Annotated in this window: 58 protein-coding genes (1 of these 58 only partly in view); 22 read left to right on the forward strand and 36 right to left on the reverse strand. The window is 34.7% G+C overall.

Going from position 1 to position 57,671, the window contains the following annotated elements:
• Together LF886_RS03675 and tsf are read right to left on the reverse strand one after the other, a co-directional pair.
• A protein-coding gene (locus tag LF886_RS03675) for a gliding motility-associated C-terminal domain-containing protein (RefSeq protein ID WP_236852772.1) crosses the window boundary here: on the reverse strand, positions 1–1,136 show its 5' portion. It extends 2,212 nt beyond the left edge of the window; 1,136 of the gene's 3,348 nt are visible here — the first part of the coding sequence; the start codon lies at positions 1,134–1,136; its stop codon lies beyond the left edge, outside the window.
• Between the two features lie 197 nt (positions 1,137–1,333).
• Positions 1,334–2,158: a translation elongation factor Ts gene (tsf, locus tag LF886_RS03680; protein WP_109739022.1), complete on the reverse strand. Its 825-nt coding sequence runs from the start codon at positions 2,156–2,158 to the stop codon at positions 1,334–1,336.
• A 145-nt stretch (positions 2,159–2,303) separates the two neighbouring features.
• Here tsf and LF886_RS03685 point away from each other — a divergent pair, with 145 nt between their 5' ends.
• Positions 2,304–3,077: a DUF6759 domain-containing protein gene (locus tag LF886_RS03685; RefSeq protein WP_236852773.1), complete on the forward strand. Its 774-nt coding sequence runs from the start codon at positions 2,304–2,306 to the stop codon at positions 3,075–3,077.
• Positions 3,078–3,132: 55 nt separating this feature from the next.
• Here the strand turns inward: LF886_RS03685 and LF886_RS03690 are convergent, their stop codons facing one another.
• A complete protein-coding gene (locus LF886_RS03690) occupies positions 3,133–4,089 on the reverse strand; it encodes an acetyl-CoA carboxylase carboxyltransferase subunit alpha (protein WP_109739023.1) in 957 nt (318 codons plus the stop codon).
• A 49-nt stretch (positions 4,090–4,138) separates the two neighbouring features.
• Entirely contained in the window at positions 4,139–5,647 is a 1,509-nt protein-coding gene (gltX, locus tag LF886_RS03695) for a glutamate--tRNA ligase (RefSeq protein WP_236852774.1), read from the reverse strand.
• 431 nt (positions 5,648–6,078) lie between these two features.
• Here gltX and LF886_RS03700 point away from each other — a divergent pair, with 431 nt between their 5' ends.
• Complete coding sequence (locus LF886_RS03700) at positions 6,079–7,464, forward strand: MAC/perforin domain-containing protein (RefSeq protein ID WP_236852775.1); 1,386 nt, start codon at positions 6,079–6,081, stop codon at positions 7,462–7,464.
• 343 nt (positions 7,465–7,807) lie between these two features.
• Positions 7,808–8,773, forward strand: coding sequence for a hypothetical protein (locus LF886_RS03705; RefSeq protein WP_236852776.1), 966 nt, complete (start codon positions 7,808–7,810; stop codon positions 8,771–8,773).
• A 62-nt stretch (positions 8,774–8,835) separates the two neighbouring features.
• Here the strand turns inward: LF886_RS03705 and LF886_RS03710 are convergent, their stop codons facing one another.
• The 17 genes from LF886_RS03710 to pdxA all read right to left on the reverse strand — a co-directional run bounded on the left by LF886_RS03710 (position 8,836) and on the right by pdxA (position 26,351).
• Entirely contained in the window at positions 8,836–9,720 is an 885-nt protein-coding gene (locus LF886_RS03710) for a hypothetical protein (protein ID WP_236852777.1), read from the reverse strand.
• Positions 9,710–10,615 carry a glycosyltransferase family 2 protein gene (locus tag LF886_RS03715; RefSeq protein WP_236852778.1) on the reverse strand — a complete coding sequence of 302 codons (906 nt, stop codon included), beginning with the start codon at positions 10,613–10,615 and terminating at the stop codon, positions 9,710–9,712. Before LF886_RS03715 ends, LF886_RS03710 begins: the two co-directional genes overlap by 11 nt.
• Positions 10,594–11,616, reverse strand: a complete 1,023-nt coding sequence (locus LF886_RS03720; protein WP_236852779.1) for a glycosyltransferase family 4 protein — start codon at positions 11,614–11,616, stop codon at positions 10,594–10,596. Before LF886_RS03720 ends, LF886_RS03715 begins: the two co-directional genes overlap by 22 nt.
• A gap of 115 nt (positions 11,617–11,731) precedes the next feature.
• Positions 11,732–12,616, reverse strand: a complete 885-nt coding sequence (locus LF886_RS03725) for a glycosyltransferase family 4 protein (protein WP_236852780.1) — start codon at positions 12,614–12,616, stop codon at positions 11,732–11,734.
• 441 nt (positions 12,617–13,057) lie between these two features.
• Positions 13,058–14,293, reverse strand: coding sequence for a glycosyltransferase (locus LF886_RS03730; RefSeq protein ID WP_236852781.1), 1,236 nt, complete (start codon positions 14,291–14,293; stop codon positions 13,058–13,060).
• A gap of 3 nt (positions 14,294–14,296) precedes the next feature.
• Complete coding sequence (locus LF886_RS03735) at positions 14,297–15,484, reverse strand: glycosyltransferase family 4 protein (protein ID WP_236852782.1); 1,188 nt, start codon at positions 15,482–15,484, stop codon at positions 14,297–14,299.
• A gap of 3 nt (positions 15,485–15,487) precedes the next feature.
• Entirely contained in the window at positions 15,488–16,474 is a 987-nt protein-coding gene (locus LF886_RS03740) for a hypothetical protein (RefSeq protein ID WP_103232322.1), read from the reverse strand.
• A complete protein-coding gene (locus tag LF886_RS03745; protein ID WP_236852783.1) occupies positions 16,475–17,224 on the reverse strand; it encodes a glycosyltransferase family 2 protein in 750 nt (249 codons plus the stop codon).
• A gap of 209 nt (positions 17,225–17,433) precedes the next feature.
• Entirely contained in the window at positions 17,434–18,039 is a 606-nt protein-coding gene (locus LF886_RS03750) for a polysaccharide deacetylase family protein (RefSeq protein WP_236852784.1), read from the reverse strand.
• Position 18,040: 1 nt separating this feature from the next.
• Positions 18,041–18,823 carry a glycosyltransferase family 2 protein gene (locus tag LF886_RS03755; protein WP_236852785.1) on the reverse strand — a complete coding sequence of 261 codons (783 nt, stop codon included), beginning with the start codon at positions 18,821–18,823 and terminating at the stop codon, positions 18,041–18,043.
• Positions 18,824–20,071, reverse strand: a complete 1,248-nt coding sequence (rocD, locus tag LF886_RS03760; protein ID WP_236852786.1) for an ornithine--oxo-acid transaminase — start codon at positions 20,069–20,071, stop codon at positions 18,824–18,826. It lies immediately after the preceding gene.
• A 184-nt stretch (positions 20,072–20,255) separates the two neighbouring features.
• On the reverse strand, positions 20,256–22,232 hold the full coding sequence (locus tag LF886_RS03765) for a WG repeat-containing protein (RefSeq protein WP_236852787.1): 1,977 nt from the start codon (positions 22,230–22,232) through the stop codon (positions 20,256–20,258).
• A gap of 67 nt (positions 22,233–22,299) precedes the next feature.
• Positions 22,300–23,655 (reverse strand): acetyl-CoA carboxylase biotin carboxylase subunit, encoded by a 1,356-nt coding sequence (gene accC / locus LF886_RS03770; RefSeq protein ID WP_236852788.1) that lies wholly within the window; start codon positions 23,653–23,655, stop codon positions 22,300–22,302.
• Positions 23,656–23,754: 99 nt separating this feature from the next.
• The gene (gene accB / locus LF886_RS03775) at positions 23,755–24,237 is read right to left on the reverse strand and encodes an acetyl-CoA carboxylase biotin carboxyl carrier protein (RefSeq protein ID WP_103232315.1); all 483 of its coding nucleotides are present in this window, start codon (positions 24,235–24,237) and stop codon (positions 23,755–23,757) included.
• Positions 24,238–24,364: 127 nt separating this feature from the next.
• Complete coding sequence (rpmF, locus tag LF886_RS03780) at positions 24,365–24,568, reverse strand: 50S ribosomal protein L32 (RefSeq protein ID WP_002976251.1); 204 nt, start codon at positions 24,566–24,568, stop codon at positions 24,365–24,367.
• Positions 24,569–24,635: 67 nt separating this feature from the next.
• Positions 24,636–25,175 carry a YceD family protein gene (locus LF886_RS03785; protein WP_236852789.1) on the reverse strand — a complete coding sequence of 180 codons (540 nt, stop codon included), beginning with the start codon at positions 25,173–25,175 and terminating at the stop codon, positions 24,636–24,638.
• Between the two features lie 84 nt (positions 25,176–25,259).
• Positions 25,260–26,351 carry a 4-hydroxythreonine-4-phosphate dehydrogenase PdxA gene (gene pdxA, locus LF886_RS03790; RefSeq protein WP_109739028.1) on the reverse strand — a complete coding sequence of 364 codons (1,092 nt, stop codon included), beginning with the start codon at positions 26,349–26,351 and terminating at the stop codon, positions 25,260–25,262.
• Between the two features lie 48 nt (positions 26,352–26,399).
• Here pdxA and LF886_RS03795 point away from each other — a divergent pair, with 48 nt between their 5' ends.
• The 3 genes from LF886_RS03795 to LF886_RS03805 are packed head-to-tail and all read left to right on the forward strand — an operon-like array spanning position 26,400 to position 29,132.
• Positions 26,400–26,984, forward strand: coding sequence for a riboflavin synthase (locus tag LF886_RS03795; protein WP_103232313.1), 585 nt, complete (start codon positions 26,400–26,402; stop codon positions 26,982–26,984).
• Position 26,985: 1 nt separating this feature from the next.
• Positions 26,986–28,440: a sensor histidine kinase gene (locus LF886_RS03800; RefSeq protein ID WP_103232312.1), complete on the forward strand. Its 1,455-nt coding sequence runs from the start codon at positions 26,986–26,988 to the stop codon at positions 28,438–28,440.
• Positions 28,440–29,132, forward strand: a complete 693-nt coding sequence (locus LF886_RS03805; protein WP_236852790.1) for a tRNA1(Val) (adenine(37)-N6)-methyltransferase — start codon at positions 28,440–28,442, stop codon at positions 29,130–29,132. Before LF886_RS03800 ends, LF886_RS03805 begins: the two co-directional genes overlap by 1 nt.
• 11 nt (positions 29,133–29,143) lie before the next feature.
• On the opposite strand, the gene LF886_RS03810 is transcribed toward LF886_RS03805, so the two are convergent.
• Both LF886_RS03810 and rpmH read right to left on the reverse strand, forming a co-directional pair.
• A complete protein-coding gene (locus LF886_RS03810) occupies positions 29,144–29,854 on the reverse strand; it encodes a cell division ATP-binding protein FtsE (RefSeq protein WP_103232310.1) in 711 nt (236 codons plus the stop codon).
• A gap of 153 nt (positions 29,855–30,007) precedes the next feature.
• Positions 30,008–30,166, reverse strand: coding sequence for a 50S ribosomal protein L34 (rpmH, locus tag LF886_RS03815; RefSeq protein ID WP_040997588.1), 159 nt, complete (start codon positions 30,164–30,166; stop codon positions 30,008–30,010).
• 235 nt (positions 30,167–30,401) lie between these two features.
• Here rpmH and LF886_RS03820 point away from each other — a divergent pair, with 235 nt between their 5' ends.
• Positions 30,402–31,406 carry a DHH family phosphoesterase gene (locus tag LF886_RS03820; RefSeq protein WP_236852791.1) on the forward strand — a complete coding sequence of 335 codons (1,005 nt, stop codon included), beginning with the start codon at positions 30,402–30,404 and terminating at the stop codon, positions 31,404–31,406.
• Positions 31,407–31,442: 36 nt separating this feature from the next.
• Here LF886_RS03820 and LF886_RS03825 read toward each other — a convergent pair whose 3' ends face one another.
• From LF886_RS03825 to tilS, 7 genes are all read right to left on the reverse strand, one after another.
• Positions 31,443–32,180, reverse strand: coding sequence for a patatin-like phospholipase family protein (locus tag LF886_RS03825; protein WP_236852792.1), 738 nt, complete (start codon positions 32,178–32,180; stop codon positions 31,443–31,445).
• A 136-nt stretch (positions 32,181–32,316) separates the two neighbouring features.
• Positions 32,317–33,099 (reverse strand): alpha/beta fold hydrolase, encoded by a 783-nt coding sequence (locus LF886_RS03830; protein WP_236852793.1) that lies wholly within the window; start codon positions 33,097–33,099, stop codon positions 32,317–32,319.
• Positions 33,100–33,207: 108 nt separating this feature from the next.
• The gene (locus LF886_RS03835) at positions 33,208–33,735 is read right to left on the reverse strand and encodes a biopolymer transporter ExbD (RefSeq protein WP_236852794.1); all 528 of its coding nucleotides are present in this window, start codon (positions 33,733–33,735) and stop codon (positions 33,208–33,210) included.
• Positions 33,736–34,010: 275 nt separating this feature from the next.
• Complete coding sequence (locus LF886_RS03840) at positions 34,011–36,080, reverse strand: protein-disulfide reductase DsbD family protein (protein WP_236852795.1); 2,070 nt, start codon at positions 36,078–36,080, stop codon at positions 34,011–34,013.
• Between the two features lie 357 nt (positions 36,081–36,437).
• A complete protein-coding gene (locus LF886_RS03845) occupies positions 36,438–37,394 on the reverse strand; it encodes a redoxin domain-containing protein (protein WP_236852796.1) in 957 nt (318 codons plus the stop codon).
• 63 nt (positions 37,395–37,457) lie between these two features.
• A complete protein-coding gene (locus LF886_RS03850; protein WP_236852797.1) occupies positions 37,458–38,033 on the reverse strand; it encodes an RNA polymerase sigma factor in 576 nt (191 codons plus the stop codon).
• Positions 38,006–39,358: a tRNA lysidine(34) synthetase TilS gene (gene tilS, locus LF886_RS03855; RefSeq protein ID WP_236852798.1), complete on the reverse strand. Its 1,353-nt coding sequence runs from the start codon at positions 39,356–39,358 to the stop codon at positions 38,006–38,008. The genes LF886_RS03850 and tilS overlap by 28 nt, the downstream gene beginning before the upstream one ends.
• Positions 39,359–39,445: 87 nt before the next feature.
• On the opposite strand from tilS, the gene LF886_RS03860 reads away from it, so the two are divergent.
• Positions 39,446–40,279, forward strand: coding sequence for an OmpA family protein (locus LF886_RS03860; RefSeq protein WP_109739033.1), 834 nt, complete (start codon positions 39,446–39,448; stop codon positions 40,277–40,279).
• A 52-nt stretch (positions 40,280–40,331) separates the two neighbouring features.
• Here LF886_RS03860 and LF886_RS03865 read toward each other — a convergent pair whose 3' ends face one another.
• Genes LF886_RS03865 through LF886_RS03875 form a run of 3 tightly spaced genes read right to left on the reverse strand, consistent with a single transcriptional unit; the run spans position 40,332 to position 42,517 of the window.
• The gene (locus LF886_RS03865) at positions 40,332–41,315 is read right to left on the reverse strand and encodes an HTTM domain-containing protein (protein ID WP_236852799.1); all 984 of its coding nucleotides are present in this window, start codon (positions 41,313–41,315) and stop codon (positions 40,332–40,334) included.
• Positions 41,299–41,871: a hypothetical protein gene (locus tag LF886_RS03870; protein WP_236852800.1), complete on the reverse strand. Its 573-nt coding sequence runs from the start codon at positions 41,869–41,871 to the stop codon at positions 41,299–41,301. Before LF886_RS03870 ends, LF886_RS03865 begins: the two co-directional genes overlap by 17 nt.
• A 52-nt stretch (positions 41,872–41,923) precedes the next feature.
• Positions 41,924–42,517 carry a hypothetical protein gene (locus LF886_RS03875; protein WP_124536540.1) on the reverse strand — a complete coding sequence of 198 codons (594 nt, stop codon included), beginning with the start codon at positions 42,515–42,517 and terminating at the stop codon, positions 41,924–41,926.
• An 861-nt stretch (positions 42,518–43,378) separates the two neighbouring features.
• Between LF886_RS03875 and LF886_RS03880 the strand changes: the two genes are divergently transcribed.
• From LF886_RS03880 to LF886_RS03905, 6 genes are all read left to right on the forward strand, one after another.
• Positions 43,379–43,531 carry a CCPGW family putative bacteriocin gene (locus tag LF886_RS03880; protein WP_236852801.1) on the forward strand — a complete coding sequence of 51 codons (153 nt, stop codon included), beginning with the start codon at positions 43,379–43,381 and terminating at the stop codon, positions 43,529–43,531.
• A 138-nt stretch (positions 43,532–43,669) separates the two neighbouring features.
• Complete coding sequence (locus LF886_RS03885; RefSeq protein ID WP_236852802.1) at positions 43,670–44,317, forward strand: O-methyltransferase; 648 nt, start codon at positions 43,670–43,672, stop codon at positions 44,315–44,317.
• 86 nt (positions 44,318–44,403) lie between these two features.
• Positions 44,404–45,120: a C40 family peptidase gene (locus tag LF886_RS03890; protein ID WP_124536534.1), complete on the forward strand. Its 717-nt coding sequence runs from the start codon at positions 44,404–44,406 to the stop codon at positions 45,118–45,120.
• A 22-nt stretch (positions 45,121–45,142) separates the two neighbouring features.
• Positions 45,143–45,610 carry a DUF1648 domain-containing protein gene (locus tag LF886_RS03895; RefSeq protein WP_236852803.1) on the forward strand — a complete coding sequence of 156 codons (468 nt, stop codon included), beginning with the start codon at positions 45,143–45,145 and terminating at the stop codon, positions 45,608–45,610.
• Entirely contained in the window at positions 45,607–45,951 is a 345-nt protein-coding gene (locus LF886_RS03900) for a cupin domain-containing protein (RefSeq protein WP_236852804.1), read from the forward strand. The genes LF886_RS03895 and LF886_RS03900 overlap by 4 nt, the downstream gene beginning before the upstream one ends.
• Positions 45,952–45,957: 6 nt before the next feature.
• Positions 45,958–47,196: a 3-deoxy-D-manno-octulosonic acid transferase gene (locus LF886_RS03905; RefSeq protein ID WP_236852805.1), complete on the forward strand. Its 1,239-nt coding sequence runs from the start codon at positions 45,958–45,960 to the stop codon at positions 47,194–47,196.
• On the opposite strand, the gene LF886_RS03910 is transcribed toward LF886_RS03905, so the two are convergent.
• From LF886_RS03910 to LF886_RS03920, 3 genes are read right to left on the reverse strand one after another with little or no spacing between them, the layout of a single operon-like run.
• Positions 47,188–47,814: a deoxyuridine 5'-triphosphate nucleotidohydrolase gene (locus LF886_RS03910; protein ID WP_236852806.1), complete on the reverse strand. Its 627-nt coding sequence runs from the start codon at positions 47,812–47,814 to the stop codon at positions 47,188–47,190. The genes LF886_RS03905 and LF886_RS03910 overlap by 9 nt on opposite strands.
• A complete protein-coding gene (locus LF886_RS03915; RefSeq protein ID WP_236852807.1) occupies positions 47,814–48,569 on the reverse strand; it encodes a glycosyltransferase family 2 protein in 756 nt (251 codons plus the stop codon). Before LF886_RS03915 ends, LF886_RS03910 begins: the two co-directional genes overlap by 1 nt.
• Before the next feature lie 22 nt (positions 48,570–48,591).
• Entirely contained in the window at positions 48,592–49,623 is a 1,032-nt protein-coding gene (locus tag LF886_RS03920; protein ID WP_236852808.1) for an acyltransferase family protein, read from the reverse strand.
• Between the two features lie 144 nt (positions 49,624–49,767).
• On the opposite strand from LF886_RS03920, the gene LF886_RS03925 reads away from it, so the two are divergent.
• The 8 genes from LF886_RS03925 to LF886_RS03960 all read left to right on the forward strand — a co-directional run bounded on the left by LF886_RS03925 (position 49,768) and on the right by LF886_RS03960 (position 57,595).
• Positions 49,768–50,241 (forward strand): lipocalin family protein, encoded by a 474-nt coding sequence (locus tag LF886_RS03925; RefSeq protein WP_236852809.1) that lies wholly within the window; start codon positions 49,768–49,770, stop codon positions 50,239–50,241.
• Positions 50,242–50,424: 183 nt separating this feature from the next.
• The gene (gene leuS, locus LF886_RS03930) at positions 50,425–53,238 is read left to right on the forward strand and encodes a leucine--tRNA ligase (protein ID WP_236852810.1); all 2,814 of its coding nucleotides are present in this window, start codon (positions 50,425–50,427) and stop codon (positions 53,236–53,238) included.
• Between the two features lie 240 nt (positions 53,239–53,478).
• Complete coding sequence (locus LF886_RS03935) at positions 53,479–54,342, forward strand: MotA/TolQ/ExbB proton channel family protein (RefSeq protein ID WP_236852811.1); 864 nt, start codon at positions 53,479–53,481, stop codon at positions 54,340–54,342.
• A gap of 61 nt (positions 54,343–54,403) precedes the next feature.
• Positions 54,404–55,012 (forward strand): ExbD/TolR family protein, encoded by a 609-nt coding sequence (locus LF886_RS03940; protein WP_236852812.1) that lies wholly within the window; start codon positions 54,404–54,406, stop codon positions 55,010–55,012.
• A gap of 11 nt (positions 55,013–55,023) precedes the next feature.
• On the forward strand, positions 55,024–55,590 hold the full coding sequence (locus LF886_RS03945) for an ExbD/TolR family protein (RefSeq protein ID WP_103232163.1): 567 nt from the start codon (positions 55,024–55,026) through the stop codon (positions 55,588–55,590).
• A gap of 29 nt (positions 55,591–55,619) precedes the next feature.
• Complete coding sequence (locus LF886_RS03950; protein WP_236852813.1) at positions 55,620–56,459, forward strand: energy transducer TonB; 840 nt, start codon at positions 55,620–55,622, stop codon at positions 56,457–56,459.
• Between the two features lie 76 nt (positions 56,460–56,535).
• Complete coding sequence (locus tag LF886_RS03955; RefSeq protein ID WP_236852814.1) at positions 56,536–56,733, forward strand: DUF308 domain-containing protein; 198 nt, start codon at positions 56,536–56,538, stop codon at positions 56,731–56,733.
• Positions 56,723–57,595, forward strand: a complete 873-nt coding sequence (locus tag LF886_RS03960; protein WP_236852815.1) for a PstS family phosphate ABC transporter substrate-binding protein — start codon at positions 56,723–56,725, stop codon at positions 57,593–57,595. The genes LF886_RS03955 and LF886_RS03960 overlap by 11 nt, the downstream gene beginning before the upstream one ends.
• The last annotated feature ends 76 nt before the right edge of the window (positions 57,596–57,671 follow it).

Consider the following 57,671-nt stretch of genomic DNA (forward strand, 5'->3'; position numbering starts at 1 on the left):
TTAAGTCTGGTATTGAAAGTGTCGTTTCCTATTTTATTAATAAATCCAATTTCGTTGATCTCTTTGGGTAAGAAACAACTTAGAGGAGGGATAAAGTTCATTCCGCCTGTCGCGTAAACCGTACCTGAAGATGTTCCCGCAAGAAGCTGATATACATATACATTATTGTTGGCGGAAATACTCATATTGTAATTTCCGTTTACCTGGTTTACATAGTTAGTTCCCTGAACAACATAATATTGTCCCGCATTTAAGGTCACATTATTCAAAAGATTTCCATTTACGGTAAGTTTGGTATTATTTACCGTTGCAATCACTACGGCTGATTCCATTCCTGAATTTGCAGGCCCGTTTCCTTTTACCATTACAAAATCTTTTCCCAGTCTTTCCACAGGAACAGCCTGATCCATAAGAACGTCTACATTCGTATTGTTTTGAGTCGTATAGATGCTGTTGAAGTTTCCGTTGGTAACAGCGATCGGTTTACTGGCAACAATTTTTGCTCCTACCAATCCTGCTAAGTTATTAGGATTAAGATTACTCTGGGCTTCAAGGATGTATGATTTTCCTTTATTGATTGTGAAAGTTCTTGACGGAGCTGAAATACCGTCAGAAAAAACAACACCAGGATTATATCCGGATAAAGTTACAGTAGTATTGTCTTCCGTTGCAGTGACTCCAATAGTAGAGTTCACATAAGGTTTCGCCGTCGTATTAGGAGCCATTCCCACAAAGAAAGTTTTTCCAAGTCCGGCTAATCCTTTTGATGTAATAAATTCCGCCTGGTCCTGCACGGTAAATCTATAGCTGGCAAAGAATTTTTTACTTCCTTTTACATATAATCCCATTGAAGTTGAAGTAAACAACCCGGATGGGGCAGAAGCAATCATCATATTGTTAGGGATGGTTACTTGTGTCGGATTTCCTTTGCTTACCTGAACAGTAGAAATTACATTGTTATTGTTATACACCTGTACAGAAAAGGGAATTGTTTCATTGGTTGAAAGGTAAAGATACCCTTTCGGTGTTCCAAGAAGACTGCTTGCCGACATAGGAGCGATCCAATGCTCAGAATCCAATTGTGCATTAGCAAATAAACAAAGAAAAGAGCAAATAGCCAGTAGAAATTTTTTCATGCGTTATTATATGGGGCCGCAAATTTAAACATTAATAATCAATTTTTTATACAAAAAAAAACTTTGAAATCGCGATTATAGTGTAATTATTGAATATTTAAAACTCTCGTCATATTGTGTTAATAATAACGCCTTTTTAGAATAAAAAAAAATCCCGGTGAACTTCACCGGGATCTCATATTTTTTTAAAAGATGGACTATAAGCTTACTCTTACAAATCCTGTTACTTTTAGGTCTGCATTTACAGATTTTACGTAATCAGCAACTGAGATACTTGAGTCTTTAATAAAGTCTTGGTGTACCAAAGTGTTGTCTTTGTAGAATCTCTGCATTTTACCTTTAAGAATATTGTCGATAATGTTTGCAGGCTTACCTTCTTCAGTAAGTTTGTGTCTTTCGATCTCTAATTCTTTGTCGATAGTCTCCTGAGAAACTCTAGTTTCATCCAAAGCGATTGGGTTCATAGCAGCAACCTGCATAGAAACAGACTTAGCAGCTTCGTCAGATCCGTCTACTTTAGCAGAAAGAGAAGTGATTGCAGCAATTTTGTTTCCAGCGTGGATATAAGCTCCTAAGAAATCTCCTTGGATTCTTTCGAAAGAACCAATCTCGATTTTTTCACCGATAACTCCTGTTTGCTCAATTAATTTGTCAGCAACAGTAAGTCCGTGGAAATCTGTAGCCAAAAGTTCTTCTTTAGTAGCAGCAAAAATTGCCATTTCAGCTAATTCGTAAGCTAGTTCGATGAACGCTTCGTTCTTAGCAACGAAGTCAGTTTCGCAGTTTAGAGAGATTACTACACCTAAAGTGTTGTCCTCGTTTACTCTTGCGATTACTGCACCTTCAGCAGATTCTCTGTCAGCTCTGTTAGCAGCAACTTTTTGTCCTTTTTTTCTAAGGATATCTACCGCTTTTTCGAAGTCTCCTTCAGCTTCAACTAAAGCTTTCTTGCAGTCCATCATACCTGCACCTGTTTGGTTTCTCAATTTTGCTACGTCTGCAGCAGCTGGTGTATAAGACATAATATCTATTATTTTTTTTATTTAAGATTAGTATTAATTTTTAGCTTAAATTTAGAGCAGTGCAAAGATAATGATTTTAATGATAAACTAAAAAATGACTTTTCACGTTATTAATATATTTAATACTATTTTAAAGATTTGATTAATGAAAAAAATCTTATTCCTCCTATTTATATGCATTTTCTCACTTGGTTTTTCCCAGAAAAAGAAAAAAACAAAATCTAAAGCTGTTGTTGAAAAAGAAACTGTAATCATCTATACCGAACAGGAAGCGGAGATTTCAAAAGAGGCAAGAGTAATTGCCGGCTTTTTGAAACAGAATCCGGGACACGCTAAAACAGACTTTTTTAAAAGAAAACTGATTGATATTATTATGGCAGGTAATTCTCCTGAAGCAAAGCCTACTATAAAACCAATCAGTAAAGAGAAAATTGAAAATATCGTAAAGAATAACGAGCTAAACAGCGGTAAAACAGTCGCCGCGAATAAAACCTATACCGCTAATGGTAAGCCTGTTTCTAATAATACAGCTGCAGCTATTGATGCTTTAAAAGCAGAAAGAAGAACGACCTATGCTTCAGTGGGTTCAGCAGGATCTGCGGCGAAGACTGCCGGAACATCTAAATCTGAACCAAGCGAAGAAAATAAAAGAAGGGCAGCCATGTTGACTCATCTCTTTAATAATGACGTCAATAAAAGTGAAGCGTATGTCAATATTAAAAACAGATCATCCTGTAACCTTATTGTAAAGATAAGCGGCAAAAAATATTATAACCTAACTGTTCCTGCAAAAGGAGAAAACTTTATTTTGGTAGATAAAGGTGAATATGTCATGACCACCATGGTGTGTGATGCCAAATATTCTTCTTTAAAGAAGATTGAACAGGATATTGAAATAGCATTGAACGTTGCAGAATAGAACAGAAGAAAACTAAAGAAAAAAGGTTAAGAAGAAATTCTTAACCTTTTTATTTTTATCCTTTAAACTGACCCATCGCAATGAATTTATCTTGTCTCTGGGTTTCAAGCTCCTGTCCTGTAAATTTGGAGAAAGCTTTGATATTTTGTAAAATAGAATTTTTCAAGTTTAAATAAGTTGTCTCCTGGTCATAATGAGCACCTCCAAGCGGTTCCTCAATAATCCCGTCGATGAACTTTTCTCTTAAAGCATCTGCTGGAGTAAGGTTTAACGCATTGGCTGCATCTTCCTTGTGATCCCAGTTTCTCCATAAGATAGAAGAACAGCTTTCAGGTGCGATTACAGTATACCAAGTGTTTTCCAACATATATACTTTATTTCCAACACCTATTCCTAATGCTCCACCACTGGCTCCTTCTCCGATGATGTAAGTGAAGATTGGCGTTTTCAGCTGAACCATTTCAAAAATGTTTCTTGCAATAGCTTCTCCCTGTCCTCTTTCTTCAGCTTCCAATCCTGGATAAGCTCCCGGTGTATCTACTAAAGTTACCACAGGAATATTGAATTTTTCAGCAAGCTTCATTAGTCTTAAAGCTTTTCTGTATCCCTCCGGATTTGGCATTCCAAATCTTCTGTACTGTCTTTCTTTAGTTGTTCTACCTTTTTGAGTCCCTAAGATCATTACTTTTTGACCGTCAAGAGTAATCAATCCTCCAATCATAGCCGGATCATCAGCGAAATTTCTGTCTCCGTGAAGCTCTAAGAAACTGCCTTTATCTGCCATTCCGTGGATGTAGTCTAAGGTATAAGGACGATCTGGATGACGAGACATTTGTACTCTTTGCCAAGGGGTAAGATTTCCATAGATTTCTTTTTTCTTTTCTAAAATCTTGTCCTCAATCTGGCTGCATGCTAATTTTACATCAACACCACTTTCTTCTCCTACTAAAGAACACGTCTGGTATTGATCCATCAATTCTTTGATAGGAAGTTCGAAACTTAAATATTCCATTTCTTGAAGTAAATTAAATCTTTCAAATGTATGAAAAATTATGGTTATTCTATTTAAAATTATTTATAGCATTGTTTATTCTGGAGACACTTTCCTCTTTACCAAGGGTTTCCAGGATATCCGGAACGTCCGGTCCTTTCAATTCTCCTACTAAAGACAATCGTAGCGGCATCATCACTTTACCCATACCCAATCCTTTGTTTTCAGCAAAATCATGCATGGTCTGCTTCAATGTTTCAGCGCTGAAGTCTGTAGCTTCAAAAGCAGATGCCAATTCTCCTAAAATTGCGGAAGTTTCCTCATTCCAAGCTTTTTTTGAAGCCTTTTCATCGTAAGAAGTGGGAGCTTCAAAGAAGAATTTTCCGTTTTCATAGATGTCTTTCGGGAAAGTTGCTCTTTCTTTCATCAGATGAATTACTTTTAGCAGCTTCTCATCAGAAGCACCGGAAAAATCAAGATCTGTATTTTTCAGGATCTGAAGAATTTCTTCATCAGACTTCATCTGCATATACTGATGGTTGAACCACTCAGATTTTTCTTTACTGAATCTTGCACCAGCTTTATGTACTTTATGAAGGTCGAATTCCTTGATCATTTCTTCCAAAGGAAGAATTTCTTTATCATCTGCAGGAGACCATCCCAATAATGCTACCATATTGATGAAAGCATCAGGAAGATAACCGTTTTCTCTGTATCCTTTAGAAACTATTCCTGTAACAGGATCTTTGAAATCAAGCGGGAATACCGGGAACCCAAATTTATCACCATCTCTTTTGCTTAATTTTCCTTTTCCTTCTGGTTTTAGAATTAAAGAAAGGTGTGCAAATTGTGGTGCTTCCCACTGCATTGCTTCGTATAGAAGCGTATGAAGTCCTAAAGAAGGCAGCCATTCTTCCCCACGGATCACGTGAGAAATCTCCATTTCGTGGTCATCAATGATGTTTGCGAAATGGTAGGTGGGCATTCCATCATTCTTTACCAGAACTTTATCATCTAAAGTATTTGTATTGACGGAGAATTTTCCACGAATGATGTCTTGAAGGTTCAATACTCTGTCAACAGGCATTTTGAATCTTACGACATAAGGCGTTTTTTCGTCCAATAATTTTTGAACTTCTTCTTCAGAAAGGGCAAGATTGTTTCTTAAACGGTTCCTGGTTTTGTTGTCATACGAGAAAACATCACCTTTTGCTTCATACTCTGCACGAATTGCATCTAATTCTTCTGCAGTATCAAAAGCGATATAAGCATAATCTGTTTTTAAGATCTGCTCTGTGTATCGATCATAGATATCTCTTCTTTCAGATTGTCTGTAAGGAGCATATTTCCCTCCTTTCTTAGGACTTTCATCAGGGATAATTCCACACCATTCTAAAGCTTCTTCTATATATTCTTCAGCTCCTTCTACATATCTTGCGGTGTCTGTATCTTCAATTCTTAATACAAACTCTCCACCTTGATTTTTAGCAAAAAGATAATCATATAATGCAGTTCTTACGCCTCCCAAATGTAAAGGTCCTGTAGGACTTGGAGCAAAACGTACTCTTACTTTCTCCATTTCAATTTTAATTTTTGCAAATTTACTTAAAATTATGCGTTTACGAGATGATTTATAACCCGGTATTGGTTTTTTGACGCTAACTTTTTTATTTATTTCTATAGATTTTCATGAAACACTGTTTAAAAGCTATCAGTCGTATAATGACGCATAATTATTGTAAGCTATAAATGATAATTTAAAACATGTGTTGTGAAAATATAAGCCATAAGCAGACGGGTTGTGTTGGAATTAAAAGTTCCTGGCGTGTTTGATTAAGCTGATTTCTTTACTCTTTTTATTTATTAAATCACAAATATTGATAGTATGTCATTTATTAATAAGAGTTTAATTAAACATTAAATTCACTAAATAATGATATATATCATTATGTGATTACTTTTATCACTGCTTGTTGAATATTATATTTGCCGAAACTTTTAAATATTACTATGAAAAAACAAATTTTATTTTGCTTCAGTAGTTTACTGATGCTTTTCATGAGCTCATGTTCTACAGAAGAGCTGAATACTGAAGTAACACCCGACAGTCCGGCAGCAAAAAACAATCGTTTATCGGCTGCCAAATTTGCAGGAGACGGAATTTATGATGTCTTAGGACATGGGTATAATGTTGCCGGTGAATACGCCAATGCTACTGCAGCGGGTTTTAAAGTGATCGATATTGATCGTTTTAAAACAGAACAGGCAAACAGATTAGTGAGCGAAAACACATTCTCACAGGAATACGTTGAAGAATATGGTGAAAATGCAGAGTCGTATTCTAAAATGGTTTCTACCAAAGTAAATGTTACGGCCGGTATCCCATTGTTTAAGAAAGTACTTTCAGTAGGATTCAATTCTGCAGTGACTACAAACAATAAGTTTGATGCAAAATATATCTACGGAAGCTATAACCTGACGATCAAACAGAAAAGACTAAGATTCAATGCTACAACAGATATGTTGGGAGATTATCTGACTCCGGAATTTGTTCAGGATCTGCAGACAAAAACTCCACAACAGATTGTACAGGACTACGGAACTCACGTGGCGCTTGATATCTATACAGGTGCTAAACTAGATGTTTTGTTCCAGGCAGAAACAAGAAGCCAAAGCCGTGATCGTGCTGCAAGAATAGGGGTGAAAGTAGGGATGAAAGATATTTTTGATGTAGATGTTACCAATGATGTGAACACTGCTGAATCATCCATGAACTATTCTAAGAAATTAGCCTATAAAACTAGAGGAGGGGATCCTTCAAAAGGATTGATAGGAGACCTGAATCTTGATCAGACAAATCCTAAAATTAATATTTCCAACTGGCAGAACAGCTCTAATGCAAGCAATTCAGTTTTGGTAGATTTTGGAAACAACGGATTGGTGATTATTTACGATCTAGTGAAAGATGCGGCTAAAAAAGCTCAACTTAAAGCTTATGTAGATCAATATCTTATTGACAATAAAGTTTATCTTGAGTTCAATACTATTTCAATTTACAGATATTATAACGGATTAGACCATTACTATACAAGAACTGCGGGAAGCTATGGCGGGTATTCTTTTGAAGGAATAGAGTTCAATGCATTCTTATATAAAGCTCCAAATACTGTTCCTATTTACAGATATTATAACGGGAGAGATCACTATTATACAAGAACTCCGGGGTATTACCAAGGGTATGTAGAAGAAGGAATTGAGTTTAATGCATTTGCAACTCAGCAGCCTAATACTGTTCCTATTTACAGATATTGGAATGGTAAAGACCATTATTATTCAAGATCAGGTGTAAGACCATCTGGTTATTCTTCTGAAGGAATTGAATTCTACGCATATTAATTAAATATATTGAAATTTTGCAAGAAGACCGTCTCATTTCTGGGACGGTTTTTTGATGCAATGGTGGCGAGAATTTAATAATAGAGAGTTTTTTCGCTGATAATAGCAATACCGAAAGAATATTTCAAGCAGCCTTATCATTAAAAATGTATTTTTGTAACTTATAAATTGAGAGGATCAATGAAAAAAGCAATCTGCCCTTTTATCATAGGAGATCGATCTCAAAAGCTACAGAAATAAGAGAGGATAATGGTGCTCTTTTTCTGATATTTCTATTGTTACCATTGAGTATGTCTGATAAGATAATGATAGAAGCTAAATAATTTAACTTACTTATTAACAAATGAAAATTATTTTCCACGAAAATCAATTGTGTTATAGGGGAACATCCAATGCCCTTTTTGATTATGCTTATTATAATGAAGAAATGCTTGGCAATGAGTCGATGATTCTTTATCCTAAAAATAGTCCAAATAATGCAGAAGAGGCTATTGGAAGATTTAAAAAGAGATTTGAAGTCCTTGGATATAGTGATATAGAAGAAAGAGATGCTCTTATTAAGAAATCAAATGCGGATCTTTTTTATGCTATAAAATCCGGTGAGAAAGAAACAGATACTCCTCAAGATCTTATTAAAACAGCTATTCATGCGGTTTTTAAATATAATGAACCCTATGGTGATGTGTATGCATATGTCTCTGAATGGCTTGCAAAGACTATGAGTGATGGAAAACTGCCTTTCGTTCCTCATATTGTAGATCTCCCTGAAGTGAGCGGTGATCTTCGTGCTGAGCTGAATATTCCGAAAGATGCAGTCGTATTTGCAAGATATGGAGGAGCAGAAACTTTTGACATAGGTTTCGTGATGGATGCTGTAAAGAGAACCGCACTTAAAAATAAAAATATATACTTTGTTTTTATGGGAACTGATGAATTTGTAAAGAGAAATTTTTTCAGGTCTTACAAGAATATTATTTTTCTTACTCCTACAACAGATGTTGAAAGAAAGGTAAAGTTTATTAATACTTCAGATGCATTTTTGCATGCCCGCACACAGGGAGAGAGTTTCGGAATGGCCGTAGGAGAATTTTCTATCAAAAATAAGCCCATCATAACATGGTCCGGATCTGATGAAAAATCGCATCTTGAAATTTTGGGAGATAAAGCTATTTTATACCGTGATAAGCAGGATATAATGCAAATTTTGAATAACTTCAAGCCAGATCTTAATAAAAACTGGGATTGCTATTCTGAATTATTCAATCCACGGGTAATCATGGAAAAATTTGATAAGGTTTTTATCAAATAATAATAAAAAAAGGCTAGTGTTATTGTGGTAACATTAGCCTTTATTATTTTGATCCAATAGAATTAAAAAAGACTTTTAATTCTCAGCTTTATCTTTTTTGTGAAAGATAAGTTCAGATGAAGTTTTTGCTGAGGATATTTCTTTGAAAACGAGAGAATAAATTCATTAATGTTTTTCGCCGGAAAGAAGGAAAGCTCCTTCCAAATACCTTTATATAAAGGATGGAAATCTAAAAATGTTTTGTAGTTATCAGAATTCACGGTTTTCCAGGAATTTAAAAATGTTGACGTATCAAAATCATTTTTATGCCCCCAGTTATTGATCTTTTCTGAAATTTCCCTTTCTTCCCGTGCCCATGACTGATGAATTAAATAAAAATCTAAAGGGAGAATTCTGCCTTTATTTGTACTTCTTGCATATTCATATTTAGGATTATTGGTAATCAACATACACTTCTCATCAAAAGGGGTAATGACAAAGAAGCCTTCAGTGTTATGCTTAAACAATGTAACAAAGTTTACCTGAAAATTAAATGGGTTTTTAGCTGGATTCTTTAATAAGTATTTCTTTCTTTTCAGGAATTGAGCTAATACCCCGAAGTCATAAGCGTACTCATCTCCATCCATCTGAATATGCCATCCGCCAGATCCCATTTTTTCAGCCATCATATTTCTCTGTCTGGTTTCCAGCTCCATCGGCTGCATCCCCTCAATAAAAAAAGTGTCTTTGTAAAGTATGATCTTATTCTGGGTATCCAATTTTTTTATATCACTGAAAACGCTTTCGGGAATGTGTATATCATTTCCTGCCCAGGTTTTATTATTGGCATCATAGCTTATTACGATACAATCTGCGTGCTCATAAATATGCTGAAGAGATGTAAAGATGTAGGAATAGTCATAAGATAGAAGATATCCTACTTTGATAATGTTTTTTTTATTTCTCATTTTTTATTTTCTCTAAATTGAAATAAAGACCGTCCAATATTCCTTTTATGTAGGCTTTCGCCATGGAAAACTTTCCTTTTTTAAGTGCTTTTCTTGCCAATTTCCAGCGCTCCTTCGTTACATATTTTAAGTTTCCATCGTATAATCTACACATCCAGATTCTGTTTCTGGTGATATAATATTCATAGAAACTACCTTTATCACTGGCAAGATTGAAGGCTTCACAATGGGTGTTTACGGCAATCTTCCATTTGTTATTTTTAAGGAGGCGCAGACACCATTCCGATTCTTCATAATACATGAAGAAAGTGGTATTCATTAAACCTACTTCATCTAATATTTCTTTTCTGAACATGAGTGCGCTTCCATCCACATATTTTATATTGTAGTTATAATGAGGAGCCTGTACAGTATTCTTATCTTTTTCAGAGTTGGTGTGTCCACCCTGAAACCCTTCCTCAGGGAATAGCAGCCCGCCATCTGAGAATATTCTCTCACGAATGTTTCTATAACAGATTCGGGGACCTATTATTCCAATATTGGAAAATTCTTTTAAATCTCTGTATAACTGGCTTATAGTACTGAGTGATATTTCAATGTCCGGATTTAATAGTAAAAAATAATTCTTACCATCCTCTATAGCTTTTCTTATGGCTAAATTATTACCATAAGCATAACCTCCATTATAATCACTTAGAATACAGTTGATCTGCTTTTGAGATCCCAGTTTCTCAATTTCTTTCCTGTCTTTTGAGTTATTATCTACTACATAAATAGATTTTTCCGGGATACCTTCGCTTAATAATGAATTAACTTCCCGATTGGTGTCTTCAAAAGAATTGTAATTCAGTATGATAATTGCTAAATCATCCATTAATGTAAAATGTTTTTCCATTTTTCTATAGCCTTTTCTTCAGAAAAATTATTTTTAAAATATTCTTCAGCCTGTCTTTTCATATCCTGATAATAAGATTTATCTTGTAGTAAAGATATTATTTGATCTTTAAAAAATTCAGGATCGTCATTTACTAAGCATCCATTTGAAGTTTTCGAAGGGAAACCATCAATAGCTCTTTCCGTTCCTACAACAGGAAGTCCATAAGATAATGCTTCTATTACTTTGATTTTGATACCAGTGCCCTCCAGCATTGGACAAATCGCAATTTTTGATTGGTGGTAATATTCCTCTAGGTTTTCTATGAACTCTATTAACTTGACTCCTTCTCTTTCTTCAATATGCTTGCATATCCTTCCAATGATGACAATATTGATGGTGTTGGGAAGTAATGGATATACATGATCAAAGAACCATTTCATTGATTGTACATTGAAAATATTTTCAGACCCAACAAAAATTAAATCATACTTTTTATCAGGATCATTGTTTTCGAAATGAGAGGTGAAAGAAGGAGGAATATTGATGACTTTTTCCCCTAAGAATCTTTTAAAAACAAGGTTTTCATCTTCTGATATGGTGATTACCTTATCAAACTTCGCAAGATTTCTTATTTCCTCATTGAAACGTTTTCCAATATCTAATGATTTGTTTTTGTAAAATTCATTCAGTGTAATCCAGTCATGCGTGTCTATGATTTTTAACGTATTTTTCATAGATTCATTATCAATTAATCCTGTCCAAAATTCATAATTGATGATAATGGCATCATATTTTTCCTTATTGAAAATTGTAGCAAATTCTTTCTTTGCAAAATCTGTTAATAAGTGATTGTATTCATTCGGCTTTTGGTAAAATTTTGATATTTTGTGTTTCCAATAGTCTGATGAAGTTCTTACTTTCGATGGCTTTTGTTTGATTAAAAACAGATTGTCTACAATACTTTTATCTATTTCTGTAGTATCATTTTGAAACTTATAAATCTCAGTGACCCCTACCAAATCAATATGGTACCCTAATTTTTTAAAATAATAAGGGTAGTTCTTGCTCTTGTTGTATTTCCTGCTCTATTTGAAAATGGGTTTTCAGGAAAAAAAAATAGAATTTTCTTTGTCATTACAGAGATTTAATGGCTGAATTAAATTTGTTGATGATCGTTTCCCATGAATAGTTTTTCAATACATATCCTCTAGCTTTATTACCTTCGGAAACCAGATCATCTTGAGTTTGCTCCACATAAAAAGAGAGGGCTTGGGAAAATTCAATACTATTTGTAAAACTTTTTCCGGTCTTGCTCTTTTCAACATGAGAATATAGAACTTCACAGTTTTTATTTACAATGACAGGAACTTTCAATAACATCGCTTCTAATGTTATTAATGAAAGACTTTCATAGAATGAAGGCATGATAAGTGCACTTGCATTCTCCAGTAAAGCATTTTTAAGTGCATGGTCTACAAATCCGGTCAGAATGATATCATCTCCCTGGGTTATTTTTTCATCAAGAGAATTTTTGCCTACCAAAACTAACTTTATATCTCGGTATTCAGGATGTTTTTCTTTGAAATCTTTAAAATATTCAATCATCATGACACAGCCTTTGTCCTCAACAATCCTTCCTATATAAATGAAATATTTGTTCTGATAAAGATCTTGGGGCAATTCACTGGATGTAACGTCATAATCATCAAAACCAATTCCTGCAATTTCAGATTTTAATTTTTGTGACTGAGGGTAAACTTTCTCTACAAAATCTTTTTCAATCTGCGTATTATAGATGATGAATTTTGGCAGAGAAAACAATTGTGAATACCCATCAAGATAAAACTGAGGTTCATCATGTGCAGTTGGGATGAGAATGCTTTTTTCAGCAACTTCCCTAATCCCAATATTGGTAGGATGGTATAAATAGGTGAAGAAAATAAAAGCCTTATAATCTTCTTTTTTTCTTTGATAAAATGAATTAAATCGCTGGAAAACGGACCCTGTACTTCTAACCATTCATTGAAATTAAAATCTCTTTTATTGTATTTAAATCTCTTATACAACAAATAAGGAAAGTTCAAAAAACTAAGTTTCCGGGTATAGTATTTATATAAATTGCGAGCTATTTTACTTAGCTCGTTAAATCTTTTCAGGTCTTTTTTTAAAGTTTTAAACCTTCTTACTTTAATATCATTGATGATTTCAACTCCTTCAGGATAATGATTATCCCAGAGTTCGAATTCTATAGCGCAGGTTGTAATAATTTCAATATCATAGATGGCAGACAATTTCTCAGCGAGTAATCTTGCATGAAGTTCAGCACCTCCATTGATCTCCAATCCATATCTTTGAACAACTATTGCAATTTTGTCTTTCATATAAATAAGATGATGAGTTCATTATTAAAATTTTTATCCATCATATAAGATGATGAACTGGAAAATTAACAAATTAAAATTATTTTCTGCCTTTTTTAAAAAACGCGTTTACTTTTTTTCTTATTTTATTATAAACAGTTCGTTCAAGATAGTTGACTCTCGTATGTAATCTTTCAATTTCACTCAGGTAAAAGACATTGTTTACATCACTACCGCCAGTGCTTTCTTTTTTATCAAAACTATCAATAAAATTCAATCTTATTTTGAAGAGTTCCCCAATGGACTGGATTGAAAAGTTCTCAGCGATCTGAGATTTTGCATTTTCTCTTATTGAAGCCAAAGCATCAAAATTGTTTTTAATATACTGAAGCTTTTCAACGGAATCTTTCAGGCTTGGCTTGGCAAGCGTTAACCCTTCATCAATCAATCCTTTTGTATTGGAAGTTTTGATGAAATCATACTGTATCAGGAAACTGTTGTTTACATTCATAAAATCGAGATTTCCGGAATAGCCTGTTCCAACTACAATTTTTCCATAAGCCATTGCTTCTGCCATTGTAAGACCGAAACCTTCGGAACCGTGAAGCGAGATCAGCACATCAGACTGCTGGATCAGGGAGTGCAGTTTTTCCTTTGAAAAATGCTCATTGATGATGATTACATTGGGAATATTATTGTATGCCTCCAATGCTTTTTGAGCATCTTTACTTCTTTCAAGATTATGTGTTTTTACAATAAGAACACTGTTTTTATCCTCTTTGAAAACCGTTGTGAAGGCCTCAAGCGTAGCTTCCGGATTTTTTCTGATCGTCGTGCTCAAAGAATCGAAAATCGTAAGATAGATCTTTGAATCTGGAGAAATATTATACTGGCTCAGTTCAAAATCTTTAGACTCTGCCATTTTTTGAATCGGATGAGAAAATCTGATCACCGGAATTCCTGTATATTTTGTGAAAATATTCACACAGAAATCACTAGGTACCCACAGCTCATCAAAAACATTTAATATTTCAACGACCTTATCAGAAACCTCAGGAAATTCCCAGGCCCAGTAAATGATATTATAATGATCTTTAAGATTCAGATCCTGATTCTTAGAGAAAAAATTGTTGATAAAATTGATGTTAATGTGGAAAACATTAATCGGATATGATGCTTCAGAACCGCTATCGATTCTTTCAAAAGTTTCACTGGAATAATTGATACGGTTTACTTTGATGCCGATCGTTTCCAATGCTAAGGCATTTAGTCGGGTCGCTTCGGAAATTCCAAAATTACCGTCAAAAAAACCATGATAATTTACACTTAATGACATGGATTATAATGTTTTAAGTTTTTCTTTTACTTCTTCAGGGGAAAATGCTCTCAGACTGTCCACAGAATTCTGGCTTAAAGTATTCCAAAGCTCTTCATCATTATTCAGCTGAATAATAGCTTCTGCAAAACTCTTTTCGTCATTGGCAATCAATACATTTTTTTTATCCGTAAGTTTCATTCCTTCAGCACCGATATCGGTGGTAACTACAGGGAAAAAAAACTCAAAGGCCTGTCCGATCTTTCCTTTTACCCCAGCTCCGAATCTTAAAGGAGCTACCATAATTTTCGAATTCATGAAATGCTCCTCAATGCTTTCCACAAATCCTAAAAATTTAAACTTAGGATATAGTTTAAGATCCAGCTTTTCAGCAACATTTCCGATGATGCTTACTTCCAGTTCTGGATTCGTTTTCCAGACAACGGGCATTATTTTTTCATATAAAAACTTTACAGCATCTATATTCGGTTCGTGGATAGATCCAATGAAAGTAATTCCTTTACTATCACTGAAATTTTTCCTTTCAGAAATATCAATTTTAGGATAATGGATATTGGAAATGGTAATGATCTTATTTTTATCTGCGTACTGGCTCATAATCTCTTTCTCCTTATCAGAGATCGCAATAATGTAATCCAGCTGTGGAGCAACAACCGTTTCCAGGCGGAAAAAATGTTTATAATTTTTCTTTAAAGAAATGCGGCTTGGTTCCAGTTCGATCGCTCTTTTAAATCTTAAAAAATGAATGTCTACCATATCATAAATGAATTTGGCAGAAGGTAAAAGAGCTTTCATTTTTTTGTAGAACAGATTCAGGGCCAGAGGGCCATTGAACCAAACGTAATCTATCTTTTTAAAAGAAGACAGAAAATCATAGATATTTTTATACTTATTGTTCTCTGTATAGACAATAACATTGTGCTGCTGATAAAACTTTACATAAGAATCGTCTTCAAAAATATGGGGAGCGAATAAAATACAGTTATATCCTAATTCTTTGTAAATGAATATAAGTTCTTTCAGTCGGTTGGCTCCGGATTCTTTATCATGGGCAGGAAAATCTCTTGAAGCAAACAGGATTGTTTTTTGGGAAGCGTCATACAGATTGATATTGACGATATCCTGAGACTGAAGATATTTGAGTTTTTCTTTTCTTTCGAAGTGTTTTTTTATTTTTTTTAAGATTCCCATTTGCTAGTTTTTAGTATCCAGTTCAAAAACTTTATTTACCCAACTATCCAAAGTGTATCTGTAATAGATTTCTTCCGGAATTTTTTCGTAAGGTTTTTCAAAAAAAGATTTGTCAAGATTACTAATATTTTTGTTTAAAATCAAAATATTATTGGGATTGTAAAAATCATAGGTTTTAATGGCTTCATTATCAGTAATGATTTTCTTTTCCAAAGACATGGCCTCAAAAACACGGAAGCTAAGCCCATATTGGCCTTCTCGCATCAGGTCAAGCAAGACCTTTGAGTTCTTATAATATTTGGGAAGATCGTTATGAGGAATCTTTTTGATGCTGAAAATCAGAAACAGATTCTTAGGTACGGTCATGAACATATTGGTCAGCTGATGTTTCCATGATTTTTTTCCGATGATCATAATCTGGAATTTCAGCCCTTGCTCAATCAGCTTTTTAGCCAGCAGTTTTATCAAGGAAACCCTTCTATTATCATACGATGTGATATAGAAAAGATCCATTTCCGGTTGCTGAATTTCTTTCGCGCAGTGAGGAAGATAGATGTAATTCGTCAGTTTTTCAAATCCGTGCTTTTTAACATCTATATAATCAAAAGAGAATACTTTGTCAAAAAGATAGAGTTTATCTTCTACAGGAACTCTTTCAAGATTATCATAAAGATAAGTGACCAGGCGGTCTGTGTATTTTCTAATCTTTTTGAGGGTCGAAAGATCAAATGTATCTGGGTTCATCACCAGTATCTGGTCCTGATGTCCCAGTTTTTCCAGGGAATCCAGAACGTATTTTTGTCTTTTTTCAGTCTTAAGATTTTTGCTTAAAAAAGTTTTGCTTAAAGCATTTACTGCTCTTTCATTGAAGTTGGAATGAGTAACGGTACTGATCTTTACATGATGCGCATCAATACCCCGTTTGCATAATGTTTCAACAATATACTTATCATAATCCCAAAAATCATAACTAATGATACAAATCTTCATTCAACTAATTTTGCTCTTTTTTAATGATTCATAGGTTTCATAGACGCTTAAAGATTGCAGGTAAGATAACTGATAGCCTTCTTTACCGTCTAAAACACCAAGTCTCATTATGTAGGCTTTAAAGAATTTAAAAGCTGTTTTAAGATATTGAACTAAAACACTGTACTTTTTCCCTTTTGCAGCCAGTTCTTTACCCTTTAAAATTCCGTAATGAACCATTTTTTTTCTATATGATTCATAATCTGAAACGGAATAATGAAGTAATTTATTTTTAAAAACTCCGATAGTTCCGTTAACTTCCAGAGTTTCATGTACCTTTTTTCCTACCATATACCTAGCCTTCGATTTTCTGAAAAGCCTAAAGTTTTTATCAGACTGTGTTCCTGAAAAATGAATCGGTTTCTGGGCAAAAAAGAATTTCCTGTAAAAATAATAGGCATCCTTTTGCCTAGGTTTATTCATCTCATCTATAATTTCCTGCCTTAAGGCGGGAGTTATCCTTTCATCACCATCCAAAAATAAAACCCAATCATTTTTAGAAGCATCCAGAGCCAGGTTTCTTTGCTTTGTAAAGTCTTCAAATTTATTTTGAATCACTTTTACATGGGGGAATTTCTTTGCAATTTCTACAGTTTTATCCTTACTAAATGAGTCTATTACTATTATCTCATCACAAAAATCAAAAGACTCAAGGACATCCTGTATGTTTTTTTCTTCGTTATATGTTATGATCAAACCAGTTATATTCATTACAACGCTTTGTTTGATAGAGAAGTACACTGATACTTCTTTAAAATCGTTTTAAAATAGTTTTAATCTCCCAAAGATAAGTTTTAATTTGAACTTTATTAGCGAATCTTTGCCTTTTATATCAACCCTGCACAGTTCGTAATGATGCTGTGTAGGGAAATAATTCACCTTATTTCCAATTCTTACTGCAAAATCAATTCCTATTTTTTTCAAAATAGAAAAAAAAGCAGCTTTCTCTTCTTTTTTTGAGGATATTTTCCATACGGATAGGCTAAAACCCTTGAATACTCTATATTATGAGTGTCAAGAACTTTCATATTCCTTTCTAGATCTTTTTCTATAAAATCATTGGAGACATTTTTCAGGTTTTCATGAGCATGACTGTGAAGTGCAATTTCGAAATAATTTTTATCCAGATTTCTGATTTCCTCAAAAGTCATCATGGAATAATTTTTATATCCATTTTCGATAAATCCTGTAGGAATAAAAATGGTAGCCTTAAGATTATACTTTTCCAATAAAGATGGTAAATACTCAAGATTGTTTTTATATCCGTCATCAAAGGTGATAATGATATTTTTTTTCGTAGAAATACTGAGCTCTGAAAAAAACTTGGAAGTATACTTTTTACGGTTCAGATAAGAAAACTGCTGTTCAAGATTTTCCAGACTTATGGTAAGATCTTCATGACTTTCCTTTTCAATCTGATGGTACATGAGAATAACCAGTCTGTTGTATGGGAAAGCAAAAAGATACAGACGGAAATACACGACGATAAATACCGCCAATACAACAGGAATCAAATAAAAGATCATATTATTTTAGCCTTTTTTTTTCAAGTTCCACGAGTCTTATTTTTTCACGCAGTTTAATATATTTCAAAAAGGTGTAATAGGACATCGTTTTGGCAATATAAAACCCAGGAAATCCATCCAGAAAAGCACGTTTGAAAATCAAAACTTTGATAAATTCAAATATTGGGCTTACAATGATTTTGAATCTGTTGATCTTTTTTCCTCTTTCAAACATTTTTTCCGCCATCATATCGGAATATTTATTGATTTTTGAGACATGATGATGGATGCTTTTGTAGGTATAATGATCCAGTCTTCCCTCCAAGAGTCCGGTTTTTTCATCGGTAATCAAAAATTCATGGACTTTATCATCAGAATATGTTGCATATTTTTTTCTGAACAGCCTTTCACGGTATACATTTCCCCAACCTCCATATTTGATCAGGTGAGAACCAAGATGATTGTTGAATTTGGCCTTATACACATTGAATTCTGTGTTTGCTGAAGAAACGATCTTCTGTATAGATCTTTTCAGGGTTTCATCAGGGATTTCGTCAGCGTCCAGAAATAGAACCCATTCATGGGAACATAAACTAAGGGCATGGTTTTTTTGTTCACCATACCCGTTGAATTTTTTCTCAAAAAATTGTACCTGAGGATATTTTTGAGTAGCAATTTCTTTTGTCTTATCCGTAGAAAAGCTATCGACAATGATAATTTCATCAGTTATATCTACTAATGAATCTAAAAGTCTTACGATATTTTCTTCTTCATTATAAGTAATGATTGCAAGGGAAAGAGCCATTTATTTATACTCAAGAATAGTCTTTTCAATAATCTTCACACAATCCAGCAATTGCTCTTCAGTGATTACCAATGGTGGTGCCAGTCTGATGATGTTACCATGGGTAGGCTTTGCTAGTAATCCGTTTTCTTTCAACTGTAAGCAAAGATTCCATGCAGTAGAACTTTCAGGAGTATCATTGATCAGGATCGCATTTAAAAGTCCTTTTCCTCTTACTTTGGTAATAAGGTCTGACTTTTCGATCAACTTGTCTATTTCAGCTCTGAACAGTTGTCCCAATTCTTCTGCTCTTTCAGATAGTTTTTCTTCAGCTACTACATCTAGTGCTGCAACCGCAACGGCACATGCAATTGGGTTTCCTCCGAATGTAGAACCATGTTGTCCAGGTTTGATCACATTCATGATGCTGTCATTGGCTAAAACAGCAGATACAGGATACATTCCTCCGGAAAGTGCTTTTCCTAAGATTAAGATATCCGGCTGTACATCTTCATGGTGGCATGCAATAAGTCTGCCTGTTCTTGCGATACCAGTCTGAACTTCATCTGCAATGAAAAGAACGTTGTGCTTTTTACAAAGTTCAGAAGCATTTTTAAGGAAATTTTCATCTGGAACATATACTCCGGCTTCACCCTGAATAGGTTCTACCAGGAATGCTGCAATATCTCCTGCTTCTCTGCTCAACACTTCTTCTAATGCTGCAATATCGTTATAAGGAATTTTGATAAATCCAGGGGTAAAAGGTCCGTAATTTTGGTTAGCATCCGGATCGTTTGAGAAAGAAACAATAGTAGTGGTTCTTCCGTGGAAATTATTTTCGCAAACAATTATTTTTGCGGCATTTTCCGAAATTCCTTTTACTTCATAACTCCATTTTCTTGCTAATTTTACAGCTGTTTCCACAGCTTCAGCTCCGGAGTTCATTGGTAAAACCTTATCAAACCCAAAAAGAGTTGTAATTTTCTGTTCGTATTCTCCTAATTTAGAATTGTAGAAAGCTCTTGAAGTTAAAGCCAGTTTTTGTGCCTGCTCTACTAATGCTCCTACAATTTTAGGGTGAGAGTGTCCCTGGTTCACAGCTGAATATGCTGAAAGAAAATCATAATACCTATTGCCTTCTACATCCCAAACGAAAACGCCTTCTCCACGATCTAGAACTACTGGAAGTGGGTGGTAATTATGTGCTCCATGTTTGTCTTCAAGGTCAATAAAATACTGTGAGTTTTTTGTTTGTTCTGCTGTTGACATATACTTTGGTTTTTTACAAAATTAATGATAAATATTTAGATGACTTTAAAATAAAAAATGCTGAATTATCTTTAATCCAGATATATTTTAAAGTACATACTGACGAGGAAAAAAAAATACCCTCAAAAACAAGCCCCTGTAGTTTTTATATCTTTTTTTACAGTAGAATAATAAAATACATTTTTTAGTCACGCTGGCTAAAACCTGGTGGTGTATCAATAATGTTACCGTACCGATCCATAAGCATCTGTTCTTCATTAATCAGGTAAAAACCGCTTTTGTATACTCCAAGCATGAATGAATCACTGGTTACTTCTTTATTAAACCTGTCTTTGTCGTGATATTTTTTCAGAATGCCGGGCTTAAATTCTATTTTTAAAAGAGGTTCAAATGTTTTATTCTTCATGATCTCAATAGCATTTGATTTTGTCTTTAAATAGATGATACTGTAGCCTTTATTATAGACGTCTTCAAAATAGGTACTTTGTATAATATCGTAATATCCAATGGCTTTAATCGTGTAATTTTTATCTATAATTCCTGTTTTTTTACTTTTAAAATCTTGGAATCCCATGACATTATTGTAAATGTAATGAGGGTGTGAAAAATACATCAACTGGTCTTTAAAGATGGGTCTCATATTTTTTTTATCAAGGATTTGCCCGAAATTACGGGGCTGATTATAGAGGGTATCTTTTCCCTTATCCAAGATGTAATAATCCGGATTATGTTTGTTAAGCACATCAAAATCGGTATTGATATACGTTCCAAAATCGTTTCTTATAAATTTTCCTTTGGCATTATAAATGTCAAATTTATTCCCATTCGCCGTGTTTTGATATTTTACCTGAAAAAAGTCGGTGCCTTTGATTGAGCTGATGTACTGGGCTTCATTTAGATCTCTTTTTATACAGATTTTTCCCGTTGTTGCATCTACATAACCACTGCTTATTTCTTTTCCGGAAGAATCTACTTCAAAAAATTTTGAATAACGTTCTCTACGCTCCAGATTTTTGAAGTAATCCCATTTTTTAGTCCAGAAATAACCATTGGAATCATCTTTTTTAAGCTGTTTCCAATAGACCTTTTGGCTTTCTAAAAATTTTGGATTATCCAATTGACCATATGCGAAATATTGATACAGAAGAAAATCATCATAAGAGTATTCTGCTATTTTATTATTTTTAAAATCAATAATGGCAAAGCTGGTTGCCTTTTCAGGATCTTTTCCTACGGGAATAGGCTGTACTAAAAACTGATCCTCGTACAGATAAGTATTAGGGTAGTCCGGACTTATAATTATGAAATTTTTATCAATGTAGAATGTTGGATAGCGGTCGTTTCCTCTGTCAAAATTAATTGTTGCTTTAAAAAGGTTAGAATTTTCTACAGAATTGAAAATCTGATATTCATATTTATTTTCACGCTCAAATGTTTTGTTTAAAGAAAAACAACCTGCAGAATTGCCCTCTTTATCAAATTCAATAACAAAAAATTTGTTATAAACTTTTTGAATAGAATGTCCTTTGAATGATTTTATAAACTTTCCTTTTTTTGAGTAAATATCAATGGCTCTTTCGCTATAATTGTTGTCTTTTACCGGGAAATAAGCAAAAAAGTAATCATCATCAACCTGTATGGTTGCATATTTGAACGGAACCAGCATTTCCCCCGAATTTGACATGATTCCCTGTTTCCAGTCTTCTTTCATATAGAAAAAATCTTTGTTGTAGTAATAAGGGTTTTTGAAATCTAGCAGAACATTATTGGTACTATTCAGCTTTTTACCGGTATAGGTGAGAATATCATTTTGTAAATCATATCCTCTTTCACCATCTTTTGAAGATATGGGTATTCTAAGTCTAACAGACACTATGCCATTTCGAAAATCAGAGACGTATTCATAGATAGCGGGGATAATTTCTTTTCCTTTCTCATTAATAAATCCCCATCCGCTTGACGTGAATACTTTTGCTACCTTTATTTTGGAGTTTTTTTCAACAGGCATGAAATCCCCAATCAGTAAGTATCGTTCACTGAATTTGTTTTTTAAGAAATCTCCTTTTACAATAATATTTTCAGGATCATATTTTTTGTACTTCCCTTGAGAAAAGAATGCGATAGGAAAAAATAAGATGAAGAAAAAATATTTTTTTTTCATAGTGATGATAAATAGACATAAAAAACCGTCTCAATATTGAGACGGTTTAAATTTATATCAAATAATCTTAATGATTATCATATTTTTTATCCATTACAAAATCCTCCATGAATTTTGTAGTATAGTTTCCTGCAAGATAATCTTCGTTATCCATCAGTTGTCTGTGGAAAGGAATGGTTGTTTTTACTCCTTCAATATAGAATTCCTCAAGGGCACGTCTCATTTTAGCAATAGCTTCTTCACGGGTCTGAGCCGTAGTGATAAGCTTAGCAATCATTGAGTCATAATTAGAAGGAATGCTGTATCCGGAATATACGTGAGTATCTACTCTGATTCCGTGTCCGCCAGGAATGTTTAATCCTGTGATTTTCCCTGGAGACGGTCTGAAGTCTGCGTAAGGATCTTCTGCGTTAATTCTACATTCGATTGAATGTAATTTAGGATAATAGTTGATTCCTGAAATAGGAGTTCCTGCCGCAAGAAGAATTTGTTCTCTGATAAGGTCATAATCAATTACCTGCTCAGTAATAGGGTGCTCTACCTGGATTCTTGTATTCATTTCCATGAAATAGAAATTTCTGTGTTTGTCTACAAGGAATTCGATAGTTCCTACACCTTCATATCCAATAAATTCAGCAGCTTTTACAGCAGCGTCACCCATTTTCTCACGAAGTTCGTCTGTCATGAAAGGAGAAGGAGTTTCCTCAGTCAGTTTCTGATTTCTTCTTTGTACAGAACAGTCTCTTTCAGAAAGGTGGCATGCTTTACCGAATTGGTCACCAGCAACCTGAATTTCGATGTGTCTAGGCTCCTCAATCAGTTTTTCCATATACATACCTCCGTTTCCAAAGGCAGCAATAGCTTCCTGAATTGCAGATTCCCAGTGATCTTTAAGGTCTTCAGCTTTCCAAACGGCTCTCATCCCTTTTCCACCACCACCAGCAGTAGCCTTGATCATTACCGGGTATCCGGTTTCTTCAGCCACTTTTACAGCGTGTTCGTAAGATTCGATCAATCCGTCGGAACCTGGTACACATGGTACACCAGCTTCTTTCATGGTCGCTTTAGCGTTAGCTTTATCTCCCATTTTCTCAATTTGTTCAGGAGAAGCACCAATAAACTTGATACCGTTCTTCTGACAGATTCTTGAGAAGTTAGCATTTTCAGATAAGAATCCGTAACCTGGGTGGATAGCGTCTGCATTGGTTATTTCCGCAGCAGCAATAATGTTAGGGATTTTAAGATAGGAGTCTTTACTCATTGCAGGGCCAATACATACCGCTTCATCAGCAAATCTTACGTGAAGACTGTCTTTGTCAGCAGTAGAATATACAGCAACGGTTTTGATCCCCATTTCTTTACAAGTACGTAAAATACGCATTGCAATTTCGCCACGATTGGCTATTAATATTTTTTTGAACATCTTCTTAAATTTGAAAATTAGATAATTTGAAAATTAGATTAATGTTATTTGAATGTAGAATTTTAGTCTAACATCTAATGTCTAACATCTAACTTCTAATTAAGATGGATCTACTAAGAATAATGGTTGGTCATACTCTACAGGAGTCGTATCGTCAACTAAAATTTTAACGATTTTTCCACTGATTTCTGATTCAATCTGGTTGAATAGTTTCATTGCTTCAATAACGCAAACTACTTTACCTACAGAAACTTCGTCACCTACATTTACAAATACATCTTTATCAGGAGATGGTTTTCTATAGAAAGTACCGATCATTGGAGACTTGATTGTAATATATTTGCTGTCATCAGATGCAGCTTCAGCTTTCTCAGCAGGAGCAGCAGCCGGAGTTGCAACAGGTGCCGGAGCAGCTACCGCTTGCGGAGCAGTGTGGTATACTGCAGGTTGTGCATAAACAGCATCGCTTCCAGCTAATGGAGTTTTAATAGTGATTTCGAAATCTTTAGTCTTGTACTTCACTTCTGAAACTTCAGCTTTAGATACAAACTTAATAAGATTTTGTATGTCTTTAATGTCCATAAATTTGATATTTGATTTTGGGTCAAAGATACCAAAAAAACGTAAAAAACAACAAAAAACCGCCAAATTTTATCAAAATTGGGCGGTTTTTGTATTAAAATGAGGCTTTTTCAACGAAAAGCGACTCTTAGTTTTCTTCAGTAGCAGCTACTTCTTTTTCCAATACTACTTTACCTCTGTAGTAAAGTTTTCCTTCATGCCAGTGAGCTCTGTGGTATAGGTGAAGCTCTCCTGTTGTTGCATCTTTAGCTAATTGAGGAACTACAGCTTTGTAGTGAGTTCTTCTCTTATCTCTTCTTGTGGACGATTGTCTTCTCTTTGGATGTGCCATTTTCTAATAACTTTTTTAATTGATGAGCGATGAGATTCATCATCTCATCATATTTAAATTATTCTATTTAATTATTGTCTTTTAATTTTCTTAAAGCGTCCCATCTAGGATCACTTTTATGTTCTTCTTCTTCAATTTCCTCAACTTCCTCAACTTCTTTGGGACTGAACTGGTTAAGAATACTAAGATCTTCGTCACTTATATTCGGTGAAACCTTCTTCATGGGAATAGATAGCATTACGTTTTCATAGATCAAATGCGCTATGTTGAATGCATGATCGCTGGTAGGAATCGTAATGACCTCTTCGTTGCTGTCATCATATTCTTCCCCGAAATTCACCAAAATCTTGATTTCATTCTCAATAGGATAGTCAAAATTTTCATTTGTAATATCACAAACCAACTCGACCAATCCTTTTATTTTAATTTCAAATTCTAAGAAAGTAGTGTGTTTATCAAGTAATACATCTACTTTTATTCTAGGATTTGTAAATTCCTGCTCAGTGTCAAATAATTGAAAGAACGTTTTATCTATCTCAAATTTGAACTCGTGTTTTCCGTTTTTAAGTCCGGAAAAGCTTACGTCATAGTTTCTTAATTTGTCCATAAAATGAGTGTGCAAAAATATGCATTTTTTTTATAATAACAAATAAAATCTGAAACAAATTAATTTAAAACTTGTTTTAAAGATTTATGCTTCAGTTTCATCCGGTAGATCTTCGTCTATTCCGTTGTCTGTAACCATTTTTCTAGGCTGAAGACGCTCGCTCATGAGTTCTCTGTACTCACTTCTGTTTTTGAAAATCTTAATAGCAGTGAAGATCGCTTCAGTAAAACTCTGTTCATCAGCAATATTTTTCCCCGCAATATCATACGCTACCCCGTGATCAGGAGATGTTCTGATAAACGGAAGTCCAGCTGTATAATTTACACCTTCCTCATAAGCAAGTGTTTTGAAAGGAGCTAATCCCTGATCATGATACATTGCTAAAACAGCGTCAAAACTTTTATATTTATTCGGTTGGAAGAAGCTGTCTGCAGGAAAAGGTCCGAATGCTAATATACCATTGTCAGAAAGTTCTTTGATGGCAGGGCTAATGATTTCAATTTCTTCATTTCCAATGACACCGCCGTCTCCTGCATGAGGATTTAATCCAAGAACTGCAATTTTAGGCTTTTGAACACAGAAATCTTCTATAAGCGTTTGGTTTAAAACCCTGATCTGCTTCTTTATTTTTTCCTTGGAAATATTTTCAGTGATCTGTGCAATAGGAATATGATGCGTGGATACGGCTACTTTAAGGTCTTCGGTTACCAGGAACATTAATCCCTTTTTGCCGAATTTTTCTTCAAAATACCCTGTATGTCCTGTATGTTTAAAACCCATTTTTACCATCTCATCCTTATTGATAGGAGCGGTTACTAAAACATCAATATCTCCTTTCATCAAAGCTTCTGTAGCGGCCTCCAAAGAATCAATAGCCATTTTCGTGGATTCTTCTGTTGGAACTCCTAATTCTACATTAACGTTCTCCTTAGTAAGGTTTACCATATTAAGTTTCGCTGGCTGAGCCTGCGAAGCTTCGTTGACATAGTTGAAATTAAGATTCAGCTTAAAGATGTTTTTCTGATAAGTGAATAGTTTTCCCGAGCCAAAAATTACAGGAGTGAAAAAATCTGTAATGGTTTTGTCATTCAGAGACTTCATAATGATCTCCGGGCCGATGCCGTTGAAATCACCGATTGAAATTCCTACTCGTACTTTATGGTTTTTTGGGCTCATTTTGATTATCTTTGAAGATTATAATTTACAAATTTAGCAAAAAATAATATGTTCACAGGAATTATTGAAGCAGTTGGTGTTATTGATAAGATTGAAGAAAAAGGAAGCAATATAGATTTTACCCTTACATGCCCTTTTACAAACGAATTAAAAATTGATCAGAGCCTTGCACATAACGGTTGTTGTCTTACGGTTGTAGAGATAAAAGACAATCAATATGTAGTAACAGCTATCAATGAAACATTGGAAAAGACGAATCTTGGAAAGTGGGAATTGGGAACTGTTGTGAATCTGGAGCGTTGCATGAAGATGGATGGAAGACTGGATGGGCATATTGTTCAGGGACATGTTGATAAAACCGGTGAGGTTGTTGGTATTGAAAATAAAGATGGAAGCTATTTCATTACGATGAAGTATGAGAATGACGGAAGCTTTGTAACGGTGCCTCAGGGATCGATCACAGTAAACGGAATTAGTCTTACGGTTGCTAAAAGTGAAGATGCTCAGTTTTCTGTAGCCATTATTCCTTATACTTGGGAATTTACCAATATGAAAAACTTGAAAATTGGTGATAAAGTTAACCTGGAATTTGATATTATTGGTAAGTATATTGCTAGGTTAATTAAAAAGTAGAATGTCAATTAATAAGTATAAAGGATATAGCTTAAGGAACCGGGTATTTTTCGGCTTCTTGCTGGTATGCTTTTTAAGTGTTGTCGCTACATCGCTCGTTCCTTACTTCGTGTTGAGGAATCACTCTCTGCAGCAGAGTAATATCGATATGCAGGATAAAACCAATGCCGTTATGCGGTATCTTGACTATGCGGTAAGCCAGACTCTTATAGAAACAAAAGACCTTCCGAAAGTTTTAGGGAATAAAATCTTTGAAATAGCGGATATCAACCAGCATGACATTTTTATTTATGATCTGAAAGGAGATTATCTGCTTTCCAATAAAGATGAAGCCCTGGTAGAGCAGAAAACGATTCCCATAGAGATCGTCAATAGAATGCTGTCTACCGATGCAAGGGTAGATATGGTGAATTATGATGCTTCTAAAGATGCTAAACTTACCTCTTCATATCTGTTGTTGAAAAACAATGAGCTTGAGCCTATCGGAATTGTCTATATTCCTTTATATCACAATGAATCTGCTTATCTGGAGGTTCTTCATCAATATGTAAAATACATTCTTTTAGTCGATATATTCCTTATCTTATTTAGTGTATGGATCAGCTGGGTGACGTCCAACAGCCTTGCAAAAACAATTACGAAGTTCTCTGATATGATTACCCGTATTACATTATTTGAAAATGAAATGCGTCCTATCAGATATTATAAAAATGATGAGCTTAATGCTTTAGCTAGGGCTTATAACAGGATGATTCTTCAAATCCAGGATCAGAAGGAAAGGCTGCGTTTCAAGGCATCAGAAGAAGCATGGAGGGAAATGGCCAAACAGGTTGCTCATGAGGTGAAAAATCCATTGACTCCGATGAAACTTACGATTCAGAATTTCGAAAGAAAATTTGATCCGGAAGATCCTAATATTAAAGAAAAAGTAAAGCAGATGAGCAAAACCATGGTGGATCAGATCGATCTGATTGCTACGGTAGCCTCAGCGTTCTCAGAATTTGCAAAACTCCCAGAAAAAAATAATGAAGTGATCAATCTGAATACAGAGGTTGAAGATATTCTCCGCGTATTCAATGATGACAGTATTTTCATGCATGCCAACAAGACCAATATTATGATCAATATGGATAGAATTTATCTTTCCAGGATTATAACCAATCTTGTGACCAATGCAAAACAGGCAGAAAGTGATCAGAGAAAACTCATCATCAATGTAGATGTAGAACAGCATCAGAGAAGAGTCATTATTTCTGTTCAGGATAACGGAATAGGAATTCCCGATAATATGTACGAAAGAATCTTTGAACCGAATTTTACTTCTAAAAACAGTGGGATGGGACTTGGATTATCGATGGTAAGAAAGATGATTGAAGATTATAAAGGGGAGATCTCTGTGAAATCTGAAGTAGGGAAGGGATCCACATTCATCATTACATTGCCTACCAATTTATAGTGAAGCCTTTTACATTTAAACAATTTGAAATTCAGCAGTCTAAAGACGTCTTCCGTGTAGGAACAGATGGTGTTCTGCTTGGAGCTTTGGCTGATGTTGAACATGCTTTCCGTATTTTGGAAGTAGGAACAGGTACGGGGCTGATCTCTTTAATGCTGGCACAAAGAAATCTGCAGGCTGATTTTTTTGGGCTTGATATTAATGAAGATGCTGCTTTGCTTACAAAGCTCAATTTTGAAAATTCCCCATTTCATACAAGACTGAAAAATAAACATCAGGATTTTAAAACTTTTGAATCCGAAGAGCAATTTGATCTGATTGTTTCTAATCCTCCTTATTTTGAGGAGTCAGGATCAGAGAAAGACAAGATTGCACGCCAAACTGTAGAATTAAATTTCAGGCAGTTAATATCCAAAGCGTCCGGGCTTCTGTCTGGGAGCGGTATTTTCTCAGTAATTATTCCTGTGGAAGCGGGAGCGGTTTTTATATCAATTGGAAAAGAAAATAATCTATTTCTGAACCGGAGAGTCAACGTCAAAGGGATTGAAAATTCAAAAGCTAAAAGACTGATTCTGGAGTTTTCATTGGAAGAAAAAGAGATCCGCGAATCTGACTTTATTATAGAAAAAAGTCCGAGACAATACTCGGACCAATATCTTGAACTCACCAAAGAGTTTCATGTTTTTAAATAGGGGCTGAATTCTTACTCAAACAATTCAGCAGTATCCAATACTGATACTTTTCCATCTTCACATCTGATTGCTTCACCAGGGAAGTTCTGAATCATATGGTAATCGTGTGTTGCCATTACTACTGCAGCTCCGTTTTCAAGGGCAACCTGCTTTAATAAGGTCATGATTTCATTAGAAGTTTCCGGGTCAAGGTTTCCTGTCGGCTCATCTGCTAAGATAAGATCAGGGTGGTTAAGAAGCGCTCTTGCGATCGCAATACGCTGTTGTTCTCCTCCGGAAAGTTCGTGTGGCATTTTGTGCTTTTTGCTTTTCATGTTCACACTTCCCAAAACCTCATTAATACGGTCTTCCATTTTTACTTTATCATTCCATCCTGTTGCTTCAAGAACAAATTTTAAATTCTTTTCAACGGTTCTGTCAGAAAGTAATTGGAAATCCTGGAATACGATTCCTAATTTTCTTCTTAGATTAGGGATGTCAGAGGGCTTTAATTTTGCAAGATCAAATCCTACCACAGATCCGTGTCCTGATGCTAATGGAATGTGTCCGTAAAGCGTTTTCAGAAGGGAGCTTTTTCCAGAACCTGTTTTTCCGATAAGATAGCAGAATCTACCTTTTTTAATGTTAAGATTTACATCGGAAAGTACAGTGAAGCTTTTTTGTGCAATCTTGGCTTGCTGTAAACTTATGATGTTTTCTCCAGAGATATTTGTATGTGGCATAATTTAATTTTAAAGGCTGTTTCTAACAAAAAAATTTCAATCTTTAAAAATAGAAAAAAGAAGTCTATCTGACTCTAATTTTAGTAAATTTTAACAACAAAAAATGCCTGAAAATAAACTTTTCAAGCATGATTTGTATATGATAATGTAGAATTATCTCTTCGCGCGTGAAGCACTTACAGTTAAACTCTTTCTGCCTTTAGCTCTTCTCGCAGCCAAAACTCTTCTTCCATTTGGCGTAGACATTCTTTCTCTGAAACCGTGTTTGTTTCTTTTCTTTCTTTCTGATGGCTGGAATGTTCTTTTACTCATTACTATATGTTTAAATCGTAATTAATCTATTAATTTTCAGGTTGCAAAGATATATAAATTTTTATAAGATACAAACTTTAATAATCTTTTTTTAAATTAAATTGAATGTTTTTTGCTCAGGTATTTATAAATCCCCGATGGGAAAACCATTTTCCGGGTGCAAAAATAATATTTAAATGATTTATATAAAAGCTCTATCTTTGAAAACTTTAATTTTAACGAAAATAAACACCGGATGTTTACACCAGCAGAACTTTTAGATATCAATACATTACTTACACAAGAGAGCAAAATAGTTATCCTTACCCACTATAACCCGGATGGAGATGCTATTGGTTCTAGTTTAGGATTGAAGCATTATCTGAAAGCAAAGGGAATTCATGCCGAGGTTATTGTACCTAATGATTTTCCGAAATTTTTGAAGTGGATGCCGGAATCTAAAAAAGTGATTATTGCTGAGTACAAAAGAAAGCTGGCGTCTGATATGATTGCAGGTGCAGATGTTATTTTCTGTCTGGATTTCAATTCTCCATCAAGAATTGGTTTACTTGGAGATTGGTTGGTTAGAGCTCAGGGGAAGAAAATTCTTATTGATCACCACCAACAGCCGGAAAAATTTGACTTTGTTTACTCAGATACGGTTATCCCTGCAACTTCACAGATGATCTATCATTTCATTGAAGCTATGAATGATGAAAAACTGGTGAACCAGGATATGGCAGAATGCCTTTATACCGGGATTATGACAGATACAGGTGGTTTCCGTTTTCGTTCTACAAGTGCTACCACGCACAGAATTATTGCCAATCTTATTGAGCATGGTGCAGATCCTGCCATGATCACATCCAATACATGGGACACCAATACGGTTTCCCGTTTACATTTACTTGCTTTGGTTCTGGGAAGAATAGAAGTAGTGAATGATGGTACTGTAGCAGTTTTAAGCCTTACTAGAAATGAACTTAAGGAATTAGGTTTCCAGAAAGGAGATACGGAAGGTTTTGTAAACTATGGTTTGAGCATTGCCGGAGTAAAAATGTCTGCATTCTTTATGGAAGATCTATATGAGGATTTTGTTAAAATCTCGTTCAGAAGTAAAGATGATGTTGATGTGAATCAGTTTTCAAGAAAATATTTCAATGGTGGCGGGCATATCAATGCTGCCGGTGGAAAATCTTTAGAATCTTTGGCTGGAACAATAGAAACCTTTAAAAATAAAGTAAAAGAAGAAAGCTTCTAGAAGGACGAAAATGTAAAAAGACAAAGGGGTAAAGCCTTAGACCCTCAAATCTTTTCGGTATCCTTTTTCTTCAAGCTCCTGACAGGTGTATTCATAGACCTGCTGAAACATTTCATCCATGTATCTTTTGTTGAAAAGACTGTACTTCGTCATTTTAGGCGGATCTAAAAATATATTGCAGTATTTCACTTTAGAATAGACAGATTTTGCGATGGCTAAGTGAAGGATTCTGTCGAATTCTTTCATCAGACTCATCTTTTTCAATTCGTCATAACTGATCGAGTTGACATGAGAGGCAATCAGGAAGTCACATTTATCAATAATAGGTTCAATGGGAAGATTGTCCAGAACGCCACCGTCTACATAAATTTTCTCCCCTATCCTTACCGGAGGAAGAATAAATGGAACACTGGATGAAGCCAGTAACGGAGCGAAAAGCTCCCCCTCAGAAAAGAAATCTACAATACCATGTGTCATTTCGGTAGCGGCAACATACACAGGGATTCCTAAAATACTGAAATTGTCCTCAGGAAAATAATCTTTGAAAAGTTTTAAAATAAAATTCGAGCTGAAGATTCCGTTCTTTGATAATTTTAAAGCTGATCTCGAAAAAAAAGAAGTCTGCCTTACAATTTCCATCATCTCATCTGGCGTTTTTCCAAAAGAATAAAAAGCCCCAATGATAGAACCTGCACTGGTTCCGGAGATAATATGTGGTTTTAGATTATATTCTTCCAAAGCCTTCAACACGGCAATATGAGCAATACCACGCATGCCTCCGCCTGAAAGTGTAAGCCCGATAACCGGTGGTTTCTTTTTTTGAATGTGAATAAAGCCATTGCGAAAATTATCCTTACTAATATACAGGATTTTTTGTAAACAAGACTTTAATTCATTAGAAAACTGGGGATTAGAAAACCAGTTTTTTAGGAAGATTGTGAAGAAGTTCTGTGTTGATGATTTCGGAGCAGATAACAGGTTTTTCCCAATGTCCGTTATGCCCGCAATCCAGAATATATGATTTGATATTTGTTCTGTCCGGTAGATGTTTGATCATCATATCGGTTTTTACAGCGTTGTCGTGTTTTCCTGCCAATACCAGAATTTTAGCTTCCAGATTTTCCAGGATATGTTTTTTATCGGTTCTTTCTACCATTCCTTTCACGCAGGCAAGAGCACCCATATTGTTCGTCGAGAGTGCTGTTTCAAGAGCGGTTTCAATTTTCCCTTCCAGAATATCTCTTTCGTTAGGATTGAATAGATTGGGAACTCCGGCTCTTGCATAATGGGCAAATGCATCCTTTATAATTCTATAACTTTTGATACGCTGCTGTTTTTTCTCCTCATCATCCGGAAAATAGGTAGAGAAAAATAGCGTCAAGCTTTTTAAAGAGTCAGGATATTTTTCTGCAAAAGCTAGCGAAGTGTAACCTCCCATAGAATGTCCCAAAAGATGTACTTTTTCTAAATTTTGCTGGTCTAAAACTTTTTTGACTTCTTCAGCCATCAGCTCCATGGTGTGAACTTCTGCAAGAATTTCAGATTGTCCGTGGCCGGGAAGATCAATTTTCAGGAGTGAAAAATCTTTAGAAAGATGAGGCTCCATATCATTCCATATGGATAGATTCTCCATAAACCCGTGTAGAAGTACCAATGTTTCTTTTCCGTTTCCTTTTCTTTCAAAGTTCAGCATGATTCCAAAATTATAGAAGGTTAAAAAAATACAGCCATTGTATGCTGTAGCTCTATTTTCCTTTCAAATGTAAACAAAAAAGAGCATTTTTAAAATGCTCTTCTTGTTTTATTGAGTTAATTCCTTATAAACCTTTGTTTCCCAAGGTTTGATGTCAGTTACGCCATATCTTTCCTTTTTAGAAATAGCAAGGTTGTCCAGCATGTCTACAAAATTCTTGTAGTTGGCTTCATCCGTTGGCTTTACAATAACGGTGAAGTTTTCAGGTTTGGGAGCATTCTTGTAAGCTTCAGCAATGATTTTTGAAATCTTTATTCCACTGAAATCAGTTTCCTTAAGGTTTCCTGTATTCAAATCTTTTGCGTTGCTCTGATGATAAAATACACGGTTGTCTTTTCCAAGGATAAAAGTGACCTGGTTTTGATCTCCGATTACATTATCAGTTGGGAGGGGGTTGGGATTATGGTCTTTTGCCGGTAGTCCTAAATCCATTACGTTAGGTTTTGTAAAATTAGTGGTGAACATAAAGAATGTGATGAGTAAGAATCCCAGATCTACCATAGGAGTCATGTCTACTCTGATCATTTTTTTCTTTTGTTTGCTGCCTTGTTTTTCTTGTGCAATTACTTCTGCCATGATTAAAAGTTTTAAAATGTTAAACGGTATTTGTTGATTAATTCTTACAAAACATATGCCTTGTCTGTGGAATAATCAATAGATTCATGAATCTATTAATAGTTTTTGTGATGAATTTTAATTTTCCATTTCTTTTAATCTGTTTTTCTAAAAGTGTATCATCATGATATTGATGGCTTACTGATTATTGAATTTTCAGGATGATCTTTGTCTAAAGATCTGCACAAAAAAACTCACACGGTAAAGTGTGAGTTTTTATAAGGTATGTAAATGATTTATTTATTCTTTTTATAGAAATTAACACCACATTCCAGGAATTTCTTGAAATCCTCTTTTGGCATATATCCTGAAACCGGAGTATTGATTACTTTCCCGTCCGGAGTGATTAAAACATAATGTGGTTGAGAGTTATTATTGAAGTTAACCTGTTGGAATAAGCTCCATCTGTCACCAATTGTTTTTACCTTTTTGATCTGTCCTTCACCAAGGTCAATTTTAGTCTTTTGATCCTCAGGAAGCTCTTCTTTGTCATCCACATACAGAGATGCTAATACGACATCGTTTTGAAGGACTGGTAAAATGTCAGGTTCGCTCCATACAAATTCCTCCATTTTTCTACAGTTTTCACAACCGTATCCTGTGAAGTCAATCAAGATAGGTTTGTCTTCTTTTTTGGCCAGTTCTATTGCTTTGAAGAAGTCGTGCTCCGGATGCATTCCTAAAATTCCGTCTTTTTCATCATGGAAATAACTTACATTCAATGGAGGTAAAATTCCACTTAATAATTGAAGTTTCGGACGGTCAGATGGAATCAATCCCTGAATCAGATAGATCACAAAACCAATTCCCAATACTCCTAATATCTTTCTTGTGATAGAGATCTTAGGTTTTTTATCATCATGCGGGAATTTGATAAATCCTAATAAATATAATGCTAATCCTAATGCAACAATGATCCAGATGGCGATGAAAAGTTCTCTTTTTAAGAAGAATGTTTTAGATACAAGATCTGCTTTAGATAAGAATTTCAATGCTAAAGCCAGTTCTACGAAACCTAAAACTACTTTTACCGTATTCATCCATCCTCCGGATTTCGGAAGACTTTGTAATGCTTGCGGGAATAAGGCCAATAATCCGAAAACAATAGCCCATGCTAATCCAAATCCTGCCAATGCAAATGTCAATAACATCGGTACATTGGTAGAACCTGTTACCGCACTTCCTAATAAACTTCCCAAAATAGGTCCTGTACAAGAGAATGAAACGATAACCAATGTCAATGCCATAAAGAAAATCCCAATGATTCCTCCTGCTTCTTCCGCTTTAGAAGACTTGTTGGCGATAGAACTTGGCAAAGTAATATCATAATACCCGAAGAAACTTCCGGCAAAGAAGATAAATATGATGAAGAATGCAATATTCAGCCATACACTTGTGGAAATTTCGTTGAAGATATTTCCTGCAATTCCGTCGATAATATGGAACGGAATACTTAATAAAACGAATATAAGAAGGATGAAAAACCCATAAATAAGGGCATCTCTTTTTCCTTTTGCTTTGTTCTTATTCCCTTTTGTGAAAAATGAAACGGTCAAAGGAATCATCGGGAAAACGCAAGGAGTAAGCAATGCGATAAGCCCACCGATAAATCCTAAGAATAAATATGTCCAGTAATTTTCATCCACCTTGGTTGAAGCTGTACCACAATCCGTCAATGGATTTTTGAAATCTATACTTTCAATTTTCAGTTGTTTAGGATCCAGTTTTGAAGCCTCTGTGATGGTAGCTACTGTTTTTGAAGGATTTTCGGTAACTGTTTCAGTCACTTTTAATGAATCTTTTACGGGAACTGCCGTTTCCTCAGTGGTAGCTTCTTCCGTTGCCCCTTTTGGAGTCACTTTTTGGTTGAATTCTAATGTATTTGGAGCCAGACAAACTCTGTCATCACAAGTCTGATAAGTAATCTCAGAAGTGACATCCGCAGGTTTTGTAGGGTCTTTTAATTTAAATTTCTGCTTAAATCCAGCTGAGTTGGAGTAGAAAACAATCGTTCCACCGAATGCTTCAGAAAACTCCTCATGTTTTTTACCTACTTCGGAAAATTTCCCGATCAGTTCAATATTTTTTCCTGTAACTTTATACTCAGTGGGAATTCCGGTATCTTCCGGGAGATCTTTTGAGTAAATGTGCCATCCACTTTCCATCGTGGCATTCAATACCGCTTCGTACTGGTTGTTTCCCAGATCGTTGATGGTGAATTTAAACTTTAGAGGATTCTTTATCTGTGCATTAATTCCCGTTGCTAAAAATAGTAGAATTAATAAAAACCAATTTCTAAATTTCATTTTTCGTTTCATTAAAAATTTTGAGACTCCATTTTGTCTTCTCATCCTTTGCGTATCATCTGTTTCGTCTAAAAGATCCTATTCTGAGTACAGAATCATCATCAGACAGTATCTGAATTTTTTGCCTCGCTAAAATAGATAATTTTTCGTCCTTAAAAAACTTAGAAGCTTTCTTTTTTAGAAGCTTTCCAGGTAAAAAAATTCCTATTTTACTTTAACTGTAGTAAAAATATCAATCCTTTTAAGACTCAAAGCTGTTATTGATTTTATCAATATCAAAAAATTAAACTCTATTTCAGTATTGCTATTAAGTCTCCTGAACCTAAATTATAAATAGCAAGTTCGAATCAGACTTTATTATAATTGCTTTACAATATCTTCTGTAGAGGCTCTGTTTTTGTAATCTGGATCAAAATGTCTCCATATAATTTCTTTACCCTCATTAAGAATAAATGTCGCAGAGACAGGCAGTCTTCCTGAGTTATCTGATCTGCTTTTAGCGAAGTCATCTTTCAATCTGGAGTTATAGAAATTCAGAGTTTCACTGTTGGGAGTATAGAGAACATCGAAGGCTTCCGCAATTTTATACCCTTCATCATATAGAACCGTATAATCAGTTTTTGTTTTGCTGATTGTCTTTTCTATAAATTCTGGTTTTTCAGGAGATATGATGACTAACCTTGCGTTTTTGGACTTTAGTTCGGGCGCCAGGTTTTGCAACGTTTCGATATATTTATTACAGTAAGGACACCATTGACCTCTGATAAAAACAATAATAAGTTTTTCTTTTTCTTTCGATGAAGAAAATGTATTTCCTACATGGTCTTTTGCCGTAAAATTTTCGATCTTATCTCCAACCATTTTCCCTTTTACCTGTTCTAAGGTTTTATCGGTTTGAGCCATTTTTTTTTTCAAAACAGATGCTCCAACATCTAAAAACTGGGTGGGATTATAATATCCGAAATCATATTGAACCAGTTTACCCTTTGGATCCAGGAATAAAAAAGAAGGATAATTGACCACTTTAAATTCTTTAGCTAGGTTAACCCCCTCTTTTTCTGCATCTATAGCAAGATTTACAAAGTTTTTATTGAACATTTCTCCAATTTGAGGATCGGTGAATGTTTTCTTTGCCATCAACTTACAAGGACCACACCAGGTAGTGTACAAGTCAATGAAAATAAGTTTATTCTCTTTTGCTGCGATTTTTTTCGCCGCTTCTAAATCAATTTTTTTAAAATTGATACCCGTGCTTTGCGCATTAAACGAGATTCCTAGTAATATGAGGAAGCTCAATACCATTTTTTTGAACATAAGAATGTTGTTTTTTTATTATGTTCCCTTAAAAAGGAAAAAATCACCCATTCATTTAATAATTTATTTTAACTCATTGATAATCAGTGTGTTTTTTTTGTCTTTTATTTTTCTGATCTGCTCTACACATTTATATTTTTGGTTCTGAGCATTATGCTTGCTTGAATATTGATATTTGTCCTGGATTTCCTCAATGCTTTTATTTTCAATAAAAATATCGTGGATTAAATTTTGACAGTGTGAAGAAATGGACTTAACATAACCAAAGAGTTTTTCCCAATAGTATTTTTCATTTTCAATAGCAGAAGTAATTTCCTGTTGATTTTCTATGAAGTAATTTTCAGGCGACTCTATATAAAAATTTCTGTTTTTTAATTTTTTCAGCCACAGATTTTTAGAAATGCCAATGATGTAATTTCCCAGACAGGTCTGAACGTTGAAATCATCTGCATTCAGTTTTTGATAAAGGATGAGCAGTGCATCTTGGAAAATATCTTCCGCATCTTCGGTATTTCCTTTATTCTTAAGGATAAATTTTTTGGTATAGCCAAAATACTGTTGATATAAAATACCAAAAGCGATATTGCTGTCTTTCTTAAAATCATCAACAGCTAACGAATTAGTTGTTCTTCTGTCCATTTTATGATTATCTTTTTTTGAGTATTTCCATCTGCCTGATACCTGCGGTCCTGTCTGAGAGGGATAACTCCCAAAATGTGGTTTCTGGAATCACACAATAACCAGACCTTTTCCCTGATCAAAATAGATAATTTCTCGTCTCTAAAAAACTTGGAAACTTTCTTTTTCCCCGAAAAACCAACAGGATAAAACTCGTCACCCTCTTTTTGTTTTCTTAAACGCAGTGGGAAGTGAATTTTTTCAGCATCAAAGTCCCACTCAATCTCTTTATTGATCCCGTCAATGTTTTCAATATAATCTACGAGATTGATGCTGATTTGGTTTTCGGAAAAATCAAAATGATCGATCAGTACTATTTCCTCTTTGGTGCTTTGTTCATCGCTTCTATTCATAAATATCAGTTCGTTACGATTGACAATCAACTGATATTCTTTTGAGAAAAAGGAACTGTTGTTTTCGGCTTTAAAAATTTTAGGGATTTCTTCCTCCTGGCTGAACCCGTATTTTTTTAAAATTTCAAATTTTACGAAATCACTTTCCTGATCAAGTTTTTCTTTTGATACTATTTTATAGTCTTTGTTAAATATTGTAATACGATTTTCTATCTCCTGAATTTGTTTCTGTACAAAATCTTTGGTTTGATTAAGGTACAAAGAACTTTTTCTGAAGTTTTCCAAGAAATGATCGTTAGTTTCCATCAGTGCCGGAACAATCTCATTTCTAATCTTATTACGTAGATAATCATTTTTTTTATTAGAAAGATCTTCCCGGAATTCAATAGTATTCTGCTCAGCAAATTGATAAATTTCTTTTTTGGAAAAATTTAAAAAGGGTCTGAGAATATTATTGTCATTCGCTGGAATTCCGCTTAATCCGTTGATGCCAGCAGCCTTGGAAAGGTTGATGATAAATGTTTCCAGCTGGTCATTCAGATGATGAGCTGTTACCAAAAATTCCAGTTTTTCCTTTCGCTGGATTTCTTTAAAAAAGGTGTATCTAAGTTCTCTTGCCCAAAGCTGAATAGAATTTTCCGGCTTTTGATCTTTTTCCGAAACTTCATACAGATGAAATTTTATATGATTTTTCTCACAAAAATCCTGTACTGTTTTCTGATCCAGATCCGAATCATTACCACGGAGTTTATAATTGATATGAGAAACCTGAAACCGGTACTTTGAACCTTGAATTTCGGACCCTAAATCCCTGAATAAAGAGGCAAGAACCATAGAATCTGCTCCACCGCTTACGGCCAGAAGATACGTGTGATTTTCAGGCTCGTGAACGAGATTTTTTAATTGGCTGATAAAGCTTGATTTTTCCAACATAGATGTTGAGAATTTCTTTTATGCAAAGATAACCGATATAATTCAATTGAATTTCCCTAACTTTGAGTAGTCTAAAAATGATTATTTATGAAGATTTTAAAAGTTTTAGCAGTTTCTGCAATGGCGCTGGGAATGACATCTTGTGTCAGCAAGAAGCAATATGATGCTTTGAGCATAAACTATAAACAGTGTATTGAGAATATTGGAGAAAGACAAAGAGAAATTCAGGATTTGAAATCTCAAAACTCTGCATTGACAGGGGAAAACAACTTGTTGAAAAGTCAGCATGATGCTTTGAAATCATCACTTGATGCATGTCTTTCTAATACCGGAAAAAGTTCTGCTAACATTGATAAACTTGTAGGTGAAATCAATGCTTCCAACTCTTATATCAAACAGCTGATATCAAGTAATGCTAAAAATGACAGCTTGAACCTTGCATTGTCTAACAAACTGAAAAGATCTTTAGATAATATGTCAGATCAGGATGTACAGGTGAAAGTATTGAAAGGAGTAGTAATGATCTCTCTTTCAGATAAAATGCTGTACAAAACAGGAGATTACAACATTTTGCCTGCTGCTCAGGAAGTGCTGGGTAAAGTGGCTAAAGTAATCAATGATTATGATAAATATTCAGTATTGATCGAAGGTAACACAGATAATGCTCCGTTAAACTCTCCAAATATTCCGAGAGACAACTGGGATCTTTCTGCATTAAGAGGTACGTCTGTTGCTAAAATTCTTCAGACTCAGTTTGGAGTAGATCCTGCTAGAATTACCGCTGGTGGTCGTTCAGAATATAACCCGAAAGCGACTAATATGAGCGTTTCAGGAAGATCTGAAAACAGAAGAACAGAAATTATCATTATGCCTAAGCTTGATGAGTTTATGAAACTGATGGATATTACTCCTAAGAAATAATCACTCAACCATACATAAAAATAAATCCCGAAGCAATTCGGGATTTGTTTTTTTATGAACCTATTTGTTTCGAAATATAATGGGCAGGTATTTTTTTCTTTGAAGAACGGACAATCTTTTTAATGGGTTGTTCAAAATAAAAATTGGTGATATTCCATACAATCATAATCGCTGAAAAATAATATAAGTTGAGAACCAATGCAATTCCTATATGCATAGAAACCGTTAGGAAAAGCCATGTCTTCTGAGTCGGTTTGTACCATATGAAAAACGGATAACACATCTCAATAATAATAGTACTCCATCCGATGAAACTCAAAATATAAGAATGTTCTATAAGCCAGCTAAAATCAATATTCAGATCCCTGTTGGAGTAGGGCAGATGGATGGCTTTCCAGATAGATTCGCCGTTCCACCAGTTGAAGCCTAAAGCTTTGTCCAATCCTGAAAAGAAATAAGCAATAGAAATATGAATCTGAAATAATCTTTTTACTGGGGTAATATTGATGTTTCCAGGTTTTTTGCTGAAAATAAAGTTTCTGAGGGAAAAATGGGAATCGGACGGAAAAAGGATCAGATAAAACAAGGACATACTCGTGAAAAAGTCCACACCATACGCAAAGAAAGAACTTCCTTTGAGTAATGCAATCTGCAGTATCAGTAATAGCAGAGCAGAAATTCTGGAATAAAATCCGGTGATAACAAAAATACACAATGTGATAAATGATACTTTGGTTATCATAATTGTTGTGCTTTCTTCAATACCGAAAGTCTGCAAAAAGCTGACACCTTTTGAAAATGTAATGAGCCAATCCGGAGTAAAAACACTCATGATATCCTGTGGAATGACACTGCTGCTAGAAAATAATTTTTCAAAATCAGGAATCACTGCAATGAATTGTAAAAGAATGATAAGTCCTATTGCAATTCTGAAGAAACTTAAAAATTCTGTTTGATTATCCTGCTTGAAAAAGAAATTTTCAACTTTTGTGTAAAGTACATTCAGTTTTTTCATCGCTTTAATGTTTAAATTCATCAATAAGAATCAAATTTTCATTCGTCTTTCCCTGTCTGAAATCTGCAATAGTAGGGTAGTCGTACAGATAAAGTTTTGTAGTAACCTTTGTTGCTTTTGGATTTTCTTTCATAACATGCGCCGCAATCTGCCGGATAATGATGTCCAGATATTGATAATACTTGCTGTCGTACTTGTTTTTATCAGAAATTTTATCAAGAAACATATTAAAGACTGTCGTATATCTCACTCTGCTTTCCTTACTTTTAAAATAAGGCATGGTCTTTTGTTCCAGAATATTTCCATTGTTATCTTTCAGTTCAAAACTCATGACAAAATCACTGGCAACATTGGGTGCATAAAAGCCATAGCCTGTATCAAAACCGGTATAAGATGCAAACATATTGACGGGCTTTGACTGAGCAATGTTTTCTGAAATTTTGTAAGCTAAAGGTTTTTCATAATTTTTGTTTTCATAATAAAAACCATAGTAGCCATCAAACGTTCCCTTCATACCAATCGTAAAGACCAGTAATAAAACAATAAAAATCCCGGATAACTGAAGCTTTCTTTTCATGGCAAAAGATTTAAGAAAAGGCTGTTTTCATTCTGAAGACAGCCTTTTGCTGTTATTTGTAATTTACCAATACATTATTCAGTTTTACATTGATTCTGGGATCAATAGCTGTATTGGCTTTTATAGATTTTATGATCACATTGGTAAGGTTCTTTCTACCCATCGTTGGTGGGCAGATGGTATATTCTTCAGCACCTCTTATCGTTAATTTACTTAAGGAGGCAATGTCTTTCTGGCTCAACAATGCAGCGTTGGTAGCAACCTGATTGTTTTGAATAGCATAATAATCTGTTCGCAATTCTTTAGCTCCGTATTTTTTTAGAATATCATCTACTTTAGTTCTCAGATCACCATATTTTTTCCAGTCAATATTGGCTTTTATCAAGCATCCGCGGATGATGTACTGTCTGTTGATTTTGTATACAATAAAATTGGTGCCCAAACCATTCTGATGAAGTTTTTGCAGGCTTAGTAAATTTTTCATGTCTTCATCAGAGATTTTTTTGACATCTTTAATGATGTAATTGTTGTCTACGATGTAATTGCCCTTTTCTTTATAAAAAGTCATCTCCTGAGGTTTTAGCTGGGAAAATATAATAACAAGTCCCACTATTGCTCCAATTAAAAATAAAGTCTTTGTTTTCATGTGGTTGTTTTTAAAAATATCCCTACTCTGTTTAGGATTTTCGGGTTCCTCCTTTTTGTGAGTGTTTCATGGTTGGAAAACTTATGTCAAATGTAGAATTATGTGAGTGCTTTAGAATAAGTGTTTATCCTGTTTTTGTATAGGGATTTTAACCTTTAAAATTAAATATGAATAGGGGATGAGGTAATAACCTACAAATAACAGTCTATGTAAGGATCTTCAAAACTGCTTTGTAGATGCTTAAAATGTAAAATTTGATAAAAATTTGTCGGACGAACTTGATAAAGTTCTTTTGAATGGATGTTGGTAAAAGATTGATCCCTGTGCGGGATAAATTGTTAATCTGACGATCAGGCAGACTACCTGATGTGACCTGAGTAGAAATAACCCTGCATTAAAAAAAAATAAATCCCGAAGGTGGCCGGGATTTACTTTTTAATCAAATTAATTCTTCTTTTTTCAAGAGAGAAATAATTCGTTGCAAAAATGAAGTGGATATTTCTGTCTTAGTTTTTGCTGCAGAAGAATCTGTTCTACCTTTCGGTACAACTTTTTTGCGATTCTCATGGTTAGTTTGTGTCTCTCCTGCAACCATCTTGTTTTCTCTTAGTGTTTTTACCCGTTATTCGTATTGCAAACTTATCATTAATACCACAAAAATAACATCCGTGTTTTCACGGTATTTTATATGGGTATTTCCCTGAAAAAGCGGAATTTATTTTATAGATAAATAAATTATAAGGTATGTAATCATTTGGTTTATAATAAAATGTGTATATTTAAATCTCTATAAAAGGAAATAATATAGAGAGAAATCCGAAAATCTTAAGAGTAGGAATTAATACTAAACTAAAAACAATTATGAAAAATTTAAAAAAACTTTCAAGAGGAGAAATGAAAACTTTACAGGGAGCTGATTTATGGTGTAATCCACAAATAATTTGTCAAAGAACCTCTGACTGCTGCCCGGGATGGGTTTGTGGTTCTAAAGGAGAATATTGTATAGCCTATTAAAGATATCATCTGCATTGAAAGAATAGACTAAAAAGAGGGATTCATTTCTCTCTTTTTTTGTATCTTATCTTCGGGTAGAAAAGGAAAATTTAAAAAAAGAAGATTTAAAATCCTTAAATTTGTTTAAATTAAAGTTGTATGAGTTTTTTTGAAGAAAAGAATCCTGAAATGGACAGATATTTAGAAGCACACGCTTCTTCGGAATCCGAAATTCTGAAAAAACTGAGAAGAGAAACATATCAAAAAACAACACAGCCGCATATGATTTCGGGATACCAGCAGGGAAGACTGCTAACGATGATTTCCCAAATGATGCAGCCGAAAAGTATCCTGGAGATAGGAACATTTACAGGATATGCCACATTATGCCTGGCTTCAGGACTGGCAAAAGACGGCAAAATTACAACGTTGGATGTGAATGAAGATCTTGCCTATCTGCCGAAGAAATATTTCGAGGCAAGCGAATATGCTGATCAGATTGATTTCAAACTTCAGGATGCTAAAGAGTTTTTAAAAGAAACAGATGAGTTTTTTGACCTGATTTTTGTAGATGCAGATAAAGAGAACTATGCCGAATATTTTAGACTGATAAAACCCCATACGAAGTCAGGAACTGTAGTTCTTTTCGATAATGTTCTGTGGTACGGAAAAGTACTGGAAGAAAATCCAAAGTTGAAATCTACCCAGTCTATCCAGGAATTAAATGATTTAGCAGCAAAAGATGAAGATTTTGAAAATCTTATTTTACCTTTGCGAGACGGAGTCAACTTTCTTCGCAGAAAGTAATTAAAATATCCAAAGATTAAACATTTAAAGAGTGTACAGACCGTATTTTTAATCTTTAAATTATTCAATCTTAAAATTGAGAGTTAATGAATAAAGGAATTTGTATTGTTACAGTAGCGCCGGTTCGTGCAGAAAATTCTGACAGAGCTGAAATTGTTACGGAAATATTGTTCGGAGAAAGTGCAGATATTTTGGAAGTAGATAAAAACTGGACCAAAATTAAGATGCATTACGATGGCTATGAAGGATGGATGGATACCAAACAATTGAAACCCGTAACAGATGAAGATCTGGCCAGAAGAAAAGTGACTGTCGTTACTGAAGATTTTTCTTCCGTATTGATGAACGACGGAAAAACGTTGCTGTCTATGGGATCGGAAGTAGAATTCCCAGTGGTGGCTTCCAGAAGAAGTCATGATGTACGGGAAAGTATCGCATTGGCTGCAAAAGAATTCCTTAATGTACCTTATCTGTGGGGTGGCAAAAGCTTTTTTGCAGTAGACTGCTCAGGCTTTACCCAATTGGTCTATAAAATTCACAATATTAAAATACCCAGAGATGCCTCACAACAAGCTGAGGTGGGAGAACCTCTTACTTTTATAGAAGAAACACAGCCCGGAGATCTTGCTTTCTTTGAAAATGCGGACGGGAAAATAATTCACGTAGGAATTATGCTGGAGAATCAAAAAATTATCCATGCTTCCGGAAAAGTGAGAATTGACACCTTGGATTCTACAGGAATTTTCAATAAAGAAATGAATAAGCATACTCATAAATTGAGAGTGCTTAAAAGCGTAATTTAATTTCCAATAAATCGTATCTGAAATGGAAAATATTCTCTTTACAATTTTTGATATTTTTAATTTTGGATGGGTTGTTTTTCTGTGGTGGTTTACCATCAGGAACTATAATACTTTGCCGAAGAGAATTCCTGTTCATATGGATTTGGACGGAAAACCGGACCGGTTCGGAGGAAAAATCTATGCCTTTTTAATGCCTGTATTGGCTGCAGTAATGTATGCTGTTTTTACCTTTGCAACAAGACATCCTGAGGGAACGAATTTTCCGGTAGAAATTACAGATCAGAACAGACACGCCCAGTTTTTAATTATGAAGATCTTTATGAGGGTTCTATTTGCATTCCTTATGCTGATCTTTATAAACAATCAGGATTATATGATCAGACGTGCTTCCGATGAAAATGCAAAACCGAAAATTTCGATTGCTACTACCATTTTAAGCGTTATTGCATTTTTACCTGTAATGTTGGTCATTATCAATCTATTTAAATGATACATTCCAAAGACAATTCAGAACATTATATTTGGGGAGACCATTGTGACAGCTGGATTCTGAAAAACACCCAAAACTTATCTGTGAAGCAGGAAAAGATGCCTGCGGGAACTTCAGAAAAATTACATTTTCATAAGGCAGCAGAACAGTTTTTTTATATTCTGAAAGGAGAAGCCGTCTTGTATATCAATGAAGATAAATTTTTGGTTAAACAAGGTGAATCTATTTCCATTGCACCAGGATCAAAGCATTTTATATCCAATGAATCCACCGAAGAAATTGAGTTTTTAGTCATATCCAATCCACCTACAGATCAGGATAGAATTGAAATTAAAGAATAATTAAAAATGGCTTTCCTATACAATATATTTATCAGTCTTCTTACTTTCGGAATGAAAGCTTTCGCGTTGATTAATGATAAAACTAAAAAAGGCGTTGAAGGAAGAAGGCAGTCCTTGAGCAAAGTAAAATCTGCATTTTCAAAAACAGATAAAGTAATTTGGATGCATGCAGCCAGTTTAGGAGAGTATGAGCAGGGATTGCCCGTTTTGGAAAAGCTTAAAGAGAATTTTCCCCAGCACAAAGTTCTGGTGACCTTTTTCTCTCCATCCGGATATGAAAATGTTGTAAAAAAGAAACATATTGCAGACGTGATCTGTTATCTTCCTTTTGATAAAAAAAGCAGTGTAAAAGAATTTGTATCACAGTTTAATGCCGAACTATTTTTTACGGTTAAATATGATTACTGGTATAATCTGCTTGCTGAACTGAAAAATAAAGGTACAAAGATCTATGTTATTTCTGCGTTGTTCTATGAAAGACAGTCCTTCTTTACCTCTTATGGAAAATGGTTTGTAAAACAGCTTCAGAAAAATGTGGATTGGTTTTTTCATCAGACCCAGTTTTCATTGGCTTTGGCAAAAAGTGTAGGGTTGGTGAAGTCTTCCGTAACGGGAGATACAAGATTTGATAGAGTAAAACAACTTCGCGAACGGGATAATCATGTAGACTTTATTGCAAGTTTCAAAGGAGAGAATAAAGCCGTTGTTTTTGGAAGCTCGTGGCAGGCAGAGGAGAAAATAGCAGAGGTAGTTTCCCGTAAAAACAATACGGTGAAACTCATTATAGCACCACATGATCTGAAAAGAGTAGAGCATTTAAAGAATACCTTTCCAAATGCTTTATTATACAGCGAAATAAAAAATGCCCAACCATCAGTTGCTAACTCTCAAATTCTGATCATAGACAGCATCGGGTTATTGTCAAAACTATATTCTTATGCAGATGTAGCCGTTGTGGGAGGAGGGTTCCATGAGGCAGGCCTTCATAATATTCTGGAAGCAGCAACCTTTGGGGTTCCTGTGATCTTTGGAAATCATTACAGAAAGAACCCGGAAGCCGATGATCTTGTCTCCGCGAATGGCGGGAAATCTTTTCCAGACGAATATACAGCCTCAGAATTCGTTTTATTTCTCTTGAATGAAGAGAATAGAGAAGAACTTGCAGAAATGTCTCAAAATGCCGGGAAATTCGTAGATGAAAAACCGAACTCTACCGAAATGATTCTTCAGAAAATTTTATCGTAAGTATCCCTGGCTTTTCATTTCCTTCATAATCTGGTCCACGTTTTCCGGAATTTTTTCACATTCGAGCCAACTGATCTCAAGACCGTTGTTGATACAGAGTTTTTGAAGATAATGGTTGTCTGAGATCTTCTTCTGAGTATCGCGCAGGTATTCATCAATTTCCATCCAGTAATCCTCATCCAGTTTTTTAATAAGAGTTAAAGATTTGAATACTTTATTGATAATGTAAATATAAAGCTTGTAAACATTGTCAAACCTTTGTCTGCTGAGGTCACTGTTATTATCCAATATTTTATTGACAAGAAGAAGGTTCAGAGAAACTTCTCCAAATTTATCAGTAGTAATTTTTATGTGTTCAGTGATTTCTGCACTGATCTTTCGGATGATAGTCAGGAAATAGGGAGCGTTTCCTGTATATTTTGATGCTAAAAGAACCTTTTCCTCTACAATTTCTTCCATTGCATTTCTCTTATCGTCGGTGGTTTCCGGATCGATAAGTTCGAAATACAGTTTTTTAGACAATAATTTATCCTTTCTCAGGAGTCTGAAAATAAGTTTGTCTTTATCGGTACCGGAAAAAGCGCTCAGAGCGGCTTTGAACTCTTTTGAATACTCCATTAATTGAAAATTTTCGAATACTTCATGAATCCATTCAGCGCCCAATTAGCTGTATAGTATAGTGATTTTACAGTTGAAAATCCCATGAAATCTTTATAAACAAGATATTGATCTTTGATGATATTTTTTTTATTTCTGGAAACACTATTTTCGCGCATTCTGTATTTTGCCAGTGTCTTTTTTACCGGTATTCCTTCTGGAATTACTTTTAAAAGATTAAGCCACATGACATGATCCTCACGCTTACTTTTTACAGGAAATAAAAATTTCCCAACCCTCCTGGTATCATACATTGTGGAAACCGGAGCCAGTCGGCAGGTCTTCAGCAGATTAGAAAAAGTGACAACCTTATCAGCTAGGAAATCTTTTAGGATAGGCTGAAGCTGCTCATTACACCTGGAATAATTGCAGTAGACAAGTTCTACATGATGCTCTTGCATATAATCCGTCATCGTTTCCAGATATTCAGGATACCAATAATCATCAGAATCCAGAAAAGCGATATATCTTCCCTGAGCTCTTTCCAGACTATTGTTTCTTGCATTTCCTGCACCGCCATTTTTCTCCAGTACCTGCAGTTTTATTCTGGGGTCATTATATTTTCTGATGATCTCAACAGTATTGTCTTTGGAAAGGTCATCAGTGATCAGCCATTCCCAGTTTTCGTAGGTTTGGTTAAGAACAGACTGTATGGTTTCCTCGATGAATTCCGCTGAATTATAGCAAGGAGTGATAATGGAGACAAGATCTTTCATTTATGTTTTCTAAACTGCAAAATTATAAAAATCTTTTTTCATAAAGATGCCAGGAGCTTACACCTACCGCAATAACCACCAACATACATACCAAAGCCATTACAAATGGATTGTAATCTTCGAACAATCCTAAAGTCTGAAAAGTTCTGATAATAGGAAAGTGGAAAATGTAGATTCCGTAGGTGAAATCACCATATTTTCCGAAATTATTTAAGAATTTGATTGAATAGGCAATATACATTACGATAATACCGATCATCATTGGAGAAAAAAGCTGAATTTTTAAATATAAATCAATCCACACAGTGGCGAGAGCAATGATGAAAATTATATTTTTATGTTTGATGAATTTATCAAAATTAAAGTAAATCAGCATTCCAGGGATAAAATAGGATAATGTTCCAGGAAGCTGTTTGGCAAGGGAAATTTTATTTAAAGATTCAAAATAATTGAGATAAATAAGTGATAAAAAGTATAAAATAACCAAACTTATATTTCTGTATTTATTATTCTTTCCGAAAAGCAAAAACAACAAAGGAACAGAGAAATAGTAGCACATTTCTATTTTCAGCGTCCATAGGGCACCGTTCACGGCTTGATTTCCAAAAACTCCGGGAAGCCAGGGTGCTTTAAAATTTAAAAATAATGAATTCCAAAAAAGGTATTTGTAAACTTGTGTATTACTGAAATATTCGATTAAAGAATACGTACTTACCAAACTTAATAAAATTGCACATAAAAAAATAACCAATAAGTAAGCGGGAACAATTCTTTTGATTCTCTTTTTTAAATAACTTTTGAGGCTTGAAGATCTGTCGTAGCTCCTTGCAATAAGAAATCCACTCACTGCAAAGAAACCGAAAACGGCAATTTCTATAGGGCTGTGTTCAAAAATCTTGAGATCCGGAGATGCGCTGAGTGTACCAAGATGACCAAGAAAGACAATGAAGGCGAGGAGAACACGTATAAAGTCAAAATTGTTTTTCGTTATATCCTGCATTTGTATTTTGTTTCCTGCAAAAATAACTTTTTTAATAGAATGAATGATGCTCATGTATTCATTATTTGTTAAATAAAGGGAAAATGAGGTCCGAGTGTTTTAAAATATATATAAATAAACGTCGATAAAATAATTTTTCATAAAAAATAGTAATATAAATCAAAAAATTATAATTTTAGCGCTTGAAAAAAATGATCTATGAAGAAATTAGCATTACTATTTGCAGGTTTGTCATTATTTGCCGCTACAGGATGTAGTAGTAATAATGATACTGTTCTTGAAGCTCCTCTAGTTGGGACCTGGCAGCCACTGAAAGAAGTGGTTACTACTGTTGAGACTGGTGAAGATCCGGTTTCTAACACGATTACTTATACTGATTGTCAGAAAAAGACAAGATGGTGGTTCAGCGTTGACTCCAAAGGAGCGAAAACAAACTGGGGAGATACTGCTACACCTGGTCAGTGTGCTATTCTTTCGGATATAAAATTCAACTATACCTACAATAAGGAAGGGAAAGATGTTCAAATGAAAATTCAGGGGATCGTAGAGCCGGTAAATGCAAAGATTATTACTTTGGATAATACAACGCTTAATCTTGCTGTAAGAGAAGAAACTCAGGATCCTACTATATTCCAGACAAGAACTTATACGTTCAAAAGAGTTAGCCAATAATAGTATACTTCAGGATATAAAAATAGATCTCATCTCCGGATGGGATTTTTTTGTTGAGCCTGGAATTACAATTCATCATAAATTAAATTTCTATTTACTTTAAAATCATTATTTTTGTGAATCTTGTTAAAAAGAGAAAATAGTTCAAAATTTTAAAGTCTAACATATAACATCTATATTAAAGTGTTTTACGATCATCAGCAGATAGAAAAAAAGTGGCAGAAATACTGGGAGGAAAATCAAACCTATAAAACCTCTAATAACACAGATAAACCAAAATTTTATGTACTCGATATGTTTCCGTATCCATCGGGGGCAGGACTTCACGTAGGTCACCCGCTCGGATATATTGCGTCGGATATCTATGCGAGATATAAGAGACATCAAGGGTTTAATGTACTTCACCCGGTAGGATATGACAGCTTTGGACTTCCTGCTGAGCAGTATGCGATCCAGACAGGACAGCATCCGGCAATCACTACAGAAGAAAATATTAACAGATACGAAGAGCAGTTAAAAAAGATCGGATTTTCATTCGATTGGAGCAGAGAAGTAAGAACTTCAGACGCTTCCTATTATAAATGGACACAATGGATTTTTATTCAGTTGTACCACTCTTGGTATAATAAAGATACTGATAAGGCAGAATCTATAGATTCGCTTATCAAACATTTTGAAGAAAAAGGAACAGAAGGATTAAATGCCAATCAGAACGATGAATTAAATTTCACCGCTGAAGAATGGAAAAATGCTTCTGATATTGATAAAGAAGACATCTTATTAAACTATCGTCTTTCTTACAGAGCTGAAACAACTGTGAACTGGTGTCCTGCACTAGGAACGGTATTGGCAAATGATGAGGTGAAGGATGGAAAATCTGAAAGAGGAGGATTCCCGGTTTTCCAGAAAAAAATGATGCAGTGGAGTATGAGAATCTCTGCTTACTCCGAAAGACTATTACAAGGATTGAATACTTTAGACTGGCCACAGCCTTTGAAAGATTCCCAGGAATACTGGATCGGAAAATCTCAGGGTGCACAGGTTCAGTTCCAGGTAGAAAATCATGATGAAGTTGTTGAGGTATTTACAACAAGACCAGATACCATCTTTGGGGCTACCTTTATGGTATTAGCTCCTGAAAATCCTTTAGTAGAAACTATTACTACAGATGCTCAAAAAGTAGAAATAGATACTTATATTGAAGAAACTTCCAAAAAAACGGAAAGAGACAGAATGTCTGACGTGAAAAACGTGAGTGGAGCTTTCACCGGAAGTTATGCAATCAATCCGTTCAGCAATGAAAAAATGCCGATCTATATTTCAGACTATGTGTTGATGGGATATGGAACAGGAGCTGTAATGGCTGTTCCTGCACATGATGAGCGTGACCACAGATTTGCAAAGAAATTCAATCTTGAAATTAAAAAGGTAGTAGAAACTGAAGAAGATGTTCAGGAAAAATCTTTTGATTCCAAAGATTCCGTTTGTGTAAACTCTGATTTCTTAAACGGACTGCATTATAATGAGGCGAAAACAAAAATGATTTCAGAGATCGAAACGAAAGGAATCGGTCATGGAACAACCAACTATAGACAACGTGATGCTATTTTCTCAAGACAGCGTTATTGGGGAGAACCTGTTCCTATATATTATAAGGATGGGATGCCTTACACATTGCCGGCTTCTGCTTTACCGCTGGAACTTCCTGAAGTTGAAAAATATTTACCAACAGAAGATGGAGATCCGCCACTAGGAAATGCAAAAGAATTTGCATGGGATGAAGCTAATCAGAAAGTAGTAGCTACAGACCTTATTGATGATAAAACAATTTTCCCTTTAGAATTATCTACAATGCCGGGTTGGGCAGGAAGCTCATGGTATTTCCTTAGATATATGGATCCGCAAAATGACGGAGAATTCTGTGCAAAGGATCTTTCAGACTATTGGGGACAGATAGACTTATATATAGGAGGAAGCGAACACGCAACAGGTCACTTATTATATTCCCGTTTCTGGAACATGTTCCTAAAGGATAGAGGATACATCAATCATGATGAGCCATTCCAGAAACTGATCAATCAAGGGATGATTTTAGGAATGAGTGCATTTGTATATAGAGTTGATGGAACCAATCAATATGTATCTAAAAACTTAGCCGGAGAATATCAGACCCAGCAGATCCACGTTGACGTATCCTTATTAAAAGGAACTTCTGACGAATTGGATACCGAAGCCTTCAAAGCATGGAGACCAGATTATACGAATGCTGAATTTATCCTGGAAGATGGAAAATACATCACAGACCGTGAAGTAGAAAAAATGTCCAAGTCAAAATACAATGTTGTAAACCCTGATGTTATCTGTGAAGAATATGGAGCAGATGGTTTAAGGTTGTATGAAATGTTCTTAGGTCCTTTAGAACAATCTAAGCCTTGGAATACTCAGGGGTTAAGTGGAGTATATGGTTTCCTTAAGAAATTCTGGAACTTATATTTCAATGGAGAAACATTTGAAGTTTCAGACGAAGAACCTACAAAAGCAGAATACAAAGTGTTACATACCTTAATAAAGAAGGTAGTATATGATATTGAAAACTTCTCTTTCAATACCTCTGTATCATCATTTATGATTGCTGTAAACGAGCTTCAGAAAATAAAATGCAACAAGCGCAATATTTTAGAGCCATTAGCCGTTATCATTTCTCCTTATGCTCCTCATATCTGTGAAGAACTGTGGAGTTTATTAGGAAACGATACATCGATAGAATTTGAAAAGTTCCCAGTATTGAATGAAGATTATCTGGTTGAGGACGAAATTGAGTATCCGGTAAGCGTAAATGGCAAAATGAAGTTCAAAATTTCGCTTTCAGCTCAATTATCTGCCAAAGAAGTGGAAGATTTGGTGATTTCAAATGAGAAAATGCAAGAGATTTTGGAGGGTAAAACCCCTAAAAAAATCATTGTGGTTCATCACCGTATTGTGAATATCGTAATTTAAAAAAAAATTAACATTGGGAAAATCAAAAAAATGGGTGTCTTATTTTTTTGATTTTTTAACTCAAATGTTAAATTTGAGGAAAATAAATAAAATAATTTAAAATAATTATTATATCGAAATCGTATTAAAATTTCTTTATCAAAAAAAAGCAAAATGTTTAATTAAGACTCTTGCATTTTAATTAATTTTGCCTTTAATTTACACCCTGTAAAATTTTAAAACAATATAATTTAGTTAAATATGGAAATGAATGTTTCAAAAAATGATGAGCAAGTAGTTGCTAGAAAAGCAGGAGGTTTAAATCCAGCTATTATTATTCCTATTTTATTCGTTATAGGAGTTTGTATTTACTTATTTGTTCTGGGGAGCCCAGGAAACTTTAAAGATGCAGATAAACTTGGAAGTGGTTCTGTAGCTTTTTCAAGTGTTGAAGGAAAAGACATTCATCCAGAATCGTTTTTAGGTATTATCTACAAAGGAGGGGTTATTGTACCAATCTTGATTACTTTCATGATTACAGTAATTGTTTTCTCTTTTGAAAGATATTTCGTTCTTGGTCAGGCAGCTGGAAAAGGAAACTTAGACAACTTCGTTGTACAAGTAAGAAGCTTACTAAACCAAAACAAAATTGACGAGGCTATCGAAGAATGTGACAGACAACAAGGTTCTGTAGGTAACGTAGTGAAAGAAGGTCTTACTACTTACAAAGCACTTTCTCACGATAACACATTAAATAAGGAGCAGAAAATGGTAGCACTTAACAAAGCTATCGAAGAAGCTACAACTCTTGAGATGCCAATGCTTGAGAAAAACATGATGATCCTTTCTACTCTAGGTACAGTTGCAACGCTAATCGCACTACTTGGAACAGTAATCGGGATGATCAAGGCGTTCTTTGCATTAGGTTCAGGAGGTGGTACTCCAGATGCTGCTGCTCTATCTACAGGTATCTCTGAAGCCTTGATCAACACGGCATTAGGTATTGGTACTTCAGCAATCGCTATTATCCTTTATAACTTCTTTACATCTAAAATTGATGGATTAACTTACAAGATCGATGAGATCTCTATGAGTATCCAACAATCTTTTGCTGAATTCAACTAAGAATTAGCAAGGTATTTGCATTAGCAATTAAAAGAAGTTTAATCAAAAATATTTTATAATAATGGCGAGAGTCAAACCAAAAAGACATGGAGTAGTGACGGACATGACCGCAATGTGTGACGTTGCGTTCCTACTTCTTACGTTCTTTATCTTGACCACTCAGTTTAAAAAACCTGACGTGGAGCAGATCAAACCGCCATCTTCAATTTCGGAAAAATTACTTCCTGATGCTAGTTTAATGACTATCAATGCTACTCCGGACGGAAAATTCTATTTCCAACCAGTAGAAAATGCATCAGAAAGAGTTGCTCTTTTGGATAAAATGGGAAAAAAGTATGGTATTACTTTTGACAACAACCAAAAAGCGGCTTTCCAGAAAGTTCAGGCAATTGGAGTTCCAATGAACCAACTTAAAGGTTATTTGGATATGCCTGCAGATGAGCAGAAAAATTATAGAAGTCCTTCAGGAATTCCTATGGACAGTACAAATAAGCAGTTAATTGACTGGGTAAAAGAAAGTTTAAGCGTTAACCCGGACTACAAGTTAGCCATTAAAGGTGACGTTACAACTCAGTACCCTAAAGTTAAAGGTCTATTTGAGGGTTTAAGAGATATTGATTTTCTTAAATTTTGGTTGATTACATCACAAGAAGGTAAACCTAACGAATAATATCGATAGAAATGGCAGAAGTACAAGTACAAGAAAAAGGCGGCAAGGGCGGCAAGGTCCGTTCCAAGAAGCAAAACACCAGAGTCGATATGACTCCGATGGTGGACTTGGGTTTTCTATTGATTACCTTCTTTATGTTCACAACTACATTTAGTAAACCGAATGTTATGGACTTAGGTCTTCCGGCTAAACCAAAACCAGATGCTCCTAAACCTCCACCAACAGAAATTAAACTTTCTAACTCAATTTCTATCTTATTAGGAAAAAACAATAGAGTTTTTTGGCACCAACAGGATGCTAGTTCTTTGAACGACCAAACTCTTTTGGAAACTACTCTTGATAGAGAAGGAATTAGAAAAGTAATTCAGCAGGCAAAATCTAGAGCTGTAGATCAAAGTAAATTTACGGTGATCATTAAGCCAACTGATGATGCTGTATATAAGAACTTTGTTGATATTCTTGACGAAATGGCAATTACCAAAAGCGAGCAGTACGGTGTTACTGACTTGAAGCCTTGGGAAAAAGCTATTTATGAAAAGAAAATAGGAGGTGCTGCTGCACCTGCTGCTACAAAGTAATTTAACCATAAAATTGTTATATATAATCTATGGCAGATGAAAATGTATACGGTCAGAATCTTACTTTAGACGAGATCGTATTTGAAAATAGAAACAAGGAATATGGTGCCTATGATCTTAGACATCAGTATCCTAGACTTTTAACTAAGTCTTTCATTATAGGAACAGCATTATTCCTTTTGGCAGCTTTGTCTCCGTTCATCTATCTTACGATCAAGAATCTTACAGCTCCACCTAAACAAGAAGTGAAGGCAGATCTGGTAGACATTCTTGAAGAAGATCCGATTATCGAGCAGCCTAAAGAAGAAGAACCACCTCCACCACCTCCACCAAAAGAAGAGGAGAAAATTGAGGTGATTCAGAACGTAGTTCCTGAGCCCGTAAAAGCTCCGAAAATTGAAACTCCACCACCGCCGATTACTAAGCAGTTGGAAACTACAACTGGTTTGAATAATCAGGAGGGGGTAAAAGCTCCGGCTTATACACCACCACCGCCACCACCATCTACAGGAACTAAAGCTAGTACTGTAGAAGTAAAAGCGAATAACCCGAACGAGATCTATAAAGATGTTGACCAGTCTGCAGAATATCCTGGAGGTATGGGAGCATTAAGAAAGTTCTTGGGAGATAACTTCGATACTTCTTTAATGGAAGGAGGTGAAGGTACACTTAAAGCTAAGCTTAAGTTCGTTGTAGAAAGAGACGGAACTGTTTCTGCGGTTACTATTGAAGAGAAATCTCCAAATGGCGACTTCAACAGTGAAGCTGTTCGTGTAGTTAAGAAACTTAAAAAGTGGACTCCAGCTAAAAGAAATGGAGAAAGCGTTAGATCTTACTATAGCGTACCATTTACTATGAACTTTGAATAAGACTTAATTTATTCAAAATATAAATAAAAAGAGAAGCATATGCTTCTCTTTTTATTTTTTTTGGTATTTTTGTTACATGATGTTCAATTGGTTATCCCTGGTTACGGGATTGTTTTATATCGTTTTAGGAATTGTAGTGATTATCTATAAATTCTTCTTTACTATTTTAGAGCCTGCTATTGCCTATGCATTGGGAGTGGTATTGGTTATTTATGGTATCTTCAGGATTTACAGAGCGATCACAAGAATTAAAAAATCGAGAAATGAAGAATAGTTTCAAGCTTGCAGTAATTTTTGTTTTAAGCATGACGCTTGCAGGCTGCAAAAAGGAGCAAAACGCTCCTTCATATCACAAAGGTGATCTTACAATTTTTACTGACGAATCCTTTCAAAGTGTCACAGAAGCATTAGCTGGCGGCTATATGATTAATTACCCTGAAACCCATATCAAAGTAGAAACTAAAAAGGAAGATTTAGGACTTCTTGATCTTCTTAAAGGGAATGCTAAAGTGATCGTGATGTCCAGAAATCTTAATCCTGATGAAATAAAAACATACGAAGAAAGAACAGACTTGAAGTTCCTTCCTGCTAAATTTGCTGCAGATGCGGTCGTTTTTGTTGTTCCTAAAGATTCTCCGAAAGAAAGTATTTCAATGGAGGAAATTGAGAATGGATTGATATCTGATAAAAAAGAATTTATCTTTGATGGAACCAACTCAAGTAATCTGAATTTTGTTGCTGAAAAATTTAAAAAACAACCAAAAGATCTGCAATTTTCTATTATTCCGGGAAATCAGAAGATCATAGAGGAGCTAGGGAAATATCCTAATAAAATAGGCGTTATAGGTCTTAATACTTTTAGCCGTCCTTATGATAAAACTTCAGAAAAACTAAGAGAAATGGTGAAAGTTCTTCCTGTGGTAGAAAAAGGAAAATCATATAATGCCGATTTTGAAGGACTTCGTTCAATGAAATATCCATTTACAAGAGTGCTTTATTTCCTTATTAATGAAGGTAACTTTAATATAGCCAACGGATTTATAAGATTTTCATGTACTCACTTAGGACAAAAAATTGTTCAGAAAGAGGGATTACAGCCCTATAACATCTACAAAAGAGAGGTTCAGATGCGATAAAATTATTAAATTCACAATTTATTCCTATTAAAAAAGTGTTTTTGGTCTGAAAATTGTGTAGAATATAACTCAATTA

The sequence above is a fragment of the Chryseobacterium sp. MEBOG07 genome (assembly GCF_021869745.1).
Taxonomy (GTDB): domain Bacteria; phylum Bacteroidota; class Bacteroidia; order Flavobacteriales; family Weeksellaceae; genus Chryseobacterium; species Chryseobacterium viscerum.

Bases quoted from the DNA above. Each gene is read 5' to 3' on its own strand.
- LF886_RS03725 (WP_236852780.1), bottom strand. From the start codon at position 12,616: ATGGTTAGAAGTACAGGGTCCGTTTTCCAGCGATTTAATTCATTTTAT.
- LF886_RS03765 (WP_236852787.1), bottom strand. From the start codon at position 22,232: ATGAAAAAAAAATATTTTTTCTTCATCTTATTTTTTCCTATCGCATTC.
- LF886_RS03750 (WP_236852784.1), bottom strand. From the start codon at position 18,039: ATGATCTTTTATTTGATTCCTGTTGTATTGGCGGTATTTATCGTCGTG.
- LF886_RS03705 (WP_236852776.1), top strand. From the start codon at position 7,808: ATGAAAATTATTTTCCACGAAAATCAATTGTGTTATAGGGGAACATCC.
- LF886_RS03690 (WP_109739023.1), bottom strand. From the start codon at position 4,089: ATGGAATATTTAAGTTTCGAACTTCCTATCAAAGAATTGATGGATCAA.
- LF886_RS03880 (WP_236852801.1), top strand. From the start codon at position 43,379: ATGAAAAATTTAAAAAAACTTTCAAGAGGAGAAATGAAAACTTTACAG.
- LF886_RS03785 (WP_236852789.1), bottom strand. From the start codon at position 25,175: ATGGACAAATTAAGAAACTATGACGTAAGCTTTTCCGGACTTAAAAAC.
- rpmH (WP_040997588.1), bottom strand. From the start codon at position 30,166: ATGAGTAAAAGAACATTCCAGCCATCAGAAAGAAAGAAAAGAAACAAA.
- LF886_RS03745 (WP_236852783.1), bottom strand. From the start codon at position 17,224: ATGAATATAACTGGTTTGATCATAACATATAACGAAGAAAAAAACATA.
- accC (WP_236852788.1), bottom strand. From the start codon at position 23,655: ATGTTCAAAAAAATATTAATAGCCAATCGTGGCGAAATTGCAATGCGT.
- accB (WP_103232315.1), bottom strand. From the start codon at position 24,237: ATGGACATTAAAGACATACAAAATCTTATTAAGTTTGTATCTAAAGCT.
- gltX (WP_236852774.1), bottom strand. From the start codon at position 5,647: ATGGAGAAAGTAAGAGTACGTTTTGCTCCAAGTCCTACAGGACCTTTA.
- LF886_RS03890 (WP_124536534.1), top strand. From the start codon at position 44,404: ATGAATAAAGGAATTTGTATTGTTACAGTAGCGCCGGTTCGTGCAGAA.
- tsf (WP_109739022.1), bottom strand. From the start codon at position 2,158: ATGTCTTATACACCAGCTGCTGCAGACGTAGCAAAATTGAGAAACCAA.
- LF886_RS03800 (WP_103232312.1), top strand. From the start codon at position 26,986: ATGTCAATTAATAAGTATAAAGGATATAGCTTAAGGAACCGGGTATTT.
- rpmF (WP_002976251.1), bottom strand. From the start codon at position 24,568: ATGGCACATCCAAAGAGAAGACAATCGTCCACAAGAAGAGATAAGAGA.
- LF886_RS03950 (WP_236852813.1), top strand. From the start codon at position 55,620: ATGGCAGATGAAAATGTATACGGTCAGAATCTTACTTTAGACGAGATC.
- LF886_RS03885 (WP_236852802.1), top strand. From the start codon at position 43,670: ATGAGTTTTTTTGAAGAAAAGAATCCTGAAATGGACAGATATTTAGAA.
- LF886_RS03850 (WP_236852797.1), bottom strand. From the start codon at position 38,033: ATGGACAGAAGAACAACTAATTCGTTAGCTGTTGATGATTTTAAGAAA.
- LF886_RS03905 (WP_236852805.1), top strand. From the start codon at position 45,958: ATGGCTTTCCTATACAATATATTTATCAGTCTTCTTACTTTCGGAATG.
- rocD (WP_236852786.1), bottom strand. From the start codon at position 20,071: ATGTCAACAGCAGAACAAACAAAAAACTCACAGTATTTTATTGACCTT.
- LF886_RS03835 (WP_236852794.1), bottom strand. From the start codon at position 33,735: ATGGCAGAAGTAATTGCACAAGAAAAACAAGGCAGCAAACAAAAGAAA.
- LF886_RS03825 (WP_236852792.1), bottom strand. From the start codon at position 32,180: ATGCGTGGTATTGCTCATATTGCCGTGTTGAAGGCTTTGGAAGAATAT.
- tilS (WP_236852798.1), bottom strand. From the start codon at position 39,358: ATGTTGGAAAAATCAAGCTTTATCAGCCAATTAAAAAATCTCGTTCAC.
- LF886_RS03935 (WP_236852811.1), top strand. From the start codon at position 53,479: ATGGAAATGAATGTTTCAAAAAATGATGAGCAAGTAGTTGCTAGAAAA.
- LF886_RS03710 (WP_236852777.1), bottom strand. From the start codon at position 9,720: ATGAGAAATAAAAAAAACATTATCAAAGTAGGATATCTTCTATCTTAT.
- LF886_RS03830 (WP_236852793.1), bottom strand. From the start codon at position 33,099: ATGCTGAACTTTGAAAGAAAAGGAAACGGAAAAGAAACATTGGTACTT.
- LF886_RS03955 (WP_236852814.1), top strand. From the start codon at position 56,536: ATGATGTTCAATTGGTTATCCCTGGTTACGGGATTGTTTTATATCGTT.
- LF886_RS03900 (WP_236852804.1), top strand. From the start codon at position 45,607: ATGATACATTCCAAAGACAATTCAGAACATTATATTTGGGGAGACCAT.
- LF886_RS03940 (WP_236852812.1), top strand. From the start codon at position 54,404: ATGGCGAGAGTCAAACCAAAAAGACATGGAGTAGTGACGGACATGACC.
- LF886_RS03920 (WP_236852808.1), bottom strand. From the start codon at position 49,623: ATGAGCATCATTCATTCTATTAAAAAAGTTATTTTTGCAGGAAACAAA.
- LF886_RS03875 (WP_124536540.1), bottom strand. From the start codon at position 42,517: ATGAAAACAAAGACTTTATTTTTAATTGGAGCAATAGTGGGACTTGTT.
- LF886_RS03960 (WP_236852815.1), top strand. From the start codon at position 56,723: ATGAAGAATAGTTTCAAGCTTGCAGTAATTTTTGTTTTAAGCATGACG.
- LF886_RS03845 (WP_236852796.1), bottom strand. From the start codon at position 37,394: ATGTTCAAAAAAATGGTATTGAGCTTCCTCATATTACTAGGAATCTCG.
- LF886_RS03945 (WP_103232163.1), top strand. From the start codon at position 55,024: ATGGCAGAAGTACAAGTACAAGAAAAAGGCGGCAAGGGCGGCAAGGTC.
- LF886_RS03755 (WP_236852785.1), bottom strand. From the start codon at position 18,823: ATGGCTCTTTCCCTTGCAATCATTACTTATAATGAAGAAGAAAATATC.
- LF886_RS03870 (WP_236852800.1), bottom strand. From the start codon at position 41,871: ATGAAAAGAAAGCTTCAGTTATCCGGGATTTTTATTGTTTTATTACTG.
- LF886_RS03700 (WP_236852775.1), top strand. From the start codon at position 6,079: ATGAAAAAACAAATTTTATTTTGCTTCAGTAGTTTACTGATGCTTTTC.
- LF886_RS03820 (WP_236852791.1), top strand. From the start codon at position 30,402: ATGTTTACACCAGCAGAACTTTTAGATATCAATACATTACTTACACAA.
- LF886_RS03895 (WP_236852803.1), top strand. From the start codon at position 45,143: ATGGAAAATATTCTCTTTACAATTTTTGATATTTTTAATTTTGGATGG.
- pdxA (WP_109739028.1), bottom strand. From the start codon at position 26,351: ATGAGCCCAAAAAACCATAAAGTACGAGTAGGAATTTCAATCGGTGAT.
- LF886_RS03910 (WP_236852806.1), bottom strand. From the start codon at position 47,814: ATGGAGTATTCAAAAGAGTTCAAAGCCGCTCTGAGCGCTTTTTCCGGT.
- LF886_RS03795 (WP_103232313.1), top strand. From the start codon at position 26,400: ATGTTCACAGGAATTATTGAAGCAGTTGGTGTTATTGATAAGATTGAA.
- LF886_RS03715 (WP_236852778.1), bottom strand. From the start codon at position 10,615: ATGGAAAAACATTTTACATTAATGGATGATTTAGCAATTATCATACTG.
- LF886_RS03730 (WP_236852781.1), bottom strand. From the start codon at position 14,293: ATGTCATTAAGTGTAAATTATCATGGTTTTTTTGACGGTAATTTTGGA.
- LF886_RS03840 (WP_236852795.1), bottom strand. From the start codon at position 36,080: ATGAAATTTAGAAATTGGTTTTTATTAATTCTACTATTTTTAGCAACG.
- LF886_RS03925 (WP_236852809.1), top strand. From the start codon at position 49,768: ATGAAGAAATTAGCATTACTATTTGCAGGTTTGTCATTATTTGCCGCT.
- LF886_RS03735 (WP_236852782.1), bottom strand. From the start codon at position 15,484: ATGGGAATCTTAAAAAAAATAAAAAAACACTTCGAAAGAAAAGAAAAA.
- LF886_RS03865 (WP_236852799.1), bottom strand. From the start codon at position 41,315: ATGAATTTAAACATTAAAGCGATGAAAAAACTGAATGTACTTTACACA.
- LF886_RS03915 (WP_236852807.1), bottom strand. From the start codon at position 48,569: ATGAAAGATCTTGTCTCCATTATCACTCCTTGCTATAATTCAGCGGAA.
- LF886_RS03810 (WP_103232310.1), bottom strand. From the start codon at position 29,854: ATGCCACATACAAATATCTCTGGAGAAAACATCATAAGTTTACAGCAA.
- LF886_RS03740 (WP_103232322.1), bottom strand. From the start codon at position 16,474: ATGAAGATTTGTATCATTAGTTATGATTTTTGGGATTATGATAAGTAT.
- LF886_RS03685 (WP_236852773.1), top strand. From the start codon at position 2,304: ATGAAAAAAATCTTATTCCTCCTATTTATATGCATTTTCTCACTTGGT.
- LF886_RS03860 (WP_109739033.1), top strand. From the start codon at position 39,446: ATGAAGATTTTAAAAGTTTTAGCAGTTTCTGCAATGGCGCTGGGAATG.